We start from the raw sequence: 48,641 nt of genomic DNA on the forward strand, positions 1-48,641 counted from the left end.
CCGTAGGCGTAGTTGCTTTCGCCGGCCTGGTTGATGCCGATCTGGCCGCCGTTATGAGTGACCTGTTCGGCGGTGCCGTAGTTGGCGGTGCCGTATTGGGTGATCACTGAACTGTTGCCGCTGCCTTCATAGAGTTGTTCGATGTTGGCTTCGTTGCTGTCGCCGAACTGGAAGGTTTTGCCTTCGCTGCCGTTCTGCGAATCCTGATAGATGAACGAGAAGTTGCCCGTGCCTTGCTGCTGTTGCAGCGCGCTGTTCGGTGAACCGAAGCCCAACGACTGGCTGGCGTGGGCGGTGTTGAAGGCGCCGATCTGTTGTTGGGTGATGGTGGCGTTGTCTTCGTAAAGTTGTTCGGCGTAGCCGGCGTTGTAGTCGCCGACCGCGTCCTGGGTGATCACGCTGCTGGCGTGGTCTTGCACGGCGGCGGCGTCGTTGCCCTGGCCCAGTTGGGTCTGGGTGGCGGTGCTGAACGGTGCCTGGGTCTGTTTCACGTCGGCGATGTTGGCGGTACCGACCTGGCTTTGGTTGGACAGGCTGTCGTCGGCCATCGCCTGGGCACTGATCATGACCAGGAGGGCGGCGGTGAGGGGCGTCAGTTTGAACATGATGATCTCTCCGATGATTTGCAGTGCTTAGCGATATTGCTTGACCGAAACGCTCATGCCGTTGCCCGACTGGGTCACGGCGCTTTGCAGCCCCGCGCCGGCCTGCTCGATGCTGGCGTCGTTGTTGTTGCCGTTTTGCGAAATCTGCGCGCGGTTGTGGCTGCCGTTCTGAGTGATCGAGGCGGCGTTGCCGGAACCGTTCTGGTTGATCAGCGCCATCAGGTCGCTGCCCTGTTGCAGGATGTACGCCTCCTGATTGCTGCCCGACTGCACGATCTGCCCGAGCAGCGACTGACCGTTCTGTTGCAGCAGGGCGACGTTGGCCTGGCCGAGCTGGTCGATCAGGGCTTGCTGACCCACCGGAGGGGGCAGTTCGCCGAGGTCGCTGCTGGTCGGGGCCAGGTCGTCGTTGTCCATCAGGTCGTCGGCGCGCACGCCCGCAGTGCTGCACAGCAGGAGCAGGCAAAGCAGGGCGGCGGTCGGCGTGTTCATGGCTCACATCCTGTCAGGCGTTAACCGGTTCGAAGTCGGCCCCAGCCACCCGCGAGTGGCTGGGGATCTGGCTTACAGCGTGGTCACCGAGACCGTGCGCACGGTGCCCTGGGACGAGCGGATCGTCGCGGTCGGGTTGGCCGATGGCACTACCGTCGTGTTGTTCAGCGTCAGCCGCCAGCGTCCGGTGACCGGTACGGTGGTGGTGCCGAGGGTGACCAGCCCGGTCGGGGTGGTGACCTGCACGGTGATGGTGTTGCCGGTGGTCACTGACGAGGTGCCGGTGAAGTCCCAGTTGAAGCGCCCGCCCGAGCGTGCCTGCACCGTGGAAGCGGTGACGGTGAAGGTTTCCGCTGCTGGCCGTGGCGACACTTGCACCGTGACCGTGGCCGGCGTCGACAGGGCGCCGAAGCTGTCCCGGGCGATGTAGGTGAAGGTCGTGGTGAACGCCGTGGTGACGGTGGCCGGTGGGGTGTAGGTGATTACCGTGCCGTCAGTGCTGACCGTGCCACGGCCGGCGGCCGGTTGGGTCAGGCTGGCGACGCCCAGCGGTACGTTGCCTTCCGGATCGGTGTCGTTGGCCAGTACGTTGATCGGGATCGCAACGCCCAACGTGGCGACGCTGTCGGCGACGGCGGTCGGTGCCCGGTTTGGCGCGACGGTGATCGTCACGGTGGCCGGGTTGGCCGAGGCCAGACCTTTGGCGTCCTGCGCTTTGTAGGTGAAGGTCGTGGTCAGTGGCGTGTTGACCACGGCTGGCGGCGTGTAGACCACGGCGGCGGTGCCGCTGAGGGCGACGGTGCCTTGGCCGGCCGCCGGTTGGGTCAGCGCGGTGATGCCCAGTGGGTTGTTGCCGTCGGGATCGCTGTCGTTGGTCAACAGGCTGAGGGTGATCGGCACGCCGAAACTGGTGCTGCCGGTGTCGGCGTTAGCGATCGGTGCCTGGTTTTCGCCGGTGTCCGGTGCGGTGCCGACTACGACGACTGCTTCAGTGTCACTGCCACCAGCGGCGGATTTCACCGTCACGGTGGCCGGTGGCTGAGTCAGGTCGGCGACGGTGATGCGCTGCAGGGTGCCGGACTTCGATAGACGTCCGTAGCCTTGGGCAACCATGTCCGGGATCGCTACTTCATCGGTCGATGTCGCTTCGATCAACAAGGTTTTGTTGGACCAGTTGTAGCGCGCAGTCTGCACTTTCACCACGTCGGTGAGCTTGCTCGACACCGATGTCGGGCGTGTGGTCCCGGCCGGGTTGGTCGCGGTCACGACGACGACTGACGGCAGGGTGCCGTTGCCCAGGCGCTGACCGAAGAACAAACCGGTATTGTCACCGGTCAGGCTGGTCTGGCAAGGCGTTGGCGGTGGGCCGGGCAGCAGCGCCACGGTTTCGCGGAAGCACAGGGTCGAGCTGCTGTCAGCCTTGGCGAACACTTCGGCACGCACACCGGCCGAGGTGCGGCGATAGGTGGCGCGGTCGAGTTCGACAGCGGTTTGCTGACGGTTGTCGAGCACTTTGCCGGCGACGGTAAACAGGCTGGTTTGAATCGTACCCGCAGCGGATGGCCCGACGATGCGTACGAAGTTGGTGTCGAATGGGCTGCCGGTCACGGCCTCGGTGAGGTTCGGATCACCGACGAAAGTTTCGACACCGCCGCTGTCAGGATTCACTTCGGTGTAAGGGCCGTTGACGCTGCGCAGGAACGGGCCAATGGCACCGGTCAATGCGCCGCTGAAGTTGCCCGGCGCGCCGATGCCGATGTCCTTGGTGATGTTGATCGCACGGCGCCCGGGGGTGGTGACGTTGACCGTTTCGACGCCATACGGGTGGGTGATGGTGTATGTGCCGGCTACGGGAACGTTCACCCGGATGCGAATTCGCGCGAAAGCTATTTGATCGCCGTCCACCGGATTACCGGAGGAAAACGCTGCTTCTATCCCCGCGACATAAGCGTCCATGCCATAGCCCGCGCCGTTGTTGGGAATAGTGGTTTCGGCGAGAAACCAGAAGGCTTCCGGCGGCCAGTTGTCGGGGAACACCATCGGCAGGCTGTCATCGAAGATGCCCGGTTCCGGCAGCAGAGTGCACATGTAGGCCGGTGGCGTGCTGACCGCTACTCGCGAGCTGGCGGCGCGCGACTGGCAGAGCTCCATCGACAGCAGATTGTTGTCCTGGTACCACATCGGGAATTTCCCGGTGGCAAAAGTGTAGGGGCCGGGGTCGACGGCGGCGAGTTGCGCATAGGCACTGCCGGTCAGCGAGAGAGCGAGCCCGAGCGCGTTGAGCGCAAAGCGTGGCCACTTGTTCATGATGCCTCCTGATGCGGATCTGGGCATGTGAGCGTTCATTGCACGATGACCACTTCTTCGGTGTCGCTGCCGCCGTTGGACGACGTCACGCGCACCTTGGCTGGCGGTATCGGCGAGATCCCGGTGGCCAGACTTTTCAGCGCGCCGTCGCCGCTCAGCGCACCGATGGCGGCGCCGCTGCCGGAGGTGGCGGTGAGTACGGGTGGCGAGGTTTCGTCACTGGTCGAGGCCACCACGGTGAGTTGTCCGGAGCTCAGGCTGTATTGCGCGCTCTGGATCACTACCAGGTCGGTCAGGGTCATGGGCAGGGTGGTCGGCGTGCTGCTGGCGATGGCCAGGTGGTTGTCGGCGGTCACTTGCAGGACGCTCGGGACGGTCGGGTTGGCCGACGATTGCGCATACCAGGCACCGGTGGAGTTGGCTTCGGTCATGTTCAGCACCGGGGTGAAACTGGTCACGGCGACGGTGCCGGGCGCTGGTGGTGCGAGGACGAACACGTCTTGCTGGGCGACCGGTGCGCTGGTCCCCGCCTTGCGTGAGTAAGTGCTGCGCTGGGTAATCATTGGTGTGGGTCGAACTACCGTCGACAACTTGCCGGAGACGGCAAATGTCGTCGTCCGCAGATCCAGACCATTGGGGCCTTCGATGCGGATGAAGTTGGTGTTGAACGGGCTGCCGGTCACGGCTTCTTCAAGGTTCGGATCACCGACAAACTGTTCTGCCGAGCCAGTCACCGGGTTGGTTTCGGTGTAGGGCCCGTTGAGACTGCGCAGGAACGGTCCGACGTCACCCTTGAGCGCGCCGTCGTAGGTTTTCGGTGTGCCGATGCCGATGTCGCGGGTCATGTTGATCGCGCGGCGGCCGGGCGTGTCGATGTTGAACACTTCGACGCCATACGGGTGGGTGATGACGTAGGTGCCGGCCGTAGGAATATCGACCCGGATGCGGATCCGCGCGAAGCTGATCTGATCGCCTTCCGCCGGGTCACCGCCACTGAACGCGGCTTCGATCGCCGAACCGTAGGAGAGGTTGATGCCGCGCGCGGCGTCGACAATCGTGCCGTCAGCGGTGAACCAGAACGCCTCGTCGGGGAAGTTGCTGGGGAAGGCCAGCGGTTGAGCGTCATCGAATATGCCGGGGGCCGGCAGCAGCGAGCACATGTACGAAGGCGCGCCGGGTGTGCTCGGCACGCGTGAGCTGAGTGCTTTGGACAGGCACAGATCCAGGGTGCGACCGTGGGTGTCCTGATACCAACTGGCGAAACCGCCAGTGGCCACCGTGTACGGACCCGGGTCAACAGCAAACAAAGCGGCCTGGGCTATGCCCTGGGCCAACGCGCTCACGACCAGGACAGTCGCGGTTTTGGACAGTAAAGGGTGCATGAGTTAATCCCTCTATCGAAGTACCTGCCCCTTGGGGATGGGTCAGTTGCACAGGGCCTGTACACCTTCCATGCCAAGGTGTGGTGGATGGGCGGGAGATGGCCGGATTAGAGGGATTTGCAGGTGTGAAGTTGGGGTTTTTGGCCCGCGGGGAAAGGGCGTCATTCCCCAGAATCGGGGGCGGTGGGGATGACCATCATGGCCTGCCGAACACAGATCCTTGTAGGAGTGAGCCTGCTCGCGATAGCGGTATGTCTGTGATGAAAATGTCGACAGGCCCACCGATGCAGTCGAAATCGCTTCCGGTTGAGGAGGGCACGCTACGCTTGGGTTCGCGCAAGCAACCGTTCAACCTGCTGCGCTGGTTTTCGCTGATCAGCATGGCCGTGATCGGCACCGTGGCCATCGCACTGGGCGCGGTTTCAACGCGTTTCGTGATCGAAGAAAGCGTGCAGCGCGATGCCTTGCTCACCGCGCAGTTCATTCAGGCCATCGCGTCCGCCGAAGTGCGCCACGTGTCGATTCCCAACATCCGCACGATGGGCGAGTTGCTCGATCCACGTCAGGACAAGGATTTTCCCGATGTCGACCCGCAGGCCCGGGCAGGTGCGCGCGGTGAATTTCTCGACCACATCGAACACCTGCCGGACGTGATTCTCGCCAACATTTACGCGCCGGACCGCCAGGTGATCTGGTCGACCAATCCAGCGCTCATCGGCACCAGCATCCATGCCGACGAAGACCTTGATCGCTCCTTTAACGAAAAGATTCCGGTGTCGGCCAGTTACCACGACGTCGACAAGGCCCGGGAAGAGCAGAAGTTCGTCATCCCGCCGGATTACATCTTTATCGAGAACTACATTCCGCTGTTCGACGCCGAGGGCAAGAACGTTACGGCGATGGTCGAGATCTACAAGGAACCCAAGGATTTGATCACGCGCATGGAGCGCGGGCTGGCCCTGATCTGGCTAGCCACTGCGCTCGGCGGCGGGCTGATTTACCTGGGCCTGTACTGGATCGTCCGGCGCGCGGCGATTCTGCTCGCGGCCCAGCAAAAACAACTGATCGCCAATGAAACCTTTGTTGCCCTCGGCGAGATGTCCTCCGCTGTTGCGCATAGCCTGCGCAACCCGTTGGCGACGATCCGTTCCAGTGCAGAACTGGCGCTGGAGTTCGATGCCGGCCCGGCAGAAAAGAACATCAAGGACATCATCGGCCAGGTCGACCGCATGTCGAAATGGGTGCGCGAGTTGCTGCAGTCCCTGCGTCCGCTCAACGATGACCCGGAACCGGTGAACCTGGTAGCGGCGCTGCACGAAAGCCTTGTCGCTTTTGAACAGCAGATCGCCAAGGCCGGCGTGCAGGTGGTGTTTCATCCGCAACACACGCCGATGGTGCTCAGCCAACCGGTACAACTGACGCAGATCCTCAACAGCCTGCTGGCCAACGCGCTGGAGGCGATGGACAAGGGCGGCACATTGACTGTCAGCCTCGAACCGAGTGATGACCGTGGCGTGTGCGTGGTGCTCAGTGACACGGGTAAAGGCATGAACGAAGAACAACGGACCATGGCGTTCCGGCCGTTTTTTACCACCAAGTCTGGCGGCCTCGGGGTCGGTCTGGTGCTGGTCAAACGCATCATGGAGCGCTTCGGCGGCGGCGTGACCCTCGACAGCCGCGAAGGTGAGGGCACCTCGGTTCGATTGGCATTCCAATTAGTCCAATGACGGGCCTATTCCATTTCGCGGACTGCCGAAGACTGCGATCTATCGACTGATCGTTCCCTCGCTCTGCGTGGGAATGCAGCCGGGGACGCTCTGCGTCCCATGGAACGCGGAGCGTCCCTTGAGGCATTCCCACGCAGAGCGTGGGAACGATCAACACTTCCACCGCTGCAGAATTTCACGGGCCAAAAATTTATGAACTTCCCCCATCACTGGGTGTCAAGCCCCGGTCACCGGGGAGTGGGGAAACCCGCAGACCTTCCAAGTCCCTGTTACAACTGGAAATAATTTCTTGGCGCACTAGTTGCAAAACACCATCACCCCTTCCTTGATGAGGCGGCTGGTGATGGACAGAACAACGCGCAACCCAAGCAATACCTTTCTGCTGACGCCTCTGAGTGTCTTTCTGATGTTGACCCTCGGCACCGTGGCCGGCGTTCGCGCCAGTCCGATCGATGACGAACGACAGCCAGAAACCTCCGACCCGTCGGCGTACTACGACGAGCCGGCAGACGAACCGACGGCGCTCAACGCCATCCTGACCATGCCCGAGGCCAACGAAGACTCCTTCGACTTGCCCGACGGCGTCAAAGGCACCCGTGCCTCGACACGCACGGAGAACGTCCTGCCGCCGGCCGTGCAGACCAGTTTCAACTACCCCACCAACGGCAAGCCGAGCCCGCTCTATGGCGCGCAGCCGTTCACCCAGCAGTTGACCCTGTTCGAAGAGTTCGGCCCGGAAAAACTCGACCCGACCACCCCGGCCGCGCCATTGCCGTTTCCGCCCGCTGCGATCGGCCCGGCACCGGCTCAGGACCCGAACAACGTCGCCCGCAGCGCGCCACCCGGCACCGCCCTTGATGCGTTTTTGCGCCAACCGGGGCTGACGCCGTTTCCCAGCCAGTTCTCTAACGTGGTCGACCGCAACCCGTGGCAGGCGCAGATCGAAGTGTTCCTCAATCGCCACATCGGCTCGTCCGCTGAAGGCCGGCCACCAGGAAAAGGCTGGGCACACCAGCGCTGGAACGAGTTCTACCCACAGGTCGCCTATAAAACCGCGCAGACCGGCGCGCGCCTCAATGGTGGCCTGCGTGACAGCGTGCAAATGCACCATTACGCGGTGGGCGAATTCGGCCCCGGTGGCCTGTACCACAACGTCGCGGGTGTACCGCTGACTGACGGTACTGCGAAAGGCGTCGACCCGCGTTTCCACCCGGCCATGCCGGTGCAGAACCACAACGCAGTGTGGACCTTCGACGGCACGCTGCCGCCGAAACTGTTGATGGTGCGTTACGGCCAACCGGTGATGATGCGTCACTACAACGGCTTGCCGATCGATCCGTCGGCCAACCGTGGTTTCGGTCTGCACACCATCAGCACCCACGAGCACAACGGTCACGCGCCGGCAGAAAGCGACGGTTATGCCAACGCGTTCTTCTTTCCGGGGCAGTTCTATGACTATCGCTGGCCGATCCAGCTCGCCGGTTACGACAGCATCAACACCAAGGCTGAAGACCCGCGCGCGGCGTTCCCCTGCGCACCGGGTGAAACCCTGTGGGTCAACGACCTCGCACCGGCGAAAAAGACCTGTGACAACGGTACCATCAAGATCCGGGGCGACTGGCGCGAGACCATGAGCACCCACTGGTTCCATGACCACATGCTCGATTTCACCGCGCAGAACGTCTACAAGGGCAACGCGGCGATGATGAACTACTACAGCGCGCTGGATCGCGGCAACGAGTCGGTGAACGACGGCGTCAACCTGCGATTCCCCAGTGGCAGCGCTTTGCCATGGGGTAACCGTGACTACGATGTCAATCTGGTGTTCGCCGACAAGGCGTGGGATCAGGAAGGCCAGTTGTGGTTCAACCCGTTCAACACCGACGGCTTCCTCGGTGATCAGGTGCTGGTCAACTGGCAGTGGAAACCGGCCCTCGACGTGCGTGCGCGCAGTTATCGCTTCCGCATCCTCAATGGCTCGGTGTCGCGCTACTTCAAACTGGCGTTGGTGCGGGAAATCAAAGGCAGCGGCGGCGAGTTCCAAGGGCCGAAAAACTCCGGCGTGACCTACAGCCGCGTGCCGTTCCACATGATCGCCAACGACGGCAACATCATGGAGCACAGCGTGCCGTTCGACGGCAGCATGGACCTCGACGCCGATGGCGATAAACAGAACCACAACGCGATCCTGCCGACCCAGGGCATCGCCGAGCGCTTCGATATCATCGTCAACTTCTCGAAAAACGGCATCAAGCCGGGGGACAAGCTGTTTTTCGTCAACCTGCAGGCCCACGACGACGGCAAGGGACCCAAAGAGGTCATTCCGTTGGGCGACATCCTGTCGGAAAAATACCTGGCAGTGATCAAGCAGACCAGCAAAGGCCCGCAATGGGACAGAGGCGATCCGGCGGTGGGCAAGGTCTTGCAGCTCAACGTCAAGGCTTACACCGGTCAGGATCTGGCGATGAACCCGGCAGCCTACGAACCGGCGAAACCGGGCAAGGCGGAAGGGCTGGTGATGATCCCGTTGAAGCTCCATCGCGACAACGCCGCCGACAAAGCCCTGCTGGCCAAGGCTCGCCACCGCACCTTCACCTTCGGCCGTTCCGACGGCACCGATGAAGCGCCCTGGACGGTCAAGACTGACGGCGGGTTCGGCTTCCACATGGACCCACGCCGACTCAATGCCTCGACCCAATTGTCCAGTGGCYCGACCGATGCCGGTGTCACCGGGTTCGGTACGCTGGAGGTGTGGAAGATCAAGGCTGGCGGCACGGGCTGGAGCCATCCGGTGCACGTGCACTTCGAGGAGGGCATTATTCTCAGTCGCGGCGGCAAGGCACCGCCGGAATGGGAAAAATGGGCGCGCAAAGATGTCTATCGGATTGGTTCTGAAGCGGATGGTCTGGACAACGTCGAGATGGCGATCAACTTCCGCGAGTTCGCCGGGACCTACATGGAGCACTGCCACAACACTCAGCATGAGGACAACTCGATGCTGCTGCGTTGGGACCTGGAGAAACCCGGTCAGCTGCAACTGATGCCAACCCCACTGCCAAGCTGGGACGGTGTGCGCTACGTCAACTCGGCCGCGCTGCCTACCTTCCGCAGCGGCGACGGTATGGGCCCACAAGTGGTGATCAAGCCATGAACCGTCGCCACGGTGACAGCCAACCCGTGCATACCCCGCGCTCCCGGGCGCTGGGCATGCACCTGGTGCTGATGCTGGTGGTCTGTGTGCTCGCCAGCCGTGTGCTGCTGGCGCACCAGGCCAGCGTCGGCGAGCCACCAGCGGCGAGCGAATCCGCCACCCCGTGGGGTGGCGACTATTTCCCCAACACCTTGCTGACCGATCAGGACGGTCAGCAGGTGCATTTCTTCGATGACCTGATCAAAGACAAAGTGGTGGTGATCAACTTCATCTTCACTTCGTGCAGCGATTCCTGCCCCTTGGAAACCGCGCGCCTGCGCCAGGTGCAAAAACTGCTCGGTGATCGGGTCGGCCAGGACATCTTTTTCTACTCGATCAGCATCGATCCGCTCAGTGATACGCCCGAAGTGCTCAAGGCCTATTCGCAGCGCTTTAAAGTTGGCCCCGGCTGGAGGTTTCTCACCGGCGAGTTCGAAGACGTCACCGACCTGCGCAAAAAACTCGGGCTGTTCATCGAAGGCGTCGACAACGGCCGCAACAAGGACCACAACCTCAGCCTGATAGTCGGTAACCAGACCACCGGGCGCTGGATGAAAGCTTCGCCGTTCGAAAACCCGTGGATCCTCGCCGATCAACTGGCCAACACCTTGCAGAACTGGAAGCAGCCGAGCATCGAAGAAAGCTACGCCAATGCCCCGGACATTCGTCCGCCGAGCAATGGCGAAGAACTGTTCCGCACCCGCTGCGCCTCCTGCCACAGCCTCGGCCCAATGGATGGCCAGGGCCTTGGCATGCGCAGCATCGGCCCTGACCTGATCGGCGTGACCCGTCACCGTGATCCGAAGTGGCTGAATCGCTGGATCCGCGAGCCGGATCGCCTGCTCGCGGAAAAAGACCCGATTGCCTTGCAACTCTACGAACAATTCGAGCGAATCCCGATGCCCAACCTGCGCCTTGACGAGCAATCAACACAGTCGATCATCGATTTTCTCAGTGACGAAACCGAGCGCCAGCAACCATCCACCACGGCCGTGGCCGACGGTGCTTTGACGCCAGTAAAACCGGGCGATCCAGCCGCGACGGTGAGTCAGATGCGGTAGCGGCGAAATAGCATCATTGAACCGTGTGTCGCGGTCAGAGCCACCTACACTGATGGCAGTAACTGGCTCGATACAAAACCTCCAGGGCACTCCCATGCAGCGACTGGAAGCACAACAAACACCTGCGCCGGACACCCCGGCGGCAATGGGCAAGAGCTGGCGCGAACAGTTCAATCTGCTGCGCTGGTTCTCGCTCGCGAGTTTTTTCATCATTGCCGCCGTGGCGGTGGGCCTTGGCTATATCTCCACGCGCTTCATCGTCACTGAAAGCGTTGAGCGCGATGCGTTGCTGACGGCGCAATTCGTTCAGGCCATCGGCGCAGCGGAAATACGCCACGCCGGTATCACCCCGGCGCGCACCATGGGCGAAATGCTCGACCCGCGCCAGGACGACAACTTTCCCGATGTCGATCCCGTTGCCCATGCAGCCGCCCGCGCCGAGTTCCTCGACCATGTCCAACACCTGCCCGACGTTCTCCTGGCCACGGTGTACGCGCTGGATCGTACGGTGATCTGGTCGACCAATCCGGAACTGATCGGGGTCAAGTTCGAGGATGACGACGAACTCGACGAATCGTTCGAGATGAAAGTCGCGGTGTCTTCCAGTTATCACAAGATCGACGATGAGAAACCCGAGCAGCAGTTACTGCGCGAGCCGAAGTATTTGTTCATCGAGAACTACATCCCGATGTTCAACGCCGACAAAAGCAAAGTCGTCGCCATGGTCGAGATCTACAAGGAACCGGCGGATCTGGTCGACCGCATCGACCGTGGATTCGCCTCGATCTGGGCGGCGACCTGTTTCGGTGGTGCGGCGATCTTTCTCGCGTTGTTCTGGATCGTCCGCCGCGCGGCGAAACTGCTGCAGAGCCAGCAGCAACAGTTGATCAGCAATGAAACCTTTGTCGCCCTCGGCGAGATGTCTTCGGCGGTGGCGCACAGTCTGCGTAATCCGCTGGCGACCATTCGCTCCAGCGCCGAACTGGCCCAGGAAATCGCCAGCCCCGGTGCGCAGCGCAACATCGGCGACATCATCAGCCAGGTTGATCGCATGTCGCGCTGGGTGCGCGAGTTGCTGGTGTCGCTGCGGCCGATGAACGACGACGGCGAGGCGGTGGACCTGGTGATGGCGGTCGAAGACACCGTTGGCGCCTTCGAAGCATTGATCAAACGCTGCAACGTCGAAGTGCGCTTCACTGCGCAGAATTGCGCGCCGGTCGTCAGCCAGAAGGTGCTGCTCACGCAAATCCTCAATAGCCTGTTTGCCAACGCCCTGGAAGCGATGCCCAAGGGCGGTGTGCTCAGCGTCGAATTCGAATCGCCGCAGCCCGACCGCGTGCGCCTGACCGTGAGCGACACCGGCAAGGGCATGAGCGCGCAGCAGCAACTGTTGGTGTTCAAACCGTTTTTCACCACCAAACAGGGCGGCCTCGGGGTTGGTCTGGCGTTGGTCAAAAGAATCATGGAGCGTTTTGAAGGTTCGGTCGTGCTGACCAGCCGCGAGCAGGAGGGAACCCGCGTCAGTCTCAACTTCAAAGTGGCATCGGGAGGGGAATATGGAACACAGCATTCTGCTGGTCGAGGATGACGAACTGCTGGCCGAGAATATTCAGACCTACCTGGAGCGCAAGGACTTCGAGGTGACCGTCTGCCATTCGGCCGAAGACGCGTTGGCGCAACTGGAAACCTTCATGCCCGACATTGTGCTGACCGACAACTCGCTGCCGGGCATGAGCGGTCACGACCTGATCCAGAAGCTGCGCATCAGCGCGCCGGATCTCAAAGTGATCATGATGACCGGTTACGGCAACGTCGAAGACGCCGTGGTGGCGATGAAGGAGGGCGCCTTTCACTACGTCACCAAACCGGTGGCTTTACCGGAGCTGAAACTATTGCTCGACAAGGCCCTGGCCACCGAGCGGATGGAGCGCACGCTGTCGTTCTATCAGGAGYGCGAGGCGCAGAAATCCGGGGTGCAGGCGCTGATCGGCGACTCGGCGCCGATGCAGTACCTGAAAAATACCATCGGCCAGTTGCTCGACGCCGAGCGACGCATGGCCAACACCGATCTACCGCCGGTTTTGGTGGAAGGCGAGACCGGCACCGGCAAAGAGTTGGTGGCCCGCGCGTTGCACTTCGACGGTCCGCGTAGCAAAGGGCCGTTCATTGAATTCAACTGCGCGTCGATTCCATCGAATCTGGTCGAGTCAGAGCTGTTCGGCCATGAGAAGGGCGCATTCACCGACGCCAAGGACCGCCGGGTCGGGCTGGTGGAAGCGGCGGATGGTGGCACGCTGTTTCTGGATGAGATTGGTGAAATGGACCTGCTGTTGCAGGCGAAGATTTTGAAGTTGCTGGAGGACCGCACCATTCGCCGGGTCGGTTCGGTGAAGGAGCGCAAGGTCAATCTGCGGGTGATCAGTGCGACCAACTGCAACCTTGAACAGATGGTGCAGCAGGGCAAATTCCGCCGTGATCTGTTTTTCCGCCTGCGGATCATTTCGATCAAAGTGCCACGCCTGTATGCCCGGGGCGACGATATTCTGTTGCTGGCGCGGCACTTTCTCGCCAGCCACGGCAAACGCTATGGCAAACCGAATCTGCATTTCAGTCAGCAGGCCGAAGAGCTGCTGCTCAGTTACACCTGGCCGGGCAATGTGCGCGAGCTGCGCAACATGCTCGAACAAACCGTACTGCTGGCGCCGAGCGACACCATCGCTGCGCATCAGCTCAACGTGTGCATGAGCCTGGTCGACGAGCAGCCGCTGCATATTCATGAAGCACCGATGCACTACGAACCGCGTCCGGCGAGCAACACCGAATCGATGAACCTGCCGGAAGTCGAGCGCGACATGGTGCGCAAAATGCTCGACAAGACCGACTGGAACGTCACCAAATCCGCGCGCCTGCTGGGCCTGAGCCGCGACATGCTGCGCTACCGCATCGAAAAACTCGGCCTCGCCCGCCCGGATAAACGGCAGTGGTAACCCAGGCACACCGCATTTCCCCTGTAGGAGTGAGCCTGCTCGCGATAGCGGTGTGTCAGTCGACCTCTTTATTGCTGACACACCGCTATCGCGAGCAGGCTCACTCCTACAAGGGATCGGTGGTGCCGCAGATGTTGTGAGCAACCCGGATCAATGCTGCTGCCGACTCAAACACTCCAGCAAACAACCCGGATCCAGCACCTCGTCATTCACATAAATCCCGCGCTCGGCATCGTACGTGCGGATAAACACCCGCACCGTCGCGTCCGCCACAGTCGGCAGTTGTGAATCGTAGAACTCATGGTCACCCGGGATCACTACAAAATCCTGCGGCGCCGTATCGTCGTAAGGCTTGGGCGGCGTGGAACTCAGTGAATACGGGGCAGGGTGGGCGAAGGGCTGGTTCGGCCCGTAATAATTGAAATTGCTGTCCAGCGCTTGCGCCTGAGTGGCAGCGAGCAGACAGCCGGTCAACAACAGCCGATCGAGCATATGCATGGCGGCACCTGCGAGTGCGGTTTTCCCCAAGGCTATTAACTATAGCTGCCCGACATTCAAACAACCGGGTGATTGATCACGTGCTCCGGTTGTGCGCAGGCCTTGAGCACATAGCCGATTGCGCGAAGAAACTCTTCGTTATCCCCATTTGCAAGAACCTGGGACAGGTATTCGCTGATGGCTTCGTCACTGTCCAGCAGTGCTATCACGTCGAAATTCGTCAAAGTCTGGCTCATGGTTAAGCCTCCTTAGCCATTTTTGTGCGCGTCGGATGACTGCGCTTTGTGAGGGTATCCACGTGAGCAGAGTTGAATAGTCAGCCGTGTCCTTTATCTGTTTTGATAATTCGCCGACATTTGTAGGCCAGAACACCCTGATATGTAGGAGTTGCCGCAGGAATTGGCTTACAAGTTTGCAACAACCGCAATTGCCGGGCTGATCTAGACTCGGATCCGCTCAATCACGAGCATCGTCCGGAGTGCGCCATGGAAGTGCCCAACAATAAAACCGCCATCGAAAGCAATCGGCAGGCGTGGAACGATTCCGCCCGCCATCACCAGGATTCGCCTGATTGGCAGGCCTTGCTCGGCGAAGTCGCACAGGCGGATTTCTCTTGCCTCGATGAGACCCTGAGCGGGTTGCTGGAGGTCGATGGCAAGGATGTGATTCAACTGGGCTGCAACAATGGCCGTGAGAGTCTCTCGCTGTTTGCGCTTGGTGCCAGAAGCGTGGTCGGCGTCGATCAATCGGCGGCGTTTCTAGAACAGGCCCGCGAGCTGAACAAGCGTTCACCGCACAAAGCCGAGTTCATCGAAAGCGATATCCATCATTTGCCAGCGTCCTTGCACAATCGCTTCGATGTGGCGCTGATCACCATTGGCGTTTTGAACTGGATGCCGGACATCGGCGAGTTCTTCCGCCACGTCGCCTCGACCCTGAAACCGGGCGGGAAACTGGTGATCTACGAAACCCACCCGTTTCTGGAAATGGTCGACCCGGATGGGGAAGATCCCTATCGCCTCGCGAGTTCGTACTTCCGCGCCGAACCGTTTGTGCAGGAAGAACCGATTGTCTATGTCGGCAAGGTTGAGCAGCAGGCGGCGAAGTCGTATTGGTTTGTGCACACGCTGGGGGCGATTTTCGGTGGTGCCATCGGGGCAGGGCTGAATATTGCGCACTTCAGGGAGTATGCGCATTCGAATCGGGAAGAGGTGTATGACCGGTATCTGAATCAGGAAGCGCAGATGCCGATGTGTTTTACCTTGGTCGCCAGCAAGGCCTGAATTGTTCATTGCCTTACTGGCCCCTTCGCGAGCAAGCTCGCTCCCACATTGGATCTGCGCCGAGCAAAAATCCAATGTAGGAGCGAGCCTGCTCGCGAAGGCGGCCTCATGACCGCCACAACCTTTCAGAGTTGAATCAAGCCTGCGCCGCCGCACTCACCACCGGCCGCCCTGGTTTGCGCAGCGGTTCCAGACGCGAACCCTCATACCGCGTTTCGCGGAAAAACTTCCAGCGCCCGAACAGGCAGTAAACGTGCATCACGCGGCCCTGCTCGTGGTAACCCATGCGCAGATGCAGCTTCAGCGCCGGAATATTGTGCGTCTCGCACACATCCACCACCTTGTCGCAACCCTGCGCCGCCATCGCCTCCCACAGCGCCACCTGCACGTCCACCGACAGGCTGCTGCCGAAATACGCACGGGTCATCTCACCACCGAATTCAAAGAACTCGCCGGGCTTCACCGGGAAGGTGCAGCCATAATAGTGCCGGTCGTGATAGTCGCGGATGCTGCCCCAGATAAACGCAACGGCGTGGTCATCCTTATCGAGGTACATGTGCCCGGTGTGACCCTCGGCCGCCAGTTCCGCCATGGTGCCTACCCGGTCACCAAAATGCTTGGTGAACGCCACGGCATTCTCCGGTGTGATGTCGACTTTGCGCAGCCCGTCGTAAGGCCGCAGCTTGTGCGGCGGTACCGGGCTGACCAGGTCACGCTCCATCCACAACAGTTCCCAATGGAAGAACACGTAGCGTTTCCACAACGTGCCGAACGTGCGGCCGAAGCCTTTTTGCCGGATGCGCTCTTGTAGTTTTTCGATCACGCTCATGATGCCCTCCGTGGCCGCAGCCCGGGTGTGGTGGATGGTGCTTTTGTGGGTATAGATCACGCTGGCCAGTTAATTTCAAAGGGCCACTTTGGAAAGTATTTCAGCGTGTGTAACTCAATCGAGTGCCGTCGCCCCGCGTAGAAAATTCTTGTTCAGATCGCTATAGGAAACCCGCGCAACGCCCGTCAGCCGCTGCTCTAGCACAAGGCTCAATGACTCGTTCGGGTTGAGATAGGCGTCACCGAAATCGGCGCCGAGTTGCGTCGGGTGGGCGACGATTTCCAGCACGCCGTCGGTCGGCGCGTTGCCGTTGCGCAGGTCGATCGGCGTGCACACATAGTCGGCGGTAACGCCGGCCAGACTCTGCAAACGCCAATTGAGCAATCCCTTGAACACACGCTTGGGCAGATTGAGGTTCTGCCCCAGGTTGCGCGCCAGCCGAATCGGTACACCTTGATGCGCGGCAAACCGCGCGACGATCTCGCCGATCGGCCAGATGTTGTGCACGTGCTGGTGAGAATCGATGTGGCTGGGACGCATGCCGTGATCGACGCAGCGCTGCCACTGCGCCTGCAATTCTTCGCGTACCGCCTTGCGATCCTCGCGGCCCAGCCAGAAACTGTGGCGCGGCAGGCTGAGGTCAAACACGCCGAAGTCATCGCAAAAGGTGCGACGCGCCAGAATCCCCAGGCTCAGTGGTCGTCCGTAAGTCAGGTTGAAGTGCAGCCCGACCCGACCTTGCAACGTCGGATGCCGCGCCATGGCACACGCCGCTTCGAACGCCGGCATGTTGGCCATGGCGGTGGCAGAACTGATGACCCCAGCCTGAAACGCGGCGAAGATCACCGAATTTTCGTTCGGACTAAGGCCGAAATCGTCAGCGTTGACTATGACTTGGCGAGGCATGTTCGCCCTCCGTGGTGATCGCGACAGGTTTCGGTGTGGGTTTCGCAGGCTCGGTACGACGGGCGCGCCAGGCTTGTACGTGCGGTTTGAGGCGATGCCACAGGCGCAGGCCCAGGCCGAGCACCAGACCACTCGGCCGCCAGGAATAAAAACTCCAGCGCCAGTGCTCCAGTTGTCCGGTCATGCGTTCATGCAGTTGATGACTGGAGTTTTCCAGGCTGACCCGCGAGGCGTCGATCCAGCGCCAGTTGTCGTCCAGCCCCCAGCGAATCCATTCCTCCAGCAACACCCGGCCGCTGCCCAGATCCGCGTATTGCGGCAGGAAGGCGAGGTTGTAATCGTAGAGCCGTCCTTGCTCCAGCAGACCGAGGCGATAACTGATGCAGTGGCCATTCAGTTCCAGCGTCACCACCCGCACCAGGCCCTGGCCGGCGAGGGCGGTGAAGGCGCGCTCGATCAGTTGGCGGCTGCGTTCGCTGGCGAAAATCCCCACGCCTTCGTCGCCTTTCCAGCTCACCGCTTCGACGTCGCTGATGACCTTTAACAGCGGGCCCATGCTCAACGCATCGGGCACGATGCGCCGCACTTCGGCACCGCACGCGGCGATCCGCTTGCGTGCCCGCCGCAGCTTGTAGCGCGGGTCGCCGGAGACTTCCTGATGATCGGCCTCGCTGATCAGATGCACCGGCACCCGACAACTCAGGCGTCGTTCAGCGGTGGAACTGCGCGCCATCCATTCGGTCAGCGCACTTTCCTCACCCGCAGGTTCGGACAACTCATTGAGTTGCAGCAACGCGTGGGGCAGCCGTTGGTGAATCAACAGCAAGGCCTTGCGCATGTCTTCATGGCCAAGCAAAGACAACAGCGCCAAACGATCGGCCAGTGGATACCCCAAGTGATGCACGACCCGGAACGGCAGGCCGGCAAAGCGCTCGCGATTCGCCACCAATGGCAGGCACAGACGCAATTCGTCCGCTTCCCACCCCAGCAGAATGTGCAAACGCTCATCCGCGCCAAGGGCCTGCTCGGCCGCGCACAACCAACCGAGGTGGTTGAACGGCGTGTGATCCGTCACCCGCAGGCGCAGCGCTTCATACGCTGCTTCCGGGAAATCGGCGGCGCACAGCGAAGTGCGCCATTCGAATCGCGTCACCATAGACTCAGGCCGCCGTGGCTGTTACGGGTGGACGGGAAGGTTTGCGCAGCGCATCCAGACGCGAACCGCTGTAGCGGCTTTCGCGGTAGAAACGCCAGCGACCGAACAAGGTGTACACATTCATGATGCGGTTCTGCTCGGTATAGCCCATGCGCAAGTGCAGCTTGAGCGCCGGGATGTTGTGGAATTCGCAGACGTCGACAACCTTGTCGCAACCCTGTGCAGCCATGGCTTTCCACAGCTCCAGTTGCAGATCCACCGACAACTCGCTGCCCCAGTAGGCGCGGGTCAGTTCACCGCCGAACTCGAAGAACTCGCCGGGTTTCACCGGAAACATGCAACCGTAATAGTGCCGGTCGAAATAGTCCCGCGAACTGCCCCAGATAAACGCCACGGCATCGCCCTGATCGTCCAGGTGCATGTGCCCGGTGTGACCTTCTTTGGCCAGCTCTGCCATGGTGCCGACGCGGTCGCCGAAGTAGCGCGCGAAGGCGCTGGCGTTGTCCGCCGTGATCTTCACCACCCGCAGCGGCGGGTACGGTTTGAGGTTGTGCGGCGGCACCGGGCTGACCAGATCGCGCTCCATCCACAGCAGTTCCTGATGGGAAAAGATGTAGTGTTTCCACGCTTTTTTGGCGGTAGCAGTGAGTCCTTTCTGCCGCAGGTGTTCAGTCAGTTTGCTTAGCATGTTCATGGTTTTGGCTCCTGATGACGAGGCATCGCGCGGCCACAGGCCTGCGCGGCTGAACATCAACGGACGGTTCATGAAGCGCTCCAGCCGAGGGCGAACAGGGTTTGCCCCGGCAGCTCGAAACGCACACGCCCGTCCTGGCAGGTAAACGGCGCGTCGCGACTGCGATTGTCAGCACCGAAGTAGCGCAGGGCGCCGTTGTTCAGCGGACACTTGGCGCCGGCCAGGTCCACACGTTGCAGTCGAGTGCCTTTATTTACCCCGAGCAATACGCGCTGATCGTCGCCGGCCATCGCCAGCACATCGACTTCAAAGGCATCGTTTTCCAGCCACAGCACCTGATGCAGCCAGTGTTGGGCTATGAATTGCTGGGCCAGGCCTACCGGCTTCAGCTCGAAGTGTTGTTCATCGGCCGAGACGCGCAGCATGCCCTTGGGGTACTGCGGCTCATCGGCGGCCTGGAACCAGTTGAGCATCGTCAACAAGCCATCCTGCGACGCGTTGATCACCACCGACGCCCACCACAGCGAGGTGTAGTGGGTTTCCTGATCATAAGGGCTGAGGCTGGAGCCGCTGGACAGATTGGTCTGGTCGAGCAACAAGGCTTTGCGCGGCTGGCCTTTGCCATCGAGGCCAACCAATTCGGCCGCGCGGCGCACGCTGTCGCGATAGACTCGTGTGGCGAGCAGGTCGCGGATCATCCATTCGTGCCACGCCAGTGCGTCAACCTGATCGCCGGATTCGCTGAGCAGACGCCGCGCCCAATCGATGCCGCGCTTGTCCGCAGCGTTATTGGCAAACGGCCCGTTGACCAGCCGCGAACTGGCCGGCATGGCGATGCGCACGCCGGCCTTGGCATTGGCCGGATCGCTGCGCACCTGCCGCGCCATGCTGGTGAAAATCGCCTGATACTGCGCGTAACTGGAATAGTTGAGGTTCGGCTCATCGGCAAAACCGATGTAGTGGGTGCCCTTGCCACCCAGCGCTCGGGTGCTGGCTAACCACGCATCAAGCCCGCCGTTGCTTTGCACATCGGCGCGCAAGTCAGCCTGGCGCTGACTGCCGGCGAGCAAGGTGATGTCCTGCCTGATGCCGAAACGCTCCTGATACACCTGACGGAACGCGTCTTCGAACTGCGGATTCTTCGCCGTCACGTCGACAAAACTGTAGTAACTCGCCGCCGTCGGTTTCAGCGCATCGAACGCGGCATGACTGGCGGGTGGCGGCATCACGTAGGGCAGGGCGATGCCCAGGTCCGGCGTGCGCCCGAGCACTTTGTCGTGCAAGACCAGATGCGTCTGACCGGCGTCTTCACGCAGCGCTTTCAGTTGCTGCGGGTTCTGCGCGAACAGGTTGGCCGTGCCATCCAGCCAGAACGCTGCTTTGCCGCTGCCTTGCAGACGCAGACGCCAGACTTGCTCGCGCTCGCTGACGGGCAGGGCAACCTGATCGAACTGCCAATAGGCGCGATAGGGTTTCAGCGCCAGCGTCAGTTGCTGCTCAGCGCCGACCCGCTGTGCCTGCAACCCTCTGACACCTCCGTGAAACTTGCCCGCCAGCACCGCGTGTTCACCTGGCGCAACCTTGAAATACAACTCGTCGCCGTTGCGGGTGTCGACGCTGAAATGCACTTTCGCCGGGGCGAACAGCGCGACCGTGTGCTCGTCATGTTCGACGCGGTAATTGCGGAAGCTGTAGCCGGGAATTTCCAGCCGATAACTCGCCGCGCCGGGCAGCAGTGGCCAGCTCTGACTGCCACGAATTTCACTGGCCTTTATAAAACGATCACCTGCCAGTTTGCCCTGGCCATCGAGCAAATACAGATGCTCTTCATTGGCATCGGCCTGCCACGCCGGCGTCCAGCGCACGGTCAGCGTGTCCGGGCGATCGGTTTGCAGATACAGGCTGCCGTCACGAATCTCGGCCCAGCGCATCGACGCCGCGAAGGCGTCCAGCGACAGGCCGAGACCGAGCAGCAGGGCCAGGCCTTTCATGCGGTTTTGCGCCGTTGCAGCATCAGCCACATCGGTGTGACGTCGCGCGGCAGAATGATCAGGGTTTGCCAGAACGGCACGTCGCTCAAACGGCAGTAAAGCACCAGCATTGCCACGGTCACCGCCAGGTAGGCAATCGACGAAGCCGCCGCCGCGCCGACGATGCCGTAAGCCGGAATCAGCACCAGATTCAGCGCCAGATTGAGCAGGGCACCGAGGCCCATCAGCAACGACACCGTGCCGGGACGATTCTTGCCCAACAGGTCCAGGCGCAGAATGCTCGCGTAGCACAGGCCCAACAGCCCCGGCAGCAAGGCAAGCAGCGCCGGATACGCCGGTTGGTACGCCGCACCAAACAAGGTGACGATCAGCCATTCGCCAATCACCGCCATGGTCAGGCACGCGCCGAGCATCACCGTGGCGGTCAGGCGCAGGGCCAGCGGCGTGACCTTGTCCATGCCTTCGTCTTGCTGCAGCAGGCGTTTCATCAGTGGCGTGGTCACCGCTTCCGGGACGATCAACAGCAATTCAGCGGCGGCGCTGGCCATGGCGTAGTGACCGAGGGCGGTGCTGCCGAGCAGGGCGCCGATGAACAGGTAATCCGAACGCAGGATCACTTGCTGAAACAACAGATCCGGATGGCTGCGCGCGCTGTAGCGCAGCAGTTCGTTCTGGCTGGCGCGGTCCCATTGCAGTTGCAACGGTTGTGCGCGTTTGAGCCAGACCCAACCGACCAGCACTACCAGACTGATGCCGGCCAGCCAACTGATCAGCGCCGCTTCCAGGGCCGCGCTTTGCCACATCCAGAACAGCGCGAGAAACAGCAACAGCGGTGCCAGCGACTCGACCAGGCGCAAGGCATTGAACGCGACCACGCCACCGGAGGCGTTGTGCAACGTCAGCAAACCGCTTTTCAGCACGGTCAGCGGCACTGCCAGCAACAACAGCCAAGCGAGCAAACCGAGCTGCATCGTCACATCCAACTCGGTGCCAAACTCACGCACCAGTGCCACCACCAGCAAGGTCAGCAACGCCGCGAGCAAACAGCCGAACACCAACACCTGACTCAGCAACAAACCCATCGGCCGCTGCTTGGCGGCCTGATAACCCACCGCCGAATTCAGGCCGCCACTGGTGGCGGCGCTGATCAGATCCGGCAGGGTGCTGAGCAACGCAAACAGCCCGCGCTCGCTCGGCCCGAGTATCCGCGCCAGCAGCACATTGCGCAGCAAACGCAGGGCGATCATCGCCAGTTTGGTGCCCATGCTCAGCGCCAGATGCTTGAGATAGTTACCTCGGCTCATGGCCGCGCCCCGCGAAAAATTCGCCACGACAGCAATTCCGGATTACGCGCGGTGCGCTGACTGACACCGAAGCGCGGCAGGTTCAGCGGATCGCCTTCGCCGCGATAAATGCCGGTGCCGGTGCCCAGCGCAAACGGGTAATCGTGACGGGCAATCTGTTGGCGCACGCGTTCATCGTTGTCGCCATTGGGGTAGCAATACACCGGCAGCGCACGATTGCAGCCGTTGTGCAGGGCGTCACGGCTGCGGCTGATTTCTTCGCTCAGGCGCACATCGTCGAGACCGGTGAGGATCGCGTGACTGGCGCCGTGCGGACCGAAACGCACCAGCCCGGACGCCTCCAGTGCGCGCACCTGATGCCAGTCCAGCGCTTGCGGTTGCGACTCCTGCGGGCATTCATCGGTCAGCCGTTCCAGCTCCTGCGAGTCAATCGACTTCAGCCCTTGCAGGTAATGGAGCAATGCCAGGCTGCGACGGTCGACGTCTATGTCATCGAGCAACACCGGCAACGGGTGATGCAGGGCATGCAGGCATTCGATCAGATGCATCCGTGCCTTGTCGCCATGGCTGCCCCACAGGGTTTCGCCAAGGCTTTCCCACCAGAAGCGCTGACGGCTGCCGATGAAATCGGTGGAGAGAAAAATGCTCGCCGGCACCTGATGTTTCTGCAGCAGCGGAAAGGCGTTGACCGCGTTGTCGCGCCAGCCGTCATCGAAGGTCAATGCCACCCGTGGGCGTTCGGTACGCAGTGAGTTGGGCTGAAGGATTTCCATCAGCGGCACGCAATCGAAATGCTTGCGCAGCCACATCAGCAAATGCTCGAAGGCTTTCGGCCCTACGCAGAGTTCGTTGCGGTGCGGCAGGTCGGCGGCGCGGTCGTTCGATAACACCCGGTGCAGCATCAGAATCACCCCGGCGCCCTGCAATTGGTTGCGGCCCATGGACGAGTTGAGATAGAGCCAGCCACTGGTGCGTTTGAGTAATTGTTTGATCGCCATGGCTTCGGTCCTCTTAACGGTTCTGTTCCGGATTCCACTGGGCATACCGCTGACCGCGCAGGAACTGCCACAGGCCAAGACTCATCCCGGCGAGGGTGACCAGCAGAAACGCGGCGAGGCGGAAGGGTTTCGGCAAGCGGTGTTGCGAATCCAGCAAACCGGCAATCGCCACGGCATAGCCGAACAGTTGCGCGATCAGGGCCAAGCGATAGAAACCGTGGTCTTCCCACAGCCAGAAGTTGCTCAGCAGCAGCGGCAGCAACAGGATCGGTGCGAGACGGCGGATCAGTTTGTGGCTGATCAGCGCGATCGAATACAGGCCATATTTCAGCGGATTGAGCAGTTCGCGGCGTTGGGCCAGGCTTTGCAGGCCGCCGACGGTGACGCGCTGACGGCGGCGGAATTGCTTGTCGGCCTCATCGACACCGTGATCGATCACTTGCGCTTCCGGCACATAGACGATGCGTTTATGCGCGACCGGCGCGCAGGTGCTGATAAAGAAATCGTCGTTGACCTCGGCCGGCACGTTCTGGAACAACTCGCGGCGCAGGGCGAGCAGGGCGCCGTCGGCAGAGACCATGCACCCGGTGCGATTCTCGACCCGGCGCAGCCAGCCTTCGTAATGCCGATAGAGGCTGTCACCCACGCTCAAACCGCCGCCGGTGACCGGAATCACCATGTGCCCGGCACAACCGCCGACATTCGGATCACTCAGTGGCGCGAGCAAATACCCAAGGGTTTCGCGCGACCATTGATTGTCGGCGTCAGTGAACACCAGAATGTCGCCGGTGCTGAGGGCCACGCCGGCATTCAACGTCGCCGCTTTGCCTTGGCGCGGTAGATCGAGGACGGTGATGCGCGGATCAACGATCTTGTGTGCGCAGGCCACGGTGTCATCGGTCGAACCGTCACTGGCGAGAATGATCTGCAGCGAGGCCGGCTGGTAATCCTGCGCCAGCAAGGTGCGCAACTTGTGTTCGATGTGCCGCGCCTCGTTGTGCGCGGCAATCACGATGCTGACGCTCAATGGCGGCGCCGGCGTGTGACGCCAGGCCGGGAACAGCGGCGCCAGAATCGTCAGCAGCAGCGGGTAGCCCACATAGGCGTAGACCGGCAGCACCAGGCACATCCAGAAAATGAACTCAGCCACGGGCAGGCCTCCTGGCGTTCCAATGACACAGACTCAAAATGAACGCGGCACCGGCCAGGTGCAGACGCACCCAGTGCAGGCCCCACAGCTGCAGGGTCAGGCCGATATTCCGGTGTTTGAAGCTTTGCCGCAGGCTGAGCACCAGTCCCGGTATCAGTGTCAGCGTGACCATGACGATCGCGTGATGCGGAAAGCCGTCGAACAGCGCCGAAATCGCCAGAAAGTCCAGCAACCACACCAGCAGCGACAGCACCGGAAAGCGCAACAGGCGCAGGCTGAAGCCATGGGTGCGCAGCAGTTGCAGGTGACTGCCCTGACGCCACAACTCCTTGCCCATCCATTCGCGCCAGTTCATTTCGTAACCCCAATGCAGGGCGACGTTGTCATTGATCGACAGCAGCCGCGCACCCTGTTCGTGCAGGCGCAGGGTGAATTCCTTGTCTTCGCCGGTGCGCAGGCTTTCGTTGAAACCGCCGACCTTGTCGAACCAGCCCCGGCGCATCAGCAGGTTTGAGCTGGGCAGCCAGTCAACGACATGGGACGCCTGCGACGACGCGCGCGCGGTGCGGCGTTGCCAGGCTGTGGCGTACCACGGCGCTTCGGCGGGGGTGTGCAGATCAAGGCCGAAGACATCGGCCTGGCCGCTGGCCTCAATGTCGAACAACGGCTTGAGCCAACTCTCCGGCATTTCAATGTCAGCGTCGATGAAGGCCAGCCATTCACCCGTGGCGATGGCCGTGCCGCGATTGCGCAGGGCGCCGATCAACAAACCCGGCTGCACCAGCACCTGCGCGCCGAACTGGCGGGCGATGTGTGGTCCCTGATCGGTCGAGCCGTTGTCGACCACGATCAACTCGCACTCGACATTGGCCGCATGGGCAGCTTTTTGCGCGGCAAGCAAGGTGCGGCCAATGTGCCGCGCCTCGTTGAACATCGGGATGACGATGCTGATGCGGCTCATGCCTTTGCCTCCGTGCTCAGGGGCGCCTGCTCGGCTTTCAGGCGCAGGACGCTGGTCATGGCGAGCATGATCCACACGTATTTCTGGTTCGGTGCGCTGAGGAACATCAGGAACAAGGTCAGCGACAGGAAGCTCACGCCGAGGTGGGTCATCATGTCGGCCTGATACCATTCGCGGCGCAACATCCACGCGGCGCGTGCGCGGATCAGGTTGTACAGGCCGAGACCGAGCATGCCGACGAACAACAGCCCGGCGGGAATCCCCAGTTCGCTGAAGATTTCCAGGTAGGTGTTGTGCGCGCGTCGATAGAGGTCGCCGATTTTGCGGTTGGCCGAAAACGCCTTGGCGTAACCCGTGGTTGCGTAGTGCAGCGGAAAGGTGCCGGGGCCGGAGCCGAGCAGTGGGTTCTCGCGGATCATCTGGCTGCCAACCACGATGTACGAGGCGCGGCGGCCGAGGGATTCGTCCTGAGCCTTGGAACCGGCGCTGAGAATACTCAGGGACTGGATGCGCGCCATATAACCGGCCGGCATTGCGTAGATCGCCAGCGGAATCACGATCGCTGCGCCAAGCATGGCGAAGCCCAGATGCCGAGGGCGAATCCGTGTCAGTTGGGTGCGGTAATGCCAGCAGCCGATCAGCAGGCTCAAGGCCAAGACCACCAGACCCGAGCGCGATTCGGTTTTGGTCATGCCGCCCAACAGCATCAGGCAGCAACCGCCCCAGAACAACCGGTGCAGCAGGTTCGGGCTGCGGATCACCAGTAGCAGCCCCAGCGGAATCGCAAAGGCGATCAGCAGGGCGAACGCGTTGGGGTCTTCGAGCAGTCCGGCGGCGCGACCCTGATCCTGGAATTTGGCCGAGAACATCGCCATCGCACAGGTGGTGCTGACGGCGAGGGTGACGAGGCGGGCGAACAGATCGAGGTTCAGCTCGCGGCCGATCAACAGGGTGATGACAAACAGAATCAGACCGACGCTGAGCTCGCGCAGGTGGCCGAGCGACATGCCCAGGTCATCGGTGTTGAGCAAACTCAGAAAGTACAGCACCAGAAACCAGATCAGGAAGCGCCAGATATTGCTGCGCAGGCGCTCCGAGGGAATCTGGTGCAACGCCAGTTGCAGCATCAGGATTACCGCCAGCGAAGCACCGATCAGCTTGCTGCCGGAGAACGACGTGTCCTTGAAAAAGCCCTCGAACGGCACCAGTGCAGCAATGCCGAGCAGGCCCCAGGTCGGCTTGCGGTACAACACCGCAAAACCCACCAGGCCCAGCACCGCCCCCGGCGCCAGAAACGGATAAGGGCTGGCCAGCAAACCGATGCAGACCAGACCGAGCAGACTGACGATCGAGAGCGGGAAAATCATGCGCGTGCCTCCCGTGCCGTGCGGATGTACAGCTGCGACCAGCGCTCAGCGAGCGCCTTGAGGTCGTAGCGATCCTGTTGTGTGCGTTTTGCGTTGTCGCGCAGTTGCCGGGCCAGTTTCGGCTCGCTCAGCAACGTGTCGAGCTGACGGGCGAGGGCGGCGCAGTCGGCCGGTGTGGCGAGTAAGCCGTTGTGCCGGTGCTCGAGCACATCGGGAATGCCGCCGACGCCGAACGCCACCACCGGCACCCCGGCCTGCATGGCTTCAAGCAAAATCATTGGTGTGCCTTCGGTGCGCGAGCTGATCACCAGCGCATCGAGTTGCCGCCACCACGGTTGCATGGCGATCTGATAACCGGGCAAACGAATACGTTGCTGCAAACCGGCATTGTCGATCCGCGTCTGCAACACTTCGCGTTCCGGGCCGTCACCGAGCATCACCGCATCCAGTTGTGGATGCTGGTGACACAGCGGAATCAGCGCATCAAGAAACAGATCCGGGCCTTTCTCGCTGCTCAAACGACCGACGTAACCGACCAGCCAGCGCTGCCGATCCGCGTCAGGCACCAGCGCCGCAGCGGCTGGCAAACCATTGGGGATCACCTGCAATTTCTCCGCGCGGACGCTGGCCTGACGGTGCAGCGCGGCGATGCTTTCCGCCACGCAGACCACCCGATCCACCGACGCGGTGCGGCACAGTTGCAGACTTAGCCAGGTGTAGAACTTCTGCTTGCGACTGCGCGGTGTGAAGCCGTGCTGGGTGATCACCAGCGGCAGGCGCAACAGGCTTGCGCCGACCCAACCGAACAACAGCCCTTTGAAGTTGTGCGTATTGATCAGCGGTTTTTCACTGCGGCGCTGACGCAGATACTGCAGCAATTCTCCCAGCCCGGCACAGCCGCGACAGTCGACCCCGGCCGTGCGAAAGCGCGCGATCAGTTCTGGCGGCGCGTCGAGGAACAGCACCTGATGCTGACCCGGCGTCGCCAGACAATGATCCAGCAACATGCGCTCGGCGCCATAGAAGCCGCCGCTGCTGAGCAAATGAATGATCGGCAGCGCGGCAGTCGGGGAGGATGCGGTGCTCAATTGCGCACCCAGTGCAGGAAGCTTGGCACCGTCCAGTTCTTGTGCGGATTGCTCGGCAGCGCGTTCTGGTCGTTGATCACCAACAGCACCGGCAGACCCAGTTCGTGGCTGATTTGCGCCGGGTGTTTGAAGCGGTGATCGAAGAACTCACGCACGTAGACCAGGGCAATCGCCAGCAACAACCCGGTGAACAAACCGAATGGAATGATCAGGCCCGGTTTCGGGAACGCTGCTTCGGTCGGTTCGAACGGCGGGCTGAGCACCCGGGCGTTGGACAGATCGTCGTTGAGCGCGCCGGTGGTGCTGCTTTCGGCGAAACGCTGGGCGTAAGTCGAGAAGGCGGCGTGCAGCGCATCGATTTCGGTGTCCATCTGCCGCAGCTTGCTTTGCGTCTGCTGCAACTCGTGGATGCGGTTCTTGAACTCGGCGATGCGCGCGGTTTTCTGATCGATCACTTGCTTGACCACCGCCAGATCGTTGGTGCGCTCCTGGATGCGGTTGCTCACCACTTTGAGGAACTGGCCACGGGTGCGAGCAATCTGCTCGCGGGTCAGCAGCATCGGTTCACTGCCGGGCTGGAACACCGCCAGATCATTCATGTAGCGGCTGACCTGGGTGGTCAATTGCTCGCCCATCTGTTTGATTTCCCGATCTTCGAACGCCACGTTGTCGACGGTGGTGGTGAAGGTGTAGGGGAAGGTGTAGTCGTTGAGCTTGTTGTTGCTGGCCGCAGCCAACGCGGTTTTCAGATATTCGAGCCAGCGCTGGCTCTGCAACAGGCGATCCTGATACAGGTTCAGGGCTTGCTCTTCAGTGTTGATCGCGTTGAGGCGGAAGGTGATTTCTTCCTTCGGATCCGATGAGCCGACACTTTCCAGCAAGGCTTGGCGATTGCCTTCCAGGCCGTCGAGGCGCACTTGGTAGAGATGCTTTTTCGACTCATAGAAGGACTGCGGCAAGTCGATCGACTGCAAGGCCTGACGGCTGAACAGATAGTTCTGCAGCAAGGCTGAAACAAACGTCGTGCCCTGATGCGGATCGGGGAAGCTGTAGATGATCGAGATCACGTTGGAGCCGGGCAGGGTCTCGATTTTCAGGCTATCGATGGCTTGCTGGGTGAAGGCGTCGAGCGCGGTGTCACGAACCGGATCGGTGTCCAGCCCGAGCACATTGCGCAGCGGATTGATCACGTATTGGCGCAGCGGTGAAGTGACGTAGCGCTTGAACGGCTCGGCCACCAGTCTGCTGAAAATGCCCGGCGAAGGCGTGTATTCGCCCTTGTCGCGCAGTTCGCTGATGGTCTGACGGATCAGCGCCGGCGAGCGGAGGATGTTGCTCTCGGTTTCCATGTCCGCCAGCGACGGCGGAATGAACGTGGCGTTGTCCACCGTGAGTGACGTGGTGGCGTCACCCTGGGAGAGTTTTTTCGACTGCACGATCACCTGCGCGGTGATATCGAAGCTCTGTTTGAGCACCAGCGGCAGGAGCAGGGCGATGACTGCAAAGATCAGGAAGACCCGTTTCACCAGTTGCTTGTTGGCAAAGAAGATCCTGAAGAACTCATGCAGGTAGTTTTCCTTTGGATTCATGTCGGTCACCTGAGAGTCAGTTGTTGTTGCTGCCTTTGTTGTCGACGCGGTAGCCGAAGCTGAACCCGACGCCCTGGAACAGCACCACATCGGCCAGTTGGCGGGCGAGTTCGCCGGCGCTGGCCAGTTTGGTTTTTGGCACGAACAGCATGTCGTCCGGTTGCAGGTAAGCGATCTGCGAGGCATCGCCGGACAAGGCTTTTTCGACGTCGTAATGCACCGCCTGCACCTGATTGCCATTGCGCCGCATGATCACCACCGAATCCAGGCGCGCCTTGACGTTGGTGCCTCGGGCCAAGGTCAGTGCTTCAAGCACCGACACCGGCCGGCGGATCGGGTAGGAACCTGGTTGACCGACTTCGCCCAGCACATAGATTTCGTTGCCGGCGGTGGATTTCAACAGCACGTCCACGGTCATCCGGCCCGGCAGTTGCGCGTATTTCTGGTTGAGGAAGGTTTCCAGTTGATTGACGGTCATGCCTTGCAGCGGCACGGCGCCGATTTCCGGGAAACTCGCGTAGCCGTCAGTGCCGACGGTGATCTCGCGGCTCATACCGGTGGCCGGGTGGTTCAGCGCGCTTTTCAGGTTCTGCTCATTGGTCAGCGGGCTGATGATTTGCACGGTCAGCTGATTGCGGTTGGGCTGGAACAGTTGCTTGCGCTGATAGGCACGCTGGATTTCTTCGCGGGCCTGATCGCTGGTCAGCCCGGCAATTTTCACCGAGGTGTTGGCGCCCGGTAGTTCGATGGTGCCGTCGGGCAGCACCAGTTGATTGCCGTTGAGCTGGCTGGCAGCGGTGAAGTTCAGGCCGATCTGATCACCCGACTGCACACGGTAGGCGTCCGAGCCGCTGGTGCTGATATGGAAGATCACGTCGAGCACGTCCTGCGGGCGCAGGGTCTGCTCGATCTTCGGCATATCGGTCGCCTGGGCGTTGGCCGGGGTGGCGGTGAGGATATTCACCGGCATGTTCTGGGTTTCGGAGGTGCTCGAGCAGCCTGCAAGCGGCAGCATCAGCAGCACAAGAATCTTGGCGTTCATGGCGTCATCCTTCGCGTTCGCTTAGAGGTTTTTGTAAAGCCATTTGGGCATGTAGTACTTGCGCCGGTTGAACACGCTACCGACCACTTTGGCTCCGGCCTGAGTCAGGCGTTGCACGGCGGCCTGGGCGGCTTCCCAGCGGGTGTCTTCGGCGCGTACGACAAACACCACGCCGTCGACCTGAGTGCTGATGACCAGGGTGTCGGCAGCGGAATACACCGCGTCGCCGTCGATCACCACGAAGCGGTACTGGCTGCCCAATTGATCGAGCAACGGGCTGAGGCGCTCGGCGGTCAGGTGTTCCATGGTGCGGATCGGCCGGCCATTGGGCAGCACGTGGAAGGGCAGGCTCGACACCTGCACCACGCAGTCCTGCAACAGCGGCGGGTTGTCCGGGTTGAACAGCAAGTCGCGCAGGCCGCGCTCCTTGCTCAGGTTCAGCTGCTGCGTGAGGTTGCTCGCCGACTGGCTGGCATCGACCAGCAGCACCTGGCCGCTGCTCATTTGCGCCAGTTGGCTGGCCAGCGCCAAGGCACTGGTGGTGGTGCCGGCGCCGGGATTTGCGGCGGTCAGGAACAGGATCCGCAGGTCGAGATCCAGCACGGTCGAGGTCAGGTTCGATTCGCTGGGGTTGGCAATGCTCAGGCTTTTGTTGGTTGAACCGTCCATTAGCTTGCTCCGTGGCCGCTGAATACTTTGAAGGGGGTTTTCAACAGAATCTTCAGATCAAGCAAAAGGCTCTGCTCGGCGATGTAGCTGAGGTCCAACTCAACGCGCTGGTCGAAGTCGATATTGCTGCGTCCGGAGATCTGCCACAGGCCGGTCATGCCGGGGTAGATCGCCAGACGGGCGAGGTGATTGTCCTTGTAGCGGTAAGCGTTGAACGAGGTCGGGCGAGGGCCGACCAAGCGCATGTCACCGGTCACCACGTTGATCAGGTTCGGCAGTTCATCGAGGCTGGTGCGCCGCAGAAAACCGCCGATGCGGGTGATGCGCGGATCGTGGTCGATTTTGAAATCGATGGCGTCGGCACCGTGCTTGTTGAGGTGGCGCAGCGATTCTTTCAATTCTTCGGCGTTGGCGACCATGGTGCGGAATTTGTACATGCCGAACTTGCGGCCGCGGTAACCGGTACGCTTTTGCACGAACATCACCGGACCTGGGCTGCTGAACTTGATGACCAGTGCCAGACCCAGCAGCAGTGGCGAGATCAGCACCAGAATCATTAGCGCACCGAGGCAGGCGACCACGCGATTGGTGCGTGATAGTTGCCATGGGCGACCGCCGTCGCGGCCAGTGAACCAGCCGCGACCCTGGCGATGGATTGCCGCGTCGAGACGCATTCGGTGCTCGGGGTCAACGCGCTTGTCACGGCGCATTTCCTGGATCGGCACACCTTTCTCATGTCCAGTCATGGAGTCCTCCGCATTAATTCAGCCGCGAGCGGCGCGTGGGCGATAGGCAGTGGGGTAGTAGTCGCGGAACCAGGCGATGAATCGCCCAAGCCCCTCATCCAGCTCGATCCGGGGCTGAAACCCGGTGGCTTGGGCCAGGTCGCTGGCCTCGGCGCAAGTGTTGAGCACGTCGCCCGGTTGCAGCGGCAGCAGCTCGACAATGGCTTTCTGGCCGAGATGTTTTTCCAGCAGCGCCAAATAGGTTTTCAGCTCGACCGGGTGCTGCCCGCCGATGTTGAACAGCCGCCACGGCGCCATGCTGCTGGCCGGGTCGGGCAGCTCGCGATCCCAGTGCGGGTCGGCGTGCGGAGGGCATTCGGTGAGGCGGGCGATGCTTTCGATGATGTCGTCGATGTAGGTGAAATCGCGCTGGTGCTCGCCATAGTTGAACAGCTTCAGTGGCTCGCCTTCGCTGATCGCCCGGGCAAACTGGATCGGCGACATGTCCGGCCGGCCCCAAGGCCCGTACACGGTGAAAAAGCGCAGGCCGGTGCAGGGAATGCCAAACAGATGGCTGTAACTGTGCGCCATCAGCTCGTTGGCTTTCTTGGTCGCGGCGTACAGCGACAGCGGGTGATTGACGCCGTCTTTCACAGAGTAGGGCGTGTGCTGATTGGCGCCGTACACCGAGCTCGATGACGCGTAGATCAGGTGTTCGACCGGGTGATGCCGGCAGCTCTCGAGAATATTCAGGAAACCGTTGAGGTTGCTGTCCAGATACGCCTTGGGATTGTCCAGCGAGTAACGCACCCCGGCTTGCGCGGCGAGGTGAATCACCACTTGCGGCCGTTCGCGGACAAACAGCGCGTCAATGGCCGAGGCATCGGCCAGGTCAACCGTGACGAGCTGGAAATCGCCGGCCTGCTCACGCACCCACTGCACGCGGTCGTGCTTGAGTTGCGGGTCGTAGTAGGCGTTGAAATTGTCCAGACCGACCACTGAATGCCCGTCGCGCAGCAACCGCAACACGCAATGGGCACCAATGAAACCGGCCGCACCGGTGACCAGCACCTTCATGGCCGTAGCCCTTCGGGGGCAATGTGGCGCAGGCCGATGCCGCTGTAATGCAAACCGGCGGCAGCCACTTGTTCCGGGTTGTACAGGTTGCGGCCGTCGATGATCACCTTCGAACGGAGCTTTTCGGCGAGCAACTCGAAATCGACCACGCGGAAGTTTTTCCACTCGGTGCAGATCACCAGTGCGTCGGCGTCTTCCAGGGTGTCGTCGCGGGTGGCGCACAGGTGCAGATCGTTGCGGTAGCCGTAGAGGCGCCGGCATTCGGACATCGCTTCCGGATCATAGGCTTGCACGCTGGCGCCTTCGGCCCACAGCGCATCCATCAAGTAGCGGCTGGGCGCTTCGCGCATGTCATCGGTGTTGGGTTTGAATGCCAGGCCCCAGATCGCGATGGATTTGCCGGCAAGGCCTTGCGGGAATTGCGCTTTCAGTTTGCTGAAGAGTATGTGCCGCTGCAGGTCGTTGACGTCGGTGACGCTGCGCAGCAGTTTCAACGGCATGCCGTTGTGTTCAGCGGTGTGCAGCAGGGCGCGCAGGTCTTTGGGAAAGCATGAGCCACCGAAGCCGCAGCCCGGATAGATGAAGTGGTAACCGATGCGCGGGTCAGAACCGATGCCTTTGCGCACCGCTTCGATGTCGGCACCGAGCAGTTCGGTGAGGTTGGCCAGTTCGTTCATGAAGCTGATGCGCGTGGCGAGCATGGCGTTGGCGGCGTACTTGGTCAGTTCGGCGCTGCGGTTGTCCATGAACATCAGTTTTTCGTGGTTGCGGCAGAACGGCGCGTATAACTCGCTCATTTGCTCACGGGCTTGGTCGTCGCGGGTGCCGACGATGATCCGGTCCGGGCGCATGCAGTCGGCGAGGGCGCTGCCTTCCTTGAGAAACTCAGGGTTGGAGACCACCCGTACGGTCAGACCTGCCTTGTCGCGGCGCTGCAATTCGCTGTTGGCGGTGGCCAGCACTTGATCCGCCGTACCCACGGGCACCGTGGATTTGATGATCAAGGTGCGATCGGCCTCCATGTGCGAGGCAATTTGCCGGGCAACGTTGAGCACGTGGCTGAGGTCGGCAGAGCCATCCTCATCGGCCGGGGTGCCGACGGCGATGAAAATCAGCTCGGCATGCTCGACGGCGTCGCTTGCCTGGGTACTGAACAGCAGACGGCCAGCCTTGATGTTTTCTTCGAGCGTGCTGGATAAACCGGGCTCACTGATTGGCGGCACCGCTTGTTGCAGTTGTTTAATCTTGTTTGGGTCAATATCCACGCATAAAACGCGATGACCGACATCTGCAAGTGCGGCGGCTTGTATTAATCCAACATAGCCCGTGCCAAATACGCTCACGTCCATCTGCGCACCCTCGATAGAGCGAAAAGAAGAAGTTCGGAAGAAGACTGTAAATGGGGTATAGCGCAGGGTTTGCAAAGCGTGTCAGCAAAATGACATGTTGCATCTGTATAACACTTGAGCATTTTTTGGCGATTGGCCATCAAGTCATTGCTGCGATTGAGTTTGTTGGTTTTTTGCAGATTTGTTCAGATTCAAAATAAGCGATAAACGGTCGTAAGCCTTTAATTTAAAGGCTTCTGGGGTTTGATGTGTGTCAGATTTGAGTCATCGGTTTTTTGACGCTTTTTACAAAAGGCAGTCAATTCTTGCGCTTTGATGGCCGGGTGCTAGTGTCAGATTCTGATTGACAAGCTTTTGACTCTCCGCCGTTTTGCAAGACCGGTATCGCCATGTTCAGATATGCGAAAGAATTGCTTTTAATTATTTATTTTCTGCTTTATGTCGAATATTACATAGAGCGGTTAAATGCTATCGGCCTCGGTTTTGCTGTACTTCTTTTTGGCGCGATGTTTTTGGCGCTAACTTTAGCGTTATATCTAACGGCCTATATACGGCAGAGTCTCATCCGGCATGCATTCGCATTGGTGATGTTCGCCTCCGCAGTGTTTTTCGATGTCTACACCCGGGTCACGGCGGATTACCTGAGCTACAGCAGCTTCGTCTCGCTGGTGTATTCCGGCGGCTTCATCCAGGAAGCGGCGTACCAGTATCGAGACGCGATCCTGCACGGCGCCCTCAGCGGTTTGTTGTTGCTGTTCGGCATCGGTCTGAAGCCTCGCCACGGCCTGGCGATTCCCAACGCGTTACGTGTGGCGGCGCCGCTGTGCGGCGTGTTGCTGCTCAGTGCGGTGCTGTTCTTGCGTGCGGGCGAGGGCGCGCGGGGTTTGCCGATCATGTACACGCCGCTGGCCTACCTGAACCTGTTTGCCTATGAAGCCCTGCACAGCACCGTCGGCCCGCGCGAACCAGTGACACTGACGCGCACCTCGCCAGCCGTCGGTCACGATATCGTGCTGATCATCGATGAAAGCATCTCCGGCAATTATCTGGACATCAACGCGCCGTTCGGCGTGCACAGCAACCTCAAGCAGGCGCATCCCGGTGTCGACATCTTCAATTATGGCTACGCCGCGTCCATCGCCAATTGCAGCGCCGACACCAACGTGACCCTGCGTTACGGCGGCACCCGCGCTGACTACATGCGCATCAACAGCACACTGCCGTCGATCTGGCAGTACGCGAAAAAGGCCGGGCTGCGCACGGTATACATCGATGCCCAGCGCACGGCTGGCAATCTGCAGAACCTGATGACTGATACCGAGAAGAAGGACATCGACCAGTTTGTGCAATTCGACCAGACCAGCGTGCGCGATCGCGACATGGCGGCGGCAGCGAAGCTCATCGAATTGCTCAACGACGACCAGTCAGAGCTGGTGGTGATCAATAAGGTCGGCGCGCACTTTCCGGTGCACGACAAATACCCGGATGCGTTCATGGCCTATCGCCCGACCTTACCGCGCGGGCAATTCACCGAGGTGGCCGATACCGGCGAGCGCAACGGTTTCAACGGCCAGCCAGACGATTGGGTGCTGTACCGCAACGCCTACAAGAACACCGTGTTGTGGAATGTCGGCGAATTCTTTGCGCGGGTGTTCGCCCAGGGCAATCTGAATAATGCGCTGCTGATCTATACGTCTGATCATGGCCAGGATTTGCACGAGCGCGGTAATCCGGGCCTGAACACCCATTGCGGTGGCGATCCGGTGGAGGAGGAAGGGCTGGTGCCGCTGGTGGTGATTCAGGGCAGCGATCTGAAGACACTGGACTGGTCGGCACAACTGGCGGCGAACAAGGATCGCTCCAGCCACTACAACATCTTCCCGACGCTGTTGCAGTTGATGGGTTATGACCTGGCGGGGATCGAGGCTGTTTATGGCAAGCCACTGAGTGTCGCGACGGCGGATGAATTTACCTTCAACTACCGCTTCAATGCACGGTTGGGTGCCAAGCCTGAGTGGAAGCACATTGATCTGGGCAGCATTGTCACGCCGTCGCAGGCGCCGACGAGTGTGGCGGCGGGGCAGTAAGTTTGAGTTGGCTGGGCTGACGCTTTCGCGAGCAGGCTCGCTCCCACATTTGAAATGCGATCAACCTGTGGGAGCGAGCTTGCTCGCGAAGGGGCCGGTCAATTCAACGCTGAGTTCAAGTCGGTCATCGCCATCCGCTATCCTTGCCCCACACTGACCGATCAGGTGGCGGCATGCTTCGTGTTGAAAACGTCTTCAAAAGCTATCTCACCCCGCAAGGCCCATTGCCGGTGCTGCAAGGCGTCGACCTGACGCTGGAATCCGGCAGCAGCCTGGCACTGATGGGCGAATCCGGCAGTGGCAAAAGCACCTTGCTGCACCTGGTGGCCGGTCTCGACAAAGTCGACAGCGGCAGCATTCGCAGCGGCGAGCATCGGCTGGAAAACATGAACGAGGCGCAACTGGCGAACTGGCGGCGGACGGAAATCGGTCTGGTGTTCCAGCAGTTCAACCTGATCGGCAGTTTGCGCGTCGAGGACAATCTGGCCTTTCAGGCGCGTCTGGCCGGGCGCCATGAACCGCGTTGGCAGGCGCATCTGGTGCAGCGTCTGGGCCTGGGCGATTTGCTCAAGCGTTATCCCGAGCAACTTTCCGGTGGCCAACAGCAGCGGGTCGCCTTGGGGCGGGCATTGGCCTCGCAGCCGAAATTGCTGCTGGCCGATGAGCCCACCGGTAGCCTCGACGAAGCCACCAGCGACGAAGTCCTGCGGCTGTTGCTGGAATTGCTCGATGACACGCCCACTACATTGTTGATGGTCACTCACAGTCAGCGGGTTGCGGCGCGATTGGCGCAGCGAGTGGAGTTGTCCAACGGACGGCTGACGTGATCGTTTTCCGTCAGACCCTGCGCGCGCTGCTCAGCCATTGGCGGCGTCATCCGGTGCAGTTCTTCAGCGTGCTCACCGGCTTGTGGCTGGCGACCAGTCTGCTCACTGGCGTCGAGGCGCTGAACAGTCAGGCGCGTGACAGCTATGCACGGGCCAGCCAGTTGATTGGCGGCGAACCCCAGGCCAGTCTCAGTACGCCGAACGGCGCGACGTTCGCACAGCAATGGTTCGTGGACCTGCGTCGACAGGGCTGGCCGGTGTCTCCGCTGTTGCAAGGGCGGTTGTTGCTCAAGGGCCATGAAGATCAGCGCCTGCAACTGATGGGCATCGAGCCGGTGTCATTGCCGGCCGATTCCGCAGTGGCCGGGCAGGCGCTGCCGATTGAGCGTGTCGTCGAGTTCTTCATGCCCCCCGGCACTACCTGGATTTCTCCGGAAACCTTGCAGGCGCTTGATCTGCGTGAAGGCGACACACCACAAACGGCTAATGGGCTGCGCTTGCCACCGTTGCTCGCGCAGAAGGACATGGCGCCCGGCCTGTTGCTGGTGGACATCGGCGTCGCGCAAACGCTGCTTGAACAACCCGGACAATTGTCACGGTTATTGCTGCCCAAGGATTTCCACGGCGAGTTGCCCGCCGTGTTCAAAGGTCAGTTGCAGCTCAAAAGCAGCGGCGAGGAAAACAATCTGACGCGACTGACCGAGAGCTTTCACCTGAATCTCGATGCGTTAGGGTTTTTGTCATTCGTGGTGGGCTTGTTCATCGTCCACGCCGCGATTGGCCTGGCTCTTGAGCAACGACGCGGTCTGCTGCGTACGTTACGCGCCTGCGGGGTCAGCGCGCGGATGTTGATCGTGTGTCTGATCGTCGAACTGGGTGCGCTGGCGCTGATCGGCGGATTGTTCGGCGTGATCAGCGGCTATTGGCTGGCCAGTGTCTTGCTGCCGGATGTCGCCGCCAGCTTGCGCGGTTTATATGGCGCGGAAGTGGCGGGGCAGTTGCGCCTCAGTCCGTGGTGGTGGTTCAGCGGCATCGGCTTGAGCCTGCTCGGCGCGTTGCTCGCCGGGTCCAACAGTCTGCTGCGCGCCGCCCGTTTGCCGTTGTTGGCCGTGGCGGATCCGCAAGCCTGGCATCAGCAATATGCGCGTTGGCTGCGCCGACAAGGCTGGCTGGCGGCAGTGCTCGGTTTGCTGGCCTTGGTGGCGTTGATCTGGGGTGACAGTCTGGCCAGCGGTTTTGTCCTGATGGCCGGGTTGCTGATCGGCGCCGCGTTGGCTTTGCCGGTGTTGCTCAGCGCGCTGTTGAATCAGTTGCTCGGGCGCAGTCGCTCGGTGCTGGGGCAGTGGTTTCTCGCCGATTGTCGTCAGCAATTGCCGGCACTGAGCCTGGCGCTGATGGCGTTGCTTTTGGCGCTCGCCGCCAACATCGGCGCCGGCAGCATGACCGCCGGTTTTCGCCAGACTTTCAACGACTGGCTGGAACAACGTCTGAGCGCCGAGCTGTATATCAATCCGAGTAATCCGGCGCAGTCGCGGGAAATGTACAGCTGGCTAAAGCAGCAGCCGAACATCGCGGCGATTCTGCCCAACTGGCAGGTCGCGGTGACGTTGCAGGGCTGGCCGGCCGAAGTGTTCGGCGTCATCGATCACGCGCATTATCGCCAGCACTGGCCGCTGCTCGATGCCGTTGGCGACGACCCGTGGGCGCATCTGGCCACCGATGATGCGGTGATGCTCAGTGAGCAAATCGCCCGACGCCTGAAATTGCACGTGGGTGAACACGTGGCGATTCCGACACCCAATGGCCCATGGTCGCCGCGCATCGTTGGCATCTACGCCGACTACGGCAATCCCAAGGGGCATTTGCTGGTCAACATCAACCACCTGTTGCGCGGCTGGCCGCAACTGACGCCGAACCGTTTCAATCTGCGCATCGAACCGCAGAACATCCCGGGATTTTTAGCTGCATTGCAGACGCGTTTTCAACTCGATGACAGTCGCATCGTTGATCAGGCGCGGCTCAAGGGCTGGTCGGTGCAAGTCTTCGAACGGACCTTTGCGGCGACGGCGGCGTTGAACAGTTTGACCTTGGCGGTGGCGGGTGTGGCGCTGTTCATCAGCCTGCTGACGCAAAGCCAGAGTCGCCTCGGACAACTCGCACCGCTGTGGGCGTTGGGCGTAACGCGGCGGCAATTGATGCTGCTCAATCTTGGTCAGACCTGGCTGTTGGCGGTGCTGACGCTGGTGTTAGCGTTGCCGTTGGGGATCGCATTGGCGTGGTGCCTGGATGCGGTGATCAACGTTCAGGCGTTTGGTTGGCGGTTGCCGTTGCGGATATTCCCATGGCAATTGCTGCAACTGATGGGACTGGCGTTACTGGCGACATTGCTGGCGTCGGCATGGCCGCTGTACTCGTTGTACCGCACGCAACCGGCGGACCTGTTGAGGACGTTTGCCCATGAGGATTAACCGCTTTGTGCTCCTGGTTTTGCTGCTGCTCGGCGGTTGCGATCAATCGGCGCCGGAGCAGAAGGGCTTCGCCGGGATGGGCAATCAGGCGTTGGCGTTTACGCCGGTGGTGCCGGGGCGGGTGTTCAGTTTTCCCGCAGATCACGGTGCGCATGACGGTTTTCGCATTGAGTGGTGGTACGTCACCGCCAATCTCAAGGATCAGCAGGGCAATGAATTCGGCGTGCAGTGGACCTTGTTTCGCAGCGCTTTAAAACCTGTGGCGGAGACGGCAGGGTGGGGCAATCAAACGATCTGGCTGGGGCATGCGGCGGTGACGTCGAGCACGGTACATCACGCTGCCGAACGTTATGCGCGAGGCGGGGTGGGGCAGGCGGGTGTGCAACTGGCGCCGTTCGAGGCGTGGATCGATGATTGGCGGTTCGCCAGTCAGGCGCAGGATCCCCTGAGCGACCTGCAACTCAGCGCTCGCGACAAGGATTTCGCCTATCAACTGCACCTCACGTCCAGCCGTCCGCTGGTGCTGCAGGGCGACAAGGGCTTCAGCCAGAAATCCGAAGAAGGTCAGGCGTCGTATTACTACAGCCAGCCGTTTTTTCAGGCCAACGGCACGTTGCAGATCGACGGCCAGCGCTACACCGTCAGCGGCCCGGCATGGCTCGATCGCGAATGGAGCAGCCAGCCGCTGACTGCCAATCAAACCGGTTGGGACTGGTTTTCCCTGCACCTGGACAGTGGCGAACACGTGATGCTGTATCGCATGCGCCAGAAGGATGGAGCGCCGTATCTCACCGGTACCTGGGTTGCTGCCGACGGTCAGACGCAAACCCTGAGTGGCTCGCAGATCCGGCTCACCCCGCAAACCACGGCCAAGGTCGCCGGCCGGGCGATGCCGGTCAAATGGTCGATCAGCATTCCCGACAAACACCTCGACATCAGCCTCGACGCGCTCAACCCCAATGCCTGGATGAACCTGCGCATCCCCTATTGGGAAGGCCCGGTGCACATCAGCGGCAGCCATCCCGGCCGGGGATATCTGGAAATGACCGGGTACTGAACGGTACCCACGAATCCTCGTAGGAGCTGCCGAAGGATCGGTTTGAACTTGGCTTGGTGTGTTGTCCTCTACAGAAAAATCTGCCGAGGATTAGCCATGAGCGACGACCTGCAACCCCCAGACATGACCACCTGGCAGCGCCTGTTCGACGACCAGACCTACTGGCAGCAATCCCCCGACGCGCATTACTTCGATCTGCAACGCATCGCCGACGACCTGCTCGGCCAAGGCGCCATCGACCTGGAGCAATGGCAGCTTCTGCGCGCCAAGGCCGACGATCTGCACAAGGACTCACCGGCGATCAACGTCGCCCGTGAACTCGACGACCCCAAAGCCTGAGGACAACCCCATGAAACCCATCACCCAAGGCGAACACCCCGACGAACCCCGTCCACCGGGCGAAACCGAACGCGACAACGACGCTCTGCGGCCCACCGACCCGAAACAGCGTGAAAACAATGGCAAAGGCACGCCCAGTGGCGAATCCACCGCGCAGGACACCGCCAAGCAACAAAGCTCGCCGTCACAAACCAAAACCAAGCCCTGAACAGCGTCTATGCTCAGTGGCACGCTCGTCGCCGAAGTCGATTCGGCGGCGAGCGCTGCCATTCATCACAGGGAAAGTATTGATTATGAAGCTCGACGCACTGGCCAAGGCCATCACCCTCGCAACCGTACTGTCCGCCACCAGCTTCGGCGCCTTCGCTGCCGATATTCCGCTGTCCGCTTCCATCGAGGCGGATAAGGTCACCACCAAAGTGATCTCCGTCGATGCCGCCAACCATCAAGTTGTGCTGGAAGGTGCCGAAGGCAAGCCGGTTCACGTTCAGCTCAGCGACAAGGCGAAAAACCTCGACAATCTCAAGGCCGGCGATCAGGTCACCATCCAGGTGCAGCGTTCTGTCGCCGCTTACCTCGACACCGATGTGGATAAAGGTCTGCCTGGTACCACCGAACGTACTGGTGAGTTGCGTAAGGCTCCGGGCAGCGATAACCCCGGTGGCGAGGCGTATCGCCAGGTGCAGGTGCAGTTGAAAATCACCAAAATTGATTTGAAAACAAATCAGGTGACCGTGCAAAACCCGCAAGGTCAATCGAAAGTCCTCGACGTGAAACAGCCTGAAATTCAAGCCAAGCTGAAAGATCTGAAAGAAGGGCAGAGCGTTATTGTCACTTACACCGATATCTTAAAAGTGACCAGTCAACACGAAAGTTGAGCTTTAACTCTACAGGATGACTGCTCTTGTACAGTTTTTGTATGAGAGTAGTCATACTATTAGTGTGGTTTGACCTCATTGAAAGTTTCATGAAAGGAATCGCCGATAAATATCTATTAACGTTTCCGTACATAAATTTCATATTCAAGAATGAGGACATAAGCGCCAACTTCTATTAAAATCCTACCCGTTCGCCCAGTGTCAGGGCTCTTTACCGGTGCATGGATTGCCAGGCCATTACACTGGGCGAACACCTCTTCGGAGTGAATGTATACAATTTCTGCAAACAAAAAGGGCGACTTTATAGTCGCCCTTTTTGTTTGCTGTGAATTAGACCGAGGTGTGCGCTTCAGTTGTGTCTAGCTGCCCCTTGAAAGCGCTTCAGCGTGGCCTGATACATTTTTGTCCTGCGGTGATTTACCCCGTAGGTGCCCGCCGCCGCGACGGTTCCTGACTGAATGTGATCCAGATAGCTGAAAATCTTGCGCGGTGACAGGAACTTGATGCCATAGCCCAGGCTGCTCATTTGATCTTGCAGCGCATAACCGGGCACCTGCTCATCCATGCAGAAGTGCAAGCCCTGGGACTTCATCAAACGCGCATTCCACAATGTGCAGAAACTTTTCAGATGAGTTTCTTTGTACGGTCTTGGCATTTTCGAGCGCAGGCCAAGACGCACTTTTGCTTTACGAACATAGTGCTTGCAGAAACGCGAAGTTAAACGCCAGGTGTCACGCACAATCCCGCGATTGAGTTGTTCGACACAACCGACTGCAGCCATATCCGGGGTTTTCGTGCACTCGCGCATCATCATGGCAAACACCTCTTTGTCGTAGACAAAGGTGTCGGTGTGCAACAGAAAAAGATAATCGGTGTCGACTTTTTCCAGTGCCAGATCCAGTGCTTTACCGTGCGCAATATGCCCGGCTTCCTTGCCCGGCGAAGGCCGTTCGATCAAGTTGATCCAGTCGAGCGTGCGCAAGTAATCCAGACTGGCATCTGCCGAATCGTTATCCACCACCCATACCGGAATGCGCTGCTCCTGGACGTGCTCACGCAAAAGCTCGAGGCACATTCGGGTGATGTCCGGGGTTTTGTAATTTACCAAGACGAGGCTGAAGTTCGACGATGGCTGGGTTGGTAAATCAAACGCTTTCATGTCGGAAGGACTCATCTGCGATTCAAGGGCGACAGGGTTTCGTGGCTGCGATCGTAGCGAGGCAACCTTAGTCGAACCTTAATTTACGGATGTGACGGTAGATGTATGCCGAAGAGAGACGACTGATCTTATGAAATGCATGGGGTGCTGCCGGTCATTACCGGATAAAATACGCGCCCCTCTCACGGTTCAAGGAAGAAACGGCGCACGCCGTTGTGTCACGGATGAAACCACTCTCCCTCTACCACCCGGCCTTGTACTGGCTGCGCGTGTGGCAAAAAAGACTGTTCCGCCAGATCGCCTGGCACTGTTCCAGCAAACGCTACGCACGCCCCGTCGCCGCAGCCGAGTGTCTGCCATATCGCTACCTCAAACACACCTCGAAACTCATCCGCAAACTCGGCAACTCCGACCTCGCCCTGCAACACAACAAAGTCATCAACCTCAAACTCGCCGTCGCCGCCATCGACAGCGTCATCATCGCCCCCGGCGAACACTTCTCCTTCTGCCGCCTCGTCGGCCGCCCGACCTTGAAGCGCGGCTACGTTGAAGGCATGGAACTGTCATTCGGCGAGGCACGACGCGGTGTAGGCGGCGGCATTTGCCAACTGAGCAACCTGATTCACTGGATGGCGATTCATTCACCGCTGGTGGTAGTCGAACGCTCCAACCACAGCTTCGACCCGTTTCCGGACGAAGGGCGGGTGCTGCCGTTTGGATCCGGGGCGGCGATTTTCTACAACTACGTTGATCTGGTGCTGCACAACCCGACGGATCGGCACTTTCAACTGAAGTTGAACGTCGGCGAGACACAACTCGAAGGAGAGTTGTTGTGTGATCGGGTGAGGGAATATCGCTATCACGTGTTTCAAGAGGCGCATCGGTTTGTGCGGGAGGGGGCGCGGGTGTATCGGGAGAATGAGATTTGGCGGGAGGTGCGGGAGAAAGGGCAGGTTGGGGAATTGGTCGAGAGGGTGAGGTTGTATCGGAATCGGGTGGTGGTTAAGTACGAAGTAGAAGAACAGATGTTAGAAACGAAGTAGTATTTTTCGCCATATTTTTTGTTGGAATTCTTAAGCCACAAGGAAGTAAAAAATGAGTGACCGTTTCAGAACCGTCGGTGCGGCGGGTGCTGCGTTGTTTTCAATGGTCATCGCTTGCAACACATGGGCACAAGCGCCGCGCGACTTGTATGACGGCATGAAGGCAGGCAAATGCGCACCGAACTCGGAACGTCTGCATGAGCAAGCAGTTGCGGGCGATCTTGACGCGCAGACTCAGTTTGGCAAAGCCATTCAGGAGAACCTCTGCGGGGTGGTTGAGCAATGGTCGCCAGGCATGCCGGAAGTGTGGTTTCGCAAAGCTGCAGAGCAAGGTAATGCTGAAGCGCAAGTCGGACTGGCTGAGGAACTTCGTTGGGATCGAAGCGTTGAGGGTGAAGACGCAGGTGTTTACTGGGATCTGAAAGCTGCGGAGCAGGGGAACGCCAAAGCGCAGTTCAGCTTGGCGCAGCTTTACCACAGAGGTGGTCAATCAATTAAGAATCTGAAGGATATGGACAAGGCATTAGCGTATTACTATCAGTCCGCAGAGGGTGGGTATGCCCTGGCCTACATGCTGCTCGCAAGCATCTATGAAGAAGGCGATGGGGTTGCGCAGGATGATGTAGCTGCGGCGAAGTGGTATCGAAAATACGCTGAGACTGGTGATAAATCAGGGCAGTTTTACTTCGCCAAGATGCTCGCTGCAGGGCGTGGCATAAGCCAGGACGAGGCCCAGGCGTTTAGCTGGTTCGGTAAATCAGCAGCTCAAGGCGATAAATACGCGCAGTTCGAAATGGCGCAAATGCTGGAGCAGGGACGTGGTACGGCGCGGAACGAGCGTGACGCGGCCAAGCTTTACCGCAAGTCAGCGGATGCAGATCTTGGCACGGCGCAACTGGCACTTGGGAAAATGTACGCACAAGGGCGCGGCGGCTTGCCCAAGAGCAAATCCAAGGCCAAATACTGGATACTCAAAGCAATTGACCGCAGTGCCCCGGGAGCTAAAGAAGAGCTGCAAAAGCTTTAATGTGCAAAGGAAGGGTATCTTGATTTGAAAGAGGGCGATCATGGGATCGCCCTTTTTTTCATTCCCCACCAGCACGCTTTGTAATCATGATCGGCAGAGGACTGGTGAAATCCTTCGTTGAGGATCAACTACCTCCGATAGGTGACACGATCCTAGGCGGACTATTTTTGCGTATTGATTTACTCAGTCCACAAATTAACAAAATCATCAAAATTTTTAGCGACGAAATGGGTTTTACTTGAGTTTGGATCAAATACTTCAACAGCAACCAAGGGTGTGTTGAAATTTAGGCAAATCAGATAACCATCTGCATCCCTTGCTATAGGGGTCATTTTTTTGGGAAGCCCTGGAGGTTTTCCTGCCCTTGAGTACCATGAAATGGTATACGGGGCCACATCAGGCGAGAAAGAAAAGAATTCGCTTATGCAAGTCCCTTCGTTGCTATATGGAAATGAAGATATTTCTGGAGAGGCTATATCGGAATATCTGACCAATTCCAAGTATGAATTCGGAAAACTTACGCTAAGTAGTTTTTCTACTTGAGAAATTGTATTGGTATTCACTGAGGATCCCTGTTCAATACCAAAAGAACTCCAGTCAAATTTCATATCAGGTCTCCACAGCGAAGGTGACGGATTTGTCTTCAATTCCATTTGGATCATGTGTGGACAATAAATCGGCCCACTTTTATCTGGAAGAGATTGCTAACACAAAATATCCTATAGTCTTTTGTTCCAAAATTAACTCGCCTTCGAGCTCTATTTTTAACATAAGAAGGCTTTAGGGTAAAGTTGGTTTTGTTAATTGAGGCTGGATTCTAAAAATGGATCTCGCTAAAATTTATTTCCCCTTCACTGCTTATGCAACCGATGAATTTAAACTCGTTTGAAAAAAAATAAGTGTGCTGTGGGACGTCTGCAAACATCGCGAGAGTTTTTTCAAGACCCATTGTGTGGACTTTGTATGCGCTTTCAGTGAGCGCGTCTCCGATAAAAATAATTTCCTTTATTTCAAGATTGTTCACTTTTTTTAATATTTCTATAAATGCTGTGTCTGCATTATTTTTTGAGTAAGATGTGCTATCTGGAAATGAGTTCCAGGCAATTTTAGAGCCTGTAAATGGAAGGTTTTTATTGATTTTTGTGACAAGTTTGTCATGAGTTGCATCGTCCAGTTTCTCATAGTTAATGCCGAAGTCCACTAAGTCCTTCTCAATCACCTCGTCAAAATAGCTCATTTTTTGAATGTCCGGGGTAGTTTCAATACGGTTTTATCGCTTGCGCTGAAGGTAGTGTGGCGCCGGCTTTTTTTCTGTTCGAACGTTAATATGTGCACCACTTTTTTCATCGAATTCGATTGAGTAAAAGGGATAACCATGGTTATAGCGTCAAAGGGTAGACGTCCCTCAGGGGGGCTATCATCTTCTAAGAAATAAAAAGTGGTCCGCTCGGGTTGTGTCTAGTTGCTACTATACTGCGCCGTCGTTATGGTATGCCTTAATGTTGGCAATGGTAATACTTTTTGCAGTGCAAGTGGCTATGCACGAACTCCCAAATTCAAGTTTGATTCTTTGATTTGAGCCATCTTGGGTGATGATGATGTTGGTAGGGCCGCTTAAGTTGAAGCTTTCCACGTTGAAGCTCTCTACGTTTACTATGTGAAGTTGGAATTCGTATTCATTGTAATCTTGTTCCCGCCATTTCTTAGGGGCGACGGAATGTTCCACTTGGCTATATAACTTCAAGCAAATAGAGTTTCCATCAAGTATGACGTACGAAGTGTGCACTCTGGCGGGAGAGTGGTCTTCACCAAAAATAGAAGTCCACTGTTTTTTATTTGAGATTGAAGATGTCCACATCGTTAGTGTCACTCAAAACTTAGAAAAGAAATCGTGGTCTGTCCCCGACTGCGCCGACTGCGTTTTGACAAGAAAGGATGTTTATTTCTTAGGTGATAATAGCAGCCAATGTTTTCAAGCAGGTCGCTAGCGTCATTTTTTGTAAACTCAACCGAGTTTACGTATACGCTAAATGCATTCCTCAATATTTCGATCGAGCTTTCTAGCGATTTTAAATAGCCGCATAGTCCTTGCCAATTTATGATATGCAACTGGGTTCCCCTGTCGGGGTCTCTTGTGAAATATTGGTCATTACCTCTGAAGTAGTCAGGGAGTTTATTCTTTTTCAAAGCCATTTCAAAGTTGGTTGTCATTGAAGTTGTTCCCAGTCGTCAAATTGGCTTAGAAGCTTGTTCATGTCGGCGCCGTGGTCGATTTTTTCAGAACCAATAAGAGCGGCCTCTTTTGTGCCGCTCTTCGTTTCACCTCCGGGAACCCATTCTTTAGAATAAGCGCCTGCTTCATTTCCATTTGGTATTTTGTATTTGGACCAGAAAAGAGGACAGATTTATTTTCAGTTAGTAGAAAATAAATCTGTTCTCTTTTTGTCTTCTGCCTGCTGGTGTAATACCGAACTCGAGTTGGTCAAAATAATATTATATCTACGTTGCCAATGTGTGCTGTTAATTTTTCACGGAAATCCGTTTCGCTGGTGAAGTTAGTGTTGTCAATCATGTTGAGGAACCAAGTCGCGTCTAAAGCTGTAAATATTTCAAGCCATTCTGGTCTTTTAGCTTTCGATTCAGGCATGTCGTTCGCGGCAAAGCCGTGGCCTTTGCCTTCGGATAAGTAAAAATAGTTATCTGCGAAGGAGTAGCCTATAAGCTTTGGCCAGTTTGAGCTATGCGGGAGGTTTGGCTCCATATCCTTACTAGCAATCACATAAAAAGTTCTCATTTTTTTTCCGGAAGTACGTCGAGTTTGTCGAAGTTTACTTTTTGCCCATCTAGATGGAGTTGTTGTGCTCCGCCATCGCCATATTTTCCAGATTACCTTCAGAAAAAGAAAACGTGGTTTGTCCCTCGTTACGGTGCAATTACCCATATAGGAAGGGTGTCGTCGGATGCTTGTCTTTGACATCGACGAGGCTAGTCACGAGCATTTAAGGTTGAAGGGTAAAGGTTATCCGATGGGCACTTAGGAAAGTAAAAATTTCAATCTTTATCGGTTGCGTCTCATGTGTCCTAATCTTGATATTTAAACTGACCTCGATATGTAAATTCGATGCCTCGTAATATGGAAGCTGTGGTTTTTCCTTTATAAGCACAATTATAAATTGCAATAACAGTGTTTATTTTTTCAGGTGAGGTAGAGAGGTTTTTCTTTTTTATTTCAGCGATGATATCGGAGTCATAAGAAAAATCCTCGATTGCTTTTTCCAAATTTTTAGTTGGCTCTACCATATCAGCTTCAATAAAGTCGTCGTCAATAA

The 48,641-nt window shown here is 59.1% G+C and carries 43 protein-coding genes and 1 pseudogene (1 of these 44 running past the window's edge); 15 read left to right on the top strand and 29 right to left on the bottom strand.

Features of this window, described 5'->3' with window-relative positions; genetic code table 11:
• The 4 genes from AC1DVF_RS18525 to AC1DVF_RS18540 form a co-directional block, all read right to left on the bottom strand.
• Positions 1-605: the 5' portion of a curlin gene (locus AC1DVF_RS18525; protein WP_477782935.1), read on the bottom strand. The gene continues 847 nt to the left of window position 1, outside the view; 605 of the gene's 1,452 nt are visible here — the first part of the coding sequence; its start codon is at positions 603-605; the stop codon falls past the left edge of the window.
• A 27-nt stretch (positions 606-632) separates the two neighbouring features.
• On the bottom strand, positions 633-1,097 hold the full coding sequence (locus AC1DVF_RS18530) for a curlin (RefSeq protein WP_008077339.1): 465 nt from the start codon (positions 1,095-1,097) through the stop codon (positions 633-635).
• Between the two features lie 72 nt (positions 1,098-1,169).
• The gene (locus tag AC1DVF_RS18535) at positions 1,170-3,404 is read right to left on the bottom strand and encodes an Ig-like domain-containing protein (RefSeq protein ID WP_477782936.1); all 2,235 of its coding nucleotides are present in this window, start codon (positions 3,402-3,404) and stop codon (positions 1,170-1,172) included.
• Between the two features lie 35 nt (positions 3,405-3,439).
• Complete coding sequence (locus AC1DVF_RS18540; protein ID WP_093439210.1) at positions 3,440-4,786, bottom strand: hypothetical protein; 1,347 nt, start codon at positions 4,784-4,786, stop codon at positions 3,440-3,442.
• A gap of 266 nt (positions 4,787-5,052) precedes the next feature.
• On the opposite strand from AC1DVF_RS18540, the gene AC1DVF_RS18545 reads away from it, so the two are divergent.
• The 5 genes from AC1DVF_RS18545 (at position 5,053) to AC1DVF_RS18565 (ending at position 13,751) form a co-directional block, all read left to right on the top strand.
• Positions 5,053-6,513: a sensor histidine kinase gene (locus tag AC1DVF_RS18545; RefSeq protein WP_477782959.1), complete on the top strand. Its 1,461-nt coding sequence runs from the start codon at positions 5,053-5,055 to the stop codon at positions 6,511-6,513.
• Between the two features lie 343 nt (positions 6,514-6,856).
• Complete coding sequence (locus AC1DVF_RS18550; RefSeq protein ID WP_477782937.1) at positions 6,857-9,664, top strand: multicopper oxidase domain-containing protein; 2,808 nt, start codon at positions 6,857-6,859, stop codon at positions 9,662-9,664.
• The gene (locus tag AC1DVF_RS18555; RefSeq protein WP_460127898.1) at positions 9,661-10,764 is read left to right on the top strand and encodes an SCO family protein; all 1,104 of its coding nucleotides are present in this window, start codon (positions 9,661-9,663) and stop codon (positions 10,762-10,764) included. The genes AC1DVF_RS18550 and AC1DVF_RS18555 overlap by 4 nt, the downstream gene beginning before the upstream one ends.
• A gap of 94 nt (positions 10,765-10,858) precedes the next feature.
• On the top strand, positions 10,859-12,352 hold the full coding sequence (locus AC1DVF_RS18560; protein WP_099758597.1) for a sensor histidine kinase: 1,494 nt from the start codon (positions 10,859-10,861) through the stop codon (positions 12,350-12,352).
• The gene (locus tag AC1DVF_RS18565; RefSeq protein ID WP_477782938.1) at positions 12,321-13,751 is read left to right on the top strand and encodes a sigma-54-dependent transcriptional regulator; all 1,431 of its coding nucleotides are present in this window, start codon (positions 12,321-12,323) and stop codon (positions 13,749-13,751) included. Before AC1DVF_RS18560 ends, AC1DVF_RS18565 begins: the two co-directional genes overlap by 32 nt.
• A gap of 150 nt (positions 13,752-13,901) precedes the next feature.
• Here AC1DVF_RS18565 and AC1DVF_RS18570 read toward each other — a convergent pair whose 3' ends face one another.
• Entirely contained in the window at positions 13,902-14,249 is a 348-nt protein-coding gene (locus tag AC1DVF_RS18570; protein ID WP_093439192.1) for a hypothetical protein, read from the bottom strand.
• Positions 14,250-14,347: 98 nt separating this feature from the next.
• A pseudogene (locus AC1DVF_RS18575) lies at positions 14,348-14,485 on the bottom strand (helix-turn-helix domain-containing transcriptional regulator); the annotation flags it as partial.
• A gap of 249 nt (positions 14,486-14,734) precedes the next feature.
• Between AC1DVF_RS18575 and AC1DVF_RS18580 the strand changes: the two are divergent.
• Positions 14,735-15,532, top strand: coding sequence for a class I SAM-dependent methyltransferase (locus tag AC1DVF_RS18580; RefSeq protein ID WP_477782939.1), 798 nt, complete (start codon positions 14,735-14,737; stop codon positions 15,530-15,532).
• A gap of 136 nt (positions 15,533-15,668) precedes the next feature.
• Here the strand turns inward: AC1DVF_RS18580 and AC1DVF_RS18585 are convergent, their stop codons facing one another.
• From AC1DVF_RS18585 to AC1DVF_RS18665, 17 genes are all read right to left on the bottom strand, one after another.
• Positions 15,669-16,361, bottom strand: coding sequence for an N-acetyltransferase family protein (locus AC1DVF_RS18585; protein WP_477782940.1), 693 nt, complete (start codon positions 16,359-16,361; stop codon positions 15,669-15,671).
• A 114-nt stretch (positions 16,362-16,475) separates the two neighbouring features.
• Positions 16,476-17,267: a ChbG/HpnK family deacetylase gene (locus tag AC1DVF_RS18590; protein ID WP_477782941.1), complete on the bottom strand. Its 792-nt coding sequence runs from the start codon at positions 17,265-17,267 to the stop codon at positions 16,476-16,478.
• On the bottom strand, positions 17,239-18,423 hold the full coding sequence (locus AC1DVF_RS18595; protein WP_477782942.1) for a GNAT family N-acetyltransferase: 1,185 nt from the start codon (positions 18,421-18,423) through the stop codon (positions 17,239-17,241). Before AC1DVF_RS18595 ends, AC1DVF_RS18590 begins: the two co-directional genes overlap by 29 nt.
• 4 nt (positions 18,424-18,427) lie before the next feature.
• Positions 18,428-19,117 (bottom strand): GNAT family N-acetyltransferase, encoded by a 690-nt coding sequence (locus tag AC1DVF_RS18600; RefSeq protein WP_099759405.1) that lies wholly within the window; start codon positions 19,115-19,117, stop codon positions 18,428-18,430.
• 68 nt (positions 19,118-19,185) lie between these two features.
• A complete protein-coding gene (locus tag AC1DVF_RS18605; RefSeq protein ID WP_477782943.1) occupies positions 19,186-21,108 on the bottom strand; it encodes a hypothetical protein in 1,923 nt (640 codons plus the stop codon).
• Entirely contained in the window at positions 21,105-22,412 is a 1,308-nt protein-coding gene (locus AC1DVF_RS18610; protein ID WP_477782944.1) for a lipopolysaccharide biosynthesis protein, read from the bottom strand. Before AC1DVF_RS18610 ends, AC1DVF_RS18605 begins: the two co-directional genes overlap by 4 nt.
• Positions 22,409-23,410 carry a polysaccharide deacetylase family protein gene (locus AC1DVF_RS18615; protein ID WP_099758605.1) on the bottom strand — a complete coding sequence of 334 codons (1,002 nt, stop codon included), beginning with the start codon at positions 23,408-23,410 and terminating at the stop codon, positions 22,409-22,411. Before AC1DVF_RS18615 ends, AC1DVF_RS18610 begins: the two co-directional genes overlap by 4 nt.
• Before the next feature lie 13 nt (positions 23,411-23,423).
• Entirely contained in the window at positions 23,424-24,560 is a 1,137-nt protein-coding gene (locus AC1DVF_RS18620; protein WP_477782945.1) for a glycosyltransferase, read from the bottom strand.
• A complete protein-coding gene (locus AC1DVF_RS18625) occupies positions 24,553-25,521 on the bottom strand; it encodes a glycosyltransferase (protein WP_477782946.1) in 969 nt (322 codons plus the stop codon). Before AC1DVF_RS18625 ends, AC1DVF_RS18620 begins: the two co-directional genes overlap by 8 nt.
• A complete protein-coding gene (locus AC1DVF_RS18630) occupies positions 25,518-26,888 on the bottom strand; it encodes an O-antigen ligase family protein (protein ID WP_477782947.1) in 1,371 nt (456 codons plus the stop codon). The genes AC1DVF_RS18625 and AC1DVF_RS18630 overlap by 4 nt, the downstream gene beginning before the upstream one ends.
• Positions 26,885-27,976, bottom strand: coding sequence for a glycosyltransferase family 4 protein (locus tag AC1DVF_RS18635; protein WP_093439165.1), 1,092 nt, complete (start codon positions 27,974-27,976; stop codon positions 26,885-26,887). Before AC1DVF_RS18635 ends, AC1DVF_RS18630 begins: the two co-directional genes overlap by 4 nt.
• The gene (locus AC1DVF_RS18640; protein ID WP_093439161.1) at positions 27,973-29,565 is read right to left on the bottom strand and encodes a GumC family protein; all 1,593 of its coding nucleotides are present in this window, start codon (positions 29,563-29,565) and stop codon (positions 27,973-27,975) included. Before AC1DVF_RS18640 ends, AC1DVF_RS18635 begins: the two co-directional genes overlap by 4 nt.
• A gap of 16 nt (positions 29,566-29,581) precedes the next feature.
• On the bottom strand, positions 29,582-30,607 hold the full coding sequence (locus tag AC1DVF_RS18645) for a polysaccharide biosynthesis/export family protein (RefSeq protein ID WP_093439157.1): 1,026 nt from the start codon (positions 30,605-30,607) through the stop codon (positions 29,582-29,584).
• 21 nt (positions 30,608-30,628) lie between these two features.
• Positions 30,629-31,276, bottom strand: a complete 648-nt coding sequence (locus AC1DVF_RS18650) for a CpsD/CapB family tyrosine-protein kinase (protein WP_093439152.1) — start codon at positions 31,274-31,276, stop codon at positions 30,629-30,631.
• The gene (locus AC1DVF_RS18655) at positions 31,276-32,022 is read right to left on the bottom strand and encodes a sugar transferase (RefSeq protein WP_093439148.1); all 747 of its coding nucleotides are present in this window, start codon (positions 32,020-32,022) and stop codon (positions 31,276-31,278) included. Before AC1DVF_RS18655 ends, AC1DVF_RS18650 begins: the two co-directional genes overlap by 1 nt.
• 18 nt (positions 32,023-32,040) lie before the next feature.
• The gene (locus AC1DVF_RS18660; RefSeq protein ID WP_093439143.1) at positions 32,041-33,078 is read right to left on the bottom strand and encodes an NAD-dependent epimerase; all 1,038 of its coding nucleotides are present in this window, start codon (positions 33,076-33,078) and stop codon (positions 32,041-32,043) included.
• A complete protein-coding gene (locus AC1DVF_RS18665) occupies positions 33,075-34,427 on the bottom strand; it encodes a UDP-glucose dehydrogenase family protein (RefSeq protein WP_460127916.1) in 1,353 nt (450 codons plus the stop codon). The genes AC1DVF_RS18660 and AC1DVF_RS18665 overlap by 4 nt, the downstream gene beginning before the upstream one ends.
• A 389-nt stretch (positions 34,428-34,816) precedes the next feature.
• Here AC1DVF_RS18665 and AC1DVF_RS18670 point away from each other — a divergent pair, with 389 nt between their 5' ends.
• The 7 genes from AC1DVF_RS18670 (at position 34,817) to AC1DVF_RS18700 (ending at position 42,083) form a co-directional block, all read left to right on the top strand.
• Positions 34,817-36,514 carry a sulfatase-like hydrolase/transferase gene (locus tag AC1DVF_RS18670; protein ID WP_477782948.1) on the top strand — a complete coding sequence of 566 codons (1,698 nt, stop codon included), beginning with the start codon at positions 34,817-34,819 and terminating at the stop codon, positions 36,512-36,514.
• Positions 36,515-36,687: 173 nt separating this feature from the next.
• Positions 36,688-37,341 carry an ABC transporter ATP-binding protein gene (locus AC1DVF_RS18675; protein ID WP_320337147.1) on the top strand — a complete coding sequence of 218 codons (654 nt, stop codon included), beginning with the start codon at positions 36,688-36,690 and terminating at the stop codon, positions 37,339-37,341.
• Positions 37,338-39,809 carry an ABC transporter permease gene (locus tag AC1DVF_RS18680; protein WP_477782949.1) on the top strand — a complete coding sequence of 824 codons (2,472 nt, stop codon included), beginning with the start codon at positions 37,338-37,340 and terminating at the stop codon, positions 39,807-39,809. Before AC1DVF_RS18675 ends, AC1DVF_RS18680 begins: the two co-directional genes overlap by 4 nt.
• Positions 39,799-40,866, top strand: coding sequence for a lipocalin-like domain-containing protein (locus AC1DVF_RS18685; protein WP_477782950.1), 1,068 nt, complete (start codon positions 39,799-39,801; stop codon positions 40,864-40,866). Before AC1DVF_RS18680 ends, AC1DVF_RS18685 begins: the two co-directional genes overlap by 11 nt.
• A gap of 96 nt (positions 40,867-40,962) precedes the next feature.
• Positions 40,963-41,205: a hypothetical protein gene (locus AC1DVF_RS18690; protein ID WP_186624615.1), complete on the top strand. Its 243-nt coding sequence runs from the start codon at positions 40,963-40,965 to the stop codon at positions 41,203-41,205.
• Positions 41,206-41,215: 10 nt separating this feature from the next.
• Positions 41,216-41,413 (top strand): hypothetical protein, encoded by a 198-nt coding sequence (locus AC1DVF_RS18695; RefSeq protein WP_477782951.1) that lies wholly within the window; start codon positions 41,216-41,218, stop codon positions 41,411-41,413.
• Positions 41,414-41,498: 85 nt separating this feature from the next.
• Positions 41,499-42,083, top strand: coding sequence for a hypothetical protein (locus AC1DVF_RS18700; protein ID WP_477782960.1), 585 nt, complete (start codon positions 41,499-41,501; stop codon positions 42,081-42,083).
• A 349-nt stretch (positions 42,084-42,432) separates the two neighbouring features.
• Here the strand turns inward: AC1DVF_RS18700 and AC1DVF_RS18705 are convergent, their stop codons facing one another.
• On the bottom strand, positions 42,433-43,242 hold the full coding sequence (locus tag AC1DVF_RS18705) for a glycosyltransferase family 2 protein (protein WP_477782952.1): 810 nt from the start codon (positions 43,240-43,242) through the stop codon (positions 42,433-42,435).
• Positions 43,243-43,466: 224 nt separating this feature from the next.
• Between AC1DVF_RS18705 and AC1DVF_RS18710 the strand changes: the two genes are divergently transcribed.
• Both AC1DVF_RS18710 and AC1DVF_RS18715 read left to right on the top strand, forming a co-directional pair.
• Positions 43,467-44,285, top strand: a complete 819-nt coding sequence (locus AC1DVF_RS18710) for a VanW family protein (RefSeq protein ID WP_477782953.1) — start codon at positions 43,467-43,469, stop codon at positions 44,283-44,285.
• Positions 44,286-44,337: 52 nt separating this feature from the next.
• Positions 44,338-45,312, top strand: coding sequence for a tetratricopeptide repeat protein (locus AC1DVF_RS18715; RefSeq protein WP_477782954.1), 975 nt, complete (start codon positions 44,338-44,340; stop codon positions 45,310-45,312).
• Positions 45,313-45,491: 179 nt separating this feature from the next.
• On the opposite strand, the gene AC1DVF_RS18720 is transcribed toward AC1DVF_RS18715, so the two are convergent.
• The 5 genes from AC1DVF_RS18720 to AC1DVF_RS18740 all read right to left on the bottom strand — a co-directional run.
• Positions 45,492-45,920 carry an SMI1/KNR4 family protein gene (locus AC1DVF_RS18720; RefSeq protein ID WP_477782955.1) on the bottom strand — a complete coding sequence of 143 codons (429 nt, stop codon included), beginning with the start codon at positions 45,918-45,920 and terminating at the stop codon, positions 45,492-45,494.
• 209 nt (positions 45,921-46,129) lie between these two features.
• Positions 46,130-46,549 carry a hypothetical protein gene (locus tag AC1DVF_RS18725; protein ID WP_477782956.1) on the bottom strand — a complete coding sequence of 140 codons (420 nt, stop codon included), beginning with the start codon at positions 46,547-46,549 and terminating at the stop codon, positions 46,130-46,132.
• Positions 46,550-46,780: 231 nt separating this feature from the next.
• Complete coding sequence (locus AC1DVF_RS18730) at positions 46,781-47,170, bottom strand: Imm50 family immunity protein (RefSeq protein WP_477782957.1); 390 nt, start codon at positions 47,168-47,170, stop codon at positions 46,781-46,783.
• A gap of 624 nt (positions 47,171-47,794) precedes the next feature.
• Entirely contained in the window at positions 47,795-48,106 is a 312-nt protein-coding gene (locus AC1DVF_RS18735) for a hypothetical protein (RefSeq protein WP_064392905.1), read from the bottom strand.
• A 287-nt stretch (positions 48,107-48,393) separates the two neighbouring features.
• A partial coding sequence (locus AC1DVF_RS18740) for an immunity 22 family protein (protein WP_477782958.1) occupies positions 48,394-48,641 on the bottom strand: 248 nt, incomplete at its 5' end.

It is taken from the genome of Pseudomonas sp. P4_D7 (assembly GCF_056401755.1).

Bases quoted from the DNA above. Each gene is read 5' to 3' on its own strand.
- AC1DVF_RS18530 (WP_008077339.1), bottom strand. From the start codon at position 1,097: ATGAACACGCCGACCGCCGCCCTGCTTTGCCTGCTCCTGCTGTGCAGC.
- AC1DVF_RS18535 (WP_477782936.1), bottom strand. From the start codon at position 3,404: ATGAACAAGTGGCCACGCTTTGCGCTCAACGCGCTCGGGCTCGCTCTC.
- AC1DVF_RS18540 (WP_093439210.1), bottom strand. From the start codon at position 4,786: ATGCACCCTTTACTGTCCAAAACCGCGACTGTCCTGGTCGTGAGCGCG.
- AC1DVF_RS18545 (WP_477782959.1), top strand. From the start codon at position 5,053: ATGTCGACAGGCCCACCGATGCAGTCGAAATCGCTTCCGGTTGAGGAG.
- AC1DVF_RS18555 (WP_460127898.1), top strand. From the start codon at position 9,661: ATGAACCGTCGCCACGGTGACAGCCAACCCGTGCATACCCCGCGCTCC.
- AC1DVF_RS18560 (WP_099758597.1), top strand. From the start codon at position 10,859: ATGCAGCGACTGGAAGCACAACAAACACCTGCGCCGGACACCCCGGCG.
- AC1DVF_RS18570 (WP_093439192.1), bottom strand. From the start codon at position 14,249: ATGCATATGCTCGATCGGCTGTTGTTGACCGGCTGTCTGCTCGCTGCC.
- AC1DVF_RS18580 (WP_477782939.1), top strand. From the start codon at position 14,735: ATGGAAGTGCCCAACAATAAAACCGCCATCGAAAGCAATCGGCAGGCG.
- AC1DVF_RS18585 (WP_477782940.1), bottom strand. From the start codon at position 16,361: ATGAGCGTGATCGAAAAACTACAAGAGCGCATCCGGCAAAAAGGCTTC.
- AC1DVF_RS18590 (WP_477782941.1), bottom strand. From the start codon at position 17,267: ATGCCTCGCCAAGTCATAGTCAACGCTGACGATTTCGGCCTTAGTCCG.
- AC1DVF_RS18595 (WP_477782942.1), bottom strand. From the start codon at position 18,423: ATGGTGACGCGATTCGAATGGCGCACTTCGCTGTGCGCCGCCGATTTC.
- AC1DVF_RS18600 (WP_099759405.1), bottom strand. From the start codon at position 19,117: ATGAACATGCTAAGCAAACTGACTGAACACCTGCGGCAGAAAGGACTC.
- AC1DVF_RS18605 (WP_477782943.1), bottom strand. From the start codon at position 21,108: ATGAAAGGCCTGGCCCTGCTGCTCGGTCTCGGCCTGTCGCTGGACGCC.
- AC1DVF_RS18610 (WP_477782944.1), bottom strand. From the start codon at position 22,412: ATGAGCCGAGGTAACTATCTCAAGCATCTGGCGCTGAGCATGGGCACC.
- AC1DVF_RS18615 (WP_099758605.1), bottom strand. From the start codon at position 23,410: ATGGCGATCAAACAATTACTCAAACGCACCAGTGGCTGGCTCTATCTC.
- AC1DVF_RS18625 (WP_477782946.1), bottom strand. From the start codon at position 25,521: ATGAGCCGCATCAGCATCGTCATCCCGATGTTCAACGAGGCGCGGCAC.
- AC1DVF_RS18630 (WP_477782947.1), bottom strand. From the start codon at position 26,888: ATGATTTTCCCGCTCTCGATCGTCAGTCTGCTCGGTCTGGTCTGCATC.
- AC1DVF_RS18640 (WP_093439161.1), bottom strand. From the start codon at position 29,565: ATGAATCCAAAGGAAAACTACCTGCATGAGTTCTTCAGGATCTTCTTT.
- AC1DVF_RS18645 (WP_093439157.1), bottom strand. From the start codon at position 30,607: ATGAACGCCAAGATTCTTGTGCTGCTGATGCTGCCGCTTGCAGGCTGC.
- AC1DVF_RS18650 (WP_093439152.1), bottom strand. From the start codon at position 31,276: ATGGACGGTTCAACCAACAAAAGCCTGAGCATTGCCAACCCCAGCGAA.
- AC1DVF_RS18655 (WP_093439148.1), bottom strand. From the start codon at position 32,022: ATGACTGGACATGAGAAAGGTGTGCCGATCCAGGAAATGCGCCGTGAC.
- AC1DVF_RS18660 (WP_093439143.1), bottom strand. From the start codon at position 33,078: ATGAAGGTGCTGGTCACCGGTGCGGCCGGTTTCATTGGTGCCCATTGC.
- AC1DVF_RS18665 (WP_460127916.1), bottom strand. From the start codon at position 34,427: ATGGACGTGAGCGTATTTGGCACGGGCTATGTTGGATTAATACAAGCC.
- AC1DVF_RS18670 (WP_477782948.1), top strand. From the start codon at position 34,817: ATGTTCAGATATGCGAAAGAATTGCTTTTAATTATTTATTTTCTGCTT.
- AC1DVF_RS18675 (WP_320337147.1), top strand. From the start codon at position 36,688: ATGCTTCGTGTTGAAAACGTCTTCAAAAGCTATCTCACCCCGCAAGGC.
- AC1DVF_RS18685 (WP_477782950.1), top strand. From the start codon at position 39,799: ATGAGGATTAACCGCTTTGTGCTCCTGGTTTTGCTGCTGCTCGGCGGT.
- AC1DVF_RS18690 (WP_186624615.1), top strand. From the start codon at position 40,963: ATGAGCGACGACCTGCAACCCCCAGACATGACCACCTGGCAGCGCCTG.
- AC1DVF_RS18695 (WP_477782951.1), top strand. From the start codon at position 41,216: ATGAAACCCATCACCCAAGGCGAACACCCCGACGAACCCCGTCCACCG.
- AC1DVF_RS18700 (WP_477782960.1), top strand. From the start codon at position 41,499: ATGAAGCTCGACGCACTGGCCAAGGCCATCACCCTCGCAACCGTACTG.
- AC1DVF_RS18705 (WP_477782952.1), bottom strand. From the start codon at position 43,242: ATGAAAGCGTTTGATTTACCAACCCAGCCATCGTCGAACTTCAGCCTC.
- AC1DVF_RS18710 (WP_477782953.1), top strand. From the start codon at position 43,467: ATGAAACCACTCTCCCTCTACCACCCGGCCTTGTACTGGCTGCGCGTG.
- AC1DVF_RS18715 (WP_477782954.1), top strand. From the start codon at position 44,338: ATGAGTGACCGTTTCAGAACCGTCGGTGCGGCGGGTGCTGCGTTGTTT.
- AC1DVF_RS18720 (WP_477782955.1), bottom strand. From the start codon at position 45,920: ATGAAATTTGACTGGAGTTCTTTTGGTATTGAACAGGGATCCTCAGTG.
- AC1DVF_RS18725 (WP_477782956.1), bottom strand. From the start codon at position 46,549: ATGAGCTATTTTGACGAGGTGATTGAGAAGGACTTAGTGGACTTCGGC.
- AC1DVF_RS18730 (WP_477782957.1), bottom strand. From the start codon at position 47,170: ATGTGGACATCTTCAATCTCAAATAAAAAACAGTGGACTTCTATTTTT.
- AC1DVF_RS18735 (WP_064392905.1), bottom strand. From the start codon at position 48,106: ATGAGAACTTTTTATGTGATTGCTAGTAAGGATATGGAGCCAAACCTC.